Source organism: Thermococcus eurythermalis (assembly GCF_000769655.1).
Classification (GTDB): domain Archaea; phylum Methanobacteriota_B; class Thermococci; order Thermococcales; family Thermococcaceae; genus Thermococcus; species Thermococcus eurythermalis.
In genome coordinates, this window is sequence record NZ_CP008887.1 from 500,282 (window position 1) to 556,847 (window position 56,566).

Annotated in this window: 55 protein-coding genes and 1 pseudogene (1 of these 56 only partly in view); 30 read left to right on the plus strand and 26 right to left on the minus strand. The window is 51.8% G+C overall.

Going from position 1 to position 56,566, the window contains the following annotated elements; all coding sequences use genetic code 11:
* The first annotated feature begins 73 nt into the window (after positions 1 to 73).
* On the plus strand, positions 74 to 835 hold the full coding sequence (locus TEU_RS02680) for a hypothetical protein (RefSeq protein WP_050002323.1): 762 nt from the start codon (positions 74 to 76) through the stop codon (positions 833 to 835).
* Here TEU_RS02680 and TEU_RS02685 read toward each other — a convergent pair.
* From TEU_RS02685 to TEU_RS02745, 12 genes are all read right to left on the minus strand, one after another.
* Entirely contained in the window at positions 832 to 1,455 is a 624-nt protein-coding gene (locus TEU_RS02685; protein ID WP_050002324.1) for a CPBP family intramembrane glutamic endopeptidase, read from the minus strand. The two genes, TEU_RS02680 and TEU_RS02685, sit on opposite strands and share 4 nt — an antisense overlap.
* Positions 1,448 to 1,744, minus strand: coding sequence for a transcriptional regulator (locus TEU_RS02690; RefSeq protein WP_050002325.1), 297 nt, complete (start codon positions 1,742 to 1,744; stop codon positions 1,448 to 1,450). The genes TEU_RS02685 and TEU_RS02690 overlap by 8 nt, the downstream gene beginning before the upstream one ends.
* 1 nt (position 1,745) lies before the next feature.
* Positions 1,746 to 2,315 carry a hypothetical protein gene (locus TEU_RS02695; RefSeq protein WP_050002326.1) on the minus strand — a complete coding sequence of 190 codons (570 nt, stop codon included), beginning with the start codon at positions 2,313 to 2,315 and terminating at the stop codon, positions 1,746 to 1,748.
* Between the two features lie 62 nt (positions 2,316 to 2,377).
* A complete protein-coding gene (locus tag TEU_RS02700; protein WP_050002327.1) occupies positions 2,378 to 2,572 on the minus strand; it encodes a TIGR04140 family protein in 195 nt (64 codons plus the stop codon).
* Positions 2,573 to 2,582: 10 nt separating this feature from the next.
* On the minus strand, positions 2,583 to 3,023 hold the full coding sequence (locus TEU_RS02705) for a putative toxin-antitoxin system toxin component, PIN family (RefSeq protein ID WP_050003918.1): 441 nt from the start codon (positions 3,021 to 3,023) through the stop codon (positions 2,583 to 2,585).
* Positions 3,023 to 3,343 carry a ribbon-helix-helix domain-containing protein gene (locus TEU_RS02710; RefSeq protein ID WP_050002328.1) on the minus strand — a complete coding sequence of 107 codons (321 nt, stop codon included), beginning with the start codon at positions 3,341 to 3,343 and terminating at the stop codon, positions 3,023 to 3,025. The genes TEU_RS02705 and TEU_RS02710 overlap by 1 nt, the downstream gene beginning before the upstream one ends.
* Positions 3,344 to 3,386: 43 nt before the next feature.
* Entirely contained in the window at positions 3,387 to 4,364 is a 978-nt protein-coding gene (locus tag TEU_RS02715; protein WP_050002329.1) for a TIGR00269 family protein, read from the minus strand.
* Between the two features lie 95 nt (positions 4,365 to 4,459).
* A complete protein-coding gene (locus TEU_RS02720) occupies positions 4,460 to 5,620 on the minus strand; it encodes a site-2 protease family protein (RefSeq protein ID WP_050002330.1) in 1,161 nt (386 codons plus the stop codon).
* Positions 5,621 to 5,872: 252 nt separating this feature from the next.
* Positions 5,873 to 7,405, minus strand: a complete 1,533-nt coding sequence (locus TEU_RS02725; protein ID WP_050002331.1) for a PEGA domain-containing protein — start codon at positions 7,403 to 7,405, stop codon at positions 5,873 to 5,875.
* A gap of 427 nt (positions 7,406 to 7,832) precedes the next feature.
* On the minus strand, positions 7,833 to 8,987 hold the full coding sequence (gene mfnA, locus TEU_RS02735; RefSeq protein WP_050002333.1) for a tyrosine decarboxylase MfnA: 1,155 nt from the start codon (positions 8,985 to 8,987) through the stop codon (positions 7,833 to 7,835).
* 20 nt (positions 8,988 to 9,007) lie between these two features.
* Positions 9,008 to 10,195 (minus strand): cation:proton antiporter, encoded by a 1,188-nt coding sequence (locus tag TEU_RS02740; RefSeq protein ID WP_050002334.1) that lies wholly within the window; start codon positions 10,193 to 10,195, stop codon positions 9,008 to 9,010.
* A 1-nt stretch (position 10,196) separates the two neighbouring features.
* Positions 10,197 to 10,445, minus strand: a complete 249-nt coding sequence (locus tag TEU_RS02745; protein ID WP_050002335.1) for a TIGR00304 family membrane protein — start codon at positions 10,443 to 10,445, stop codon at positions 10,197 to 10,199.
* A gap of 112 nt (positions 10,446 to 10,557) precedes the next feature.
* On the opposite strand from TEU_RS02745, the gene TEU_RS02750 reads away from it, so the two are divergent.
* On the plus strand, positions 10,558 to 11,253 hold the full coding sequence (locus TEU_RS02750) for an HAD family hydrolase (protein ID WP_050002336.1): 696 nt from the start codon (positions 10,558 to 10,560) through the stop codon (positions 11,251 to 11,253).
* A complete protein-coding gene (locus tag TEU_RS02755) occupies positions 11,225 to 11,851 on the plus strand; it encodes a diacylglycerol/polyprenol kinase family protein (RefSeq protein ID WP_050002337.1) in 627 nt (208 codons plus the stop codon). The genes TEU_RS02750 and TEU_RS02755 overlap by 29 nt, the downstream gene beginning before the upstream one ends.
* Before the next feature lie 41 nt (positions 11,852 to 11,892).
* Here TEU_RS02755 and TEU_RS02760 read toward each other — a convergent pair whose 3' ends face one another.
* A complete protein-coding gene (locus TEU_RS02760) occupies positions 11,893 to 15,348 on the minus strand; it encodes a CARDB domain-containing protein (protein WP_050002338.1) in 3,456 nt (1,151 codons plus the stop codon).
* 132 nt (positions 15,349 to 15,480) lie between these two features.
* On the opposite strand from TEU_RS02760, the gene TEU_RS02765 reads away from it, so the two are divergent.
* Positions 15,481 to 17,439 carry an alpha-amylase/4-alpha-glucanotransferase domain-containing protein gene (locus TEU_RS02765; protein ID WP_050002339.1) on the plus strand — a complete coding sequence of 653 codons (1,959 nt, stop codon included), beginning with the start codon at positions 15,481 to 15,483 and terminating at the stop codon, positions 17,437 to 17,439.
* Here the strand turns inward: TEU_RS02765 and TEU_RS02770 are convergent.
* The 3 genes from TEU_RS02770 to TEU_RS02780 all read right to left on the minus strand — a co-directional run bounded on the left by TEU_RS02770 (position 17,436) and on the right by TEU_RS02780 (position 20,981).
* Positions 17,436 to 18,086 (minus strand): DUF257 family protein, encoded by a 651-nt coding sequence (locus TEU_RS02770; RefSeq protein ID WP_050002340.1) that lies wholly within the window; start codon positions 18,084 to 18,086, stop codon positions 17,436 to 17,438. The genes TEU_RS02765 and TEU_RS02770 overlap by 4 nt on opposite strands.
* Positions 18,087 to 18,297: 211 nt before the next feature.
* Positions 18,298 to 20,553, minus strand: coding sequence for a 6-pyruvoyl-tetrahydropterin synthase-related protein (locus tag TEU_RS02775; protein WP_050002341.1), 2,256 nt, complete (start codon positions 20,551 to 20,553; stop codon positions 18,298 to 18,300).
* On the minus strand, positions 20,550 to 20,981 hold the full coding sequence (locus TEU_RS02780; RefSeq protein ID WP_144244799.1) for a hypothetical protein: 432 nt from the start codon (positions 20,979 to 20,981) through the stop codon (positions 20,550 to 20,552). Before TEU_RS02780 ends, TEU_RS02775 begins: the two co-directional genes overlap by 4 nt.
* A 43-nt stretch (positions 20,982 to 21,024) precedes the next feature.
* On the opposite strand from TEU_RS02780, the gene TEU_RS02785 reads away from it, so the two are divergent.
* The gene (locus TEU_RS02785) at positions 21,025 to 22,365 is read left to right on the plus strand and encodes a glycosyltransferase family 2 protein (RefSeq protein WP_050002343.1); all 1,341 of its coding nucleotides are present in this window, start codon (positions 21,025 to 21,027) and stop codon (positions 22,363 to 22,365) included.
* On the opposite strand, the gene TEU_RS02790 is transcribed toward TEU_RS02785, so the two are convergent.
* Positions 22,358 to 22,852 (minus strand): hypothetical protein, encoded by a 495-nt coding sequence (locus TEU_RS02790; RefSeq protein ID WP_050002344.1) that lies wholly within the window; start codon positions 22,850 to 22,852, stop codon positions 22,358 to 22,360. The two genes, TEU_RS02785 and TEU_RS02790, sit on opposite strands and share 8 nt — an antisense overlap.
* Positions 22,849 to 23,763, minus strand: coding sequence for a tRNA-5-methyluridine(54) 2-sulfurtransferase (ttuA, locus tag TEU_RS02795; protein ID WP_050003919.1), 915 nt, complete (start codon positions 23,761 to 23,763; stop codon positions 22,849 to 22,851). The genes TEU_RS02790 and ttuA overlap by 4 nt, the downstream gene beginning before the upstream one ends.
* Positions 23,764 to 23,887: 124 nt before the next feature.
* Between ttuA and TEU_RS02800 the strand changes: the two genes are divergently transcribed.
* Together TEU_RS02800 and TEU_RS02805 are read left to right on the plus strand one after the other, a co-directional pair.
* Positions 23,888 to 24,637 carry a hypothetical protein gene (locus tag TEU_RS02800; protein ID WP_050002345.1) on the plus strand — a complete coding sequence of 250 codons (750 nt, stop codon included), beginning with the start codon at positions 23,888 to 23,890 and terminating at the stop codon, positions 24,635 to 24,637.
* Between the two features lie 43 nt (positions 24,638 to 24,680).
* On the plus strand, positions 24,681 to 25,505 hold the full coding sequence (locus TEU_RS02805; protein ID WP_158506632.1) for a transglutaminase-like domain-containing protein: 825 nt from the start codon (positions 24,681 to 24,683) through the stop codon (positions 25,503 to 25,505).
* 261 nt (positions 25,506 to 25,766) lie between these two features.
* Here the strand turns inward: TEU_RS02805 and TEU_RS02810 are convergent, their stop codons facing one another.
* From TEU_RS02810 to TEU_RS02825, 4 genes are all read right to left on the minus strand, one after another.
* Positions 25,767 to 26,297 carry a hypothetical protein gene (locus TEU_RS02810; RefSeq protein ID WP_227738758.1) on the minus strand — a complete coding sequence of 177 codons (531 nt, stop codon included), beginning with the start codon at positions 26,295 to 26,297 and terminating at the stop codon, positions 25,767 to 25,769.
* Positions 26,298 to 26,420: 123 nt separating this feature from the next.
* Complete coding sequence (locus TEU_RS02815) at positions 26,421 to 27,035, minus strand: DUF257 family protein (protein ID WP_050002347.1); 615 nt, start codon at positions 27,033 to 27,035, stop codon at positions 26,421 to 26,423.
* Entirely contained in the window at positions 27,025 to 27,630 is a 606-nt protein-coding gene (locus TEU_RS02820; protein ID WP_050002348.1) for a DUF257 family protein, read from the minus strand. Before TEU_RS02820 ends, TEU_RS02815 begins: the two co-directional genes overlap by 11 nt.
* Positions 27,631 to 27,746: 116 nt before the next feature.
* A complete protein-coding gene (locus TEU_RS02825) occupies positions 27,747 to 29,210 on the minus strand; it encodes an NAD(P)/FAD-dependent oxidoreductase (protein WP_050002349.1) in 1,464 nt (487 codons plus the stop codon).
* Positions 29,211 to 29,369: 159 nt separating this feature from the next.
* Here TEU_RS02825 and TEU_RS02830 point away from each other — a divergent pair, with 159 nt between their 5' ends.
* The 10 genes and pseudogenes from TEU_RS02830 (at position 29,370) to hisS (ending at position 38,713) form a co-directional block, all read left to right on the plus strand.
* Entirely contained in the window at positions 29,370 to 29,927 is a 558-nt protein-coding gene (locus TEU_RS02830) for a CBS domain-containing protein (protein ID WP_050002350.1), read from the plus strand.
* Between the two features lie 30 nt (positions 29,928 to 29,957).
* Positions 29,958 to 31,100 carry a cation:proton antiporter gene (locus TEU_RS02835; RefSeq protein WP_050002351.1) on the plus strand — a complete coding sequence of 381 codons (1,143 nt, stop codon included), beginning with the start codon at positions 29,958 to 29,960 and terminating at the stop codon, positions 31,098 to 31,100.
* Positions 31,101 to 31,110: 10 nt separating this feature from the next.
* Positions 31,111 to 32,241 (plus strand): cation:proton antiporter, encoded by a 1,131-nt coding sequence (locus TEU_RS02840; protein ID WP_050002352.1) that lies wholly within the window; start codon positions 31,111 to 31,113, stop codon positions 32,239 to 32,241.
* Between the two features lie 178 nt (positions 32,242 to 32,419).
* Positions 32,420 to 32,773, plus strand: a complete 354-nt coding sequence (locus TEU_RS02845; RefSeq protein WP_144244801.1) for an IS1/IS1595 family N-terminal zinc-binding domain-containing protein — start codon at positions 32,420 to 32,422, stop codon at positions 32,771 to 32,773.
* Between the two features lie 371 nt (positions 32,774 to 33,144).
* A pseudogene (locus TEU_RS12100) lies at positions 33,145 to 33,282 on the plus strand (transposase); the annotation flags it as partial.
* Positions 33,283 to 33,745: 463 nt separating this feature from the next.
* Positions 33,746 to 34,390, plus strand: a complete 645-nt coding sequence (locus TEU_RS02855) for a DUF257 family protein (protein WP_050002354.1) — start codon at positions 33,746 to 33,748, stop codon at positions 34,388 to 34,390.
* A 3-nt stretch (positions 34,391 to 34,393) separates the two neighbouring features.
* On the plus strand, positions 34,394 to 35,854 hold the full coding sequence (locus TEU_RS02860) for a methyl-accepting chemotaxis protein (RefSeq protein ID WP_050002355.1): 1,461 nt from the start codon (positions 34,394 to 34,396) through the stop codon (positions 35,852 to 35,854).
* 36 nt (positions 35,855 to 35,890) lie between these two features.
* Entirely contained in the window at positions 35,891 to 36,610 is a 720-nt protein-coding gene (locus TEU_RS02865; protein ID WP_144244802.1) for a hypothetical protein, read from the plus strand.
* Between the two features lie 116 nt (positions 36,611 to 36,726).
* Complete coding sequence (locus tag TEU_RS02870; RefSeq protein WP_050002357.1) at positions 36,727 to 37,341, plus strand: MarC family protein; 615 nt, start codon at positions 36,727 to 36,729, stop codon at positions 37,339 to 37,341.
* Between the two features lie 64 nt (positions 37,342 to 37,405).
* A complete protein-coding gene (hisS, locus tag TEU_RS02875) occupies positions 37,406 to 38,713 on the plus strand; it encodes a histidine--tRNA ligase (protein WP_050002358.1) in 1,308 nt (435 codons plus the stop codon).
* A 164-nt stretch (positions 38,714 to 38,877) separates the two neighbouring features.
* Here hisS and TEU_RS02880 read toward each other — a convergent pair whose 3' ends face one another.
* On the minus strand, positions 38,878 to 39,765 hold the full coding sequence (locus TEU_RS02880; protein WP_050002359.1) for a phospholipase D-like domain-containing protein: 888 nt from the start codon (positions 39,763 to 39,765) through the stop codon (positions 38,878 to 38,880).
* A gap of 127 nt (positions 39,766 to 39,892) precedes the next feature.
* Here TEU_RS02880 and TEU_RS02885 point away from each other — a divergent pair, with 127 nt between their 5' ends.
* The 4 genes from TEU_RS02885 (at position 39,893) to TEU_RS02900 (ending at position 44,855) form a co-directional block, all read left to right on the plus strand.
* The gene (locus TEU_RS02885) at positions 39,893 to 40,189 is read left to right on the plus strand and encodes a hypothetical protein (protein ID WP_050002360.1); all 297 of its coding nucleotides are present in this window, start codon (positions 39,893 to 39,895) and stop codon (positions 40,187 to 40,189) included.
* 56 nt (positions 40,190 to 40,245) lie between these two features.
* Positions 40,246 to 42,987 (plus strand): alanine--tRNA ligase, encoded by a 2,742-nt coding sequence (gene alaS / locus TEU_RS02890; RefSeq protein ID WP_050002361.1) that lies wholly within the window; start codon positions 40,246 to 40,248, stop codon positions 42,985 to 42,987.
* 68 nt (positions 42,988 to 43,055) lie between these two features.
* Positions 43,056 to 43,853 carry an ABC transporter permease gene (locus TEU_RS02895; protein ID WP_050002362.1) on the plus strand — a complete coding sequence of 266 codons (798 nt, stop codon included), beginning with the start codon at positions 43,056 to 43,058 and terminating at the stop codon, positions 43,851 to 43,853.
* A gap of 9 nt (positions 43,854 to 43,862) precedes the next feature.
* Positions 43,863 to 44,855 (plus strand): ABC transporter ATP-binding protein, encoded by a 993-nt coding sequence (locus TEU_RS02900; RefSeq protein ID WP_050002363.1) that lies wholly within the window; start codon positions 43,863 to 43,865, stop codon positions 44,853 to 44,855.
* Between the two features lie 48 nt (positions 44,856 to 44,903).
* Here TEU_RS02900 and TEU_RS02905 read toward each other — a convergent pair whose 3' ends face one another.
* A complete protein-coding gene (locus tag TEU_RS02905; protein WP_144244803.1) occupies positions 44,904 to 45,860 on the minus strand; it encodes a geranylgeranyl reductase family protein in 957 nt (318 codons plus the stop codon).
* 526 nt (positions 45,861 to 46,386) lie between these two features.
* On the opposite strand from TEU_RS02905, the gene TEU_RS02910 reads away from it, so the two are divergent.
* From TEU_RS02910 to TEU_RS02945, 8 genes are all read left to right on the plus strand, one after another.
* Entirely contained in the window at positions 46,387 to 47,586 is a 1,200-nt protein-coding gene (locus tag TEU_RS02910; protein ID WP_050002365.1) for a radical SAM protein, read from the plus strand.
* Entirely contained in the window at positions 47,567 to 47,824 is a 258-nt protein-coding gene (locus TEU_RS02915) for a PqqD family protein (protein ID WP_050002366.1), read from the plus strand. Before TEU_RS02910 ends, TEU_RS02915 begins: the two co-directional genes overlap by 20 nt.
* Before the next feature lie 45 nt (positions 47,825 to 47,869).
* A complete protein-coding gene (locus tag TEU_RS02920) occupies positions 47,870 to 49,027 on the plus strand; it encodes a hypothetical protein (RefSeq protein ID WP_050002367.1) in 1,158 nt (385 codons plus the stop codon).
* On the plus strand, positions 49,005 to 49,676 hold the full coding sequence (locus TEU_RS02925; RefSeq protein ID WP_050002368.1) for an ABC transporter ATP-binding protein: 672 nt from the start codon (positions 49,005 to 49,007) through the stop codon (positions 49,674 to 49,676). Before TEU_RS02920 ends, TEU_RS02925 begins: the two co-directional genes overlap by 23 nt.
* Complete coding sequence (locus TEU_RS02930; RefSeq protein WP_050002369.1) at positions 49,654 to 51,600, plus strand: ABC transporter permease; 1,947 nt, start codon at positions 49,654 to 49,656, stop codon at positions 51,598 to 51,600. The genes TEU_RS02925 and TEU_RS02930 overlap by 23 nt, the downstream gene beginning before the upstream one ends.
* 134 nt (positions 51,601 to 51,734) lie before the next feature.
* Entirely contained in the window at positions 51,735 to 52,991 is a 1,257-nt protein-coding gene (locus TEU_RS02935) for a hypothetical protein (protein WP_050002370.1), read from the plus strand.
* Complete coding sequence (locus TEU_RS02940) at positions 52,988 to 54,511, plus strand: ABC transporter permease subunit (RefSeq protein WP_050002371.1); 1,524 nt, start codon at positions 52,988 to 52,990, stop codon at positions 54,509 to 54,511. The genes TEU_RS02935 and TEU_RS02940 overlap by 4 nt, the downstream gene beginning before the upstream one ends.
* 68 nt (positions 54,512 to 54,579) lie before the next feature.
* Complete coding sequence (locus TEU_RS02945; protein WP_050002372.1) at positions 54,580 to 54,948, plus strand: hypothetical protein; 369 nt, start codon at positions 54,580 to 54,582, stop codon at positions 54,946 to 54,948.
* Here the strand turns inward: TEU_RS02945 and TEU_RS02950 are convergent.
* A complete protein-coding gene (locus TEU_RS02950; RefSeq protein WP_227738759.1) occupies positions 54,920 to 55,393 on the minus strand; it encodes a hypothetical protein in 474 nt (157 codons plus the stop codon). The two genes, TEU_RS02945 and TEU_RS02950, sit on opposite strands and share 29 nt — an antisense overlap.
* Positions 55,394 to 55,460: 67 nt before the next feature.
* The gene (locus TEU_RS02955) at positions 55,461 to 56,213 is read right to left on the minus strand and encodes a Nif3-like dinuclear metal center hexameric protein (RefSeq protein WP_050002374.1); all 753 of its coding nucleotides are present in this window, start codon (positions 56,211 to 56,213) and stop codon (positions 55,461 to 55,463) included.
* A 96-nt stretch (positions 56,214 to 56,309) separates the two neighbouring features.
* Here TEU_RS02955 and TEU_RS02960 point away from each other — a divergent pair, with 96 nt between their 5' ends.
* Positions 56,310 to 56,566, plus strand: partial view of a tRNA uridine(34) 5-carboxymethylaminomethyl modification radical SAM/GNAT enzyme Elp3 gene (locus TEU_RS02960; RefSeq protein WP_050002375.1) — the beginning only. 1,513 nt of this gene lie beyond the right edge of the window; 257 of the gene's 1,770 nt are visible here — the first part of the coding sequence; its start codon is at positions 56,310 to 56,312; its stop codon lies beyond the right edge, outside the window.

Here is a 56,566-nt window from a genome sequence, read left to right on the forward strand (position 1 = left end):
AATGTAGCGATCGCGAATTGAGGGGTAGTGTTAAATATTTTGAATTCTAAACTTTCCATAAGAGGTGGAGAGTATGGAAGTCCTCAGCGCGGGAATCCCAATTCTCGATGAGGCCCTTGGAGGAGGTCTCCTTGAAGACAGCAACCTCTTGATAGTCTACGACACGTATTCAAACGGCTGGGCCCTTGGCTTTGAGATTGTGAGGCGCAGGATAGGTATGGGTGACTTCGGGGTTATCCTCGATTCCGTCCTTCCTATCACACCCCTCCGCATGGAGCTTATGGCTATAAACTTCGATATCGACGAGCTCGGAAGAAGGGGTGACCTCGCGGTCGTGGACATATTCTCCTCCTTCTACGGCCTCAAGTACTCGGAGGATTACATCTACACGGATCCGACCATAGATGGGAGCACATTCCTCCCCAAGTACAACGGCCTCTACTACCGCGTTCTCAAGGAGCGGATCGGCGATAGAAGGCCAGTAGGAATAGACGTTACAGTTGATGGAATGGCCTTCCTTCTCGGTGAGAAGAACTTCATCCGCGTCTTTCAGAGGCTCATGGCCTTCAAGGAGCGCGCCAGAATTTCAGAAAAGAGGAAGAGGCCCCTCAACATATTCCTCCTCAACCGGAGCCGCGCTTCCGATGAGCTCGTTTCCTGGATGTCCCTGTACAGCCAGTACGTCATAGAGTTCCAGCCCACCGAGAACTTTGGCGTCGAGAAGTTCTTTGTCAGAAGCTCACCGCTCCCCGATTTTGAGCCGAGTGTTGAGGGTTATACTTTCAGGCTGATAAGGGGAAGGGTCGAGATAGAGAAGCCAGAAAAGTCCGGTTAGTTTTCGTTTTTCTCTCTAAACCTTAAGACAATCAGTCCCGCCAAATTCGCCGAGGAGTGAAGCACGATTGCAGGGAGTATGCCTCCAAGTGCTAAGAGGTAGCCGGCCAGCGAGCCGAGAACGAAGGCTCCCCCGACAGCAACAATCTTCCGTTTTTTGCTTCCTTCGTAGGCCCTCCAGTGGGGGAGTGCGAAGAGCAAAGCTGAGAAGAGTATCGCACTCCAGAAGTGGTCATGGCTCAAAAGATAGCCCTCGATGAGCCCCCTTGTAAAGACTTCTTCTCCCAGCGGAGCTAGAATGAGGAGGAGAACGAGCCTTTCAACGCCCTCGGGCATGAACTCCTCCATCGGCACCGAGGGATTGCCTTCGAGCAGGTTGATTATAAGCGAGGCACCAAAGCCGAGAACAACTGCCTGGGGAACGTATCTGAAGCTTACACCGAGACCGAACTTCCCCGGCCCGCCCATGAGCTCGATCACCGCAAGCGAGAGGAAAAACATCGTCAGTTGCATCGCGAAGCCGGCCTTTTTCGCCCATCTCCCGGCGACCAGGGTGGCAACGGCCCCTGAAGCGGATAAAATCAACAGCCACAGGGCAAAGGCAACCGCGAACTCAATCATCTCCGGCAACCTTCCTTAAAATTTTGAGGACTTCCCTGAGCTCTTCAATTCCATCTTCGGTTATTTCGACGAACTTCCTCGGCCTCCTTCCAAAGCCATAGTATGTCCTAACGATTCCGGCCTCCTCAAGCGCCTTCAGGTGAAATTCAAGGTTTCCGGCGGTGAGCTTCAAGGCTTTTCTCAGGCCTGCGAAGGTCGCCCTCTCCCTCGACAGCAGGTAGAGCGCTATTGCCAGCCTCGTCGGATTGCCGAGCGGAGACCTTGAAAGCTTTGCCAGTTCTTCGAGCATGTCACTCCCTCATTGCCCCCTTCAGGTGGAGGTAAGCCGTGAGCGAGAATGCGAAGGCAACGGCCATCACGGCGTAGCCAAAGCCCGTGTAGAGAGCCGTCGAGGAGAGCAGTATCACCCCTGCCAGCGCTGTCTTCCAGTCCCTTTTTCCAATGAAGATGAACTCAACGCCCGTCAGGAGGAACAGGCCGAGTCCTATGAAGACCAGCAACCATAGACCCTCGTTTTCGGTGTACACGCTGGCAATCAGGGCCGAGAGTGGCCACACGATAACCTGAGCAAGAACGTAACCCCTGGACGTTTCCTCAATGTGCCCCAGGGCCTCTTCCAGCTGAATAACTCTTCTGAAGGTCTTTCTCTCTTCGGCGATGAATCCCACGACTGCCGCCAGAGAAAGCCACTGGATGGCGTTTCCTTCACTAATCCCGGCATACTTTGACAGGATTTGTGCGAGGAGGTAAACCCCGGGCATCGCCCACGCCCAGTAGAGGAAAACGCTCGCCCTGTACGCCTTCTTCGCGAAGTTGAGCTCCCTCTCGATGGCCTTTAGAGCTTCACTGAGTTCCTCCATGCTCTCACCGAGAAAAGTTTGAGTGAGCCTTTAAATACCCGCCCGGAAGTTTGGGGCGCAAACTAACCGCCGGCCCTCGCCAGTCGGAACTTCCCCATGAAGCGCTCGATTTCCTCAGGAGGGCCTTCCACGAGAATCCGATTGAGGACTATCCCGTTCCTCTCGATGGTTTCGAGAAGGGTTAAGCCAACCCCAGCCCCGCTCTTTCGCCTTATCTCCTCGAGCTCCTCAAAGGGAACGGCCGTCTCGATAATCATAACGCCCCTCTCAACAGAGTCTCTTTAGAATCTCATGGTAGAACTCTATCGGCTTGAGAACCTTTATCTCGTGGTCTTGAAGCGTTAATTCCTTGTTCTCGTCCCGCAGGGTCAGAAGGTCGTCGTCCCAGGTCAAAATATACTCTGCCTTCCCCTCGTATGCTATCTCAAGCCACTTGTTATCATCTGGGTCTCTGGAGAGGTTTACCCTCACCGAGGGCGCTACAATCACGGAGCCTTTCAGATACCGGGCGAGAATTCGCTTCCATTCGCTTGATAGCTTTCCCATCTCGGCCAGGATTCCCATCTTTAGGCTGAGTTCTGTTAGGGCTTCTTCGCTCGTGTAATTCACGAAGAAACGTCCGTCGAGTGCCTTTATGAGAAGAGCTGAGAGGCCATCTGGTTTTATCATTGCGCCAAGAACCACGTTGGTGTCCATGACGACTTTCATCACTCGGCACCCATTAGCTTCTTGTACTCCCTCTCGACCTCCCTGAGAATCTCTTTCACTTCTTCCCCTTCGTCCTCAAATTCACCTTTCCTTAGTCTCTCCCGTGCTCCCTCACTCTCCTCCCTGATTTCCTCTTCCCTGAGGCTTCTTGCCAGTTCTTTCGCCTCTTCGAGCATCATCTGGCCGAGCGTGAAGGTAACGGCGAACTTTATGAAGTCCGAACGACTCCGGAATTCCCTTTTCTCTATGAGCTCGTCTATCTTCCTGACAACGTAGCCCGGCAGTCTAACGGAAATCGGGTATTCCACCCTCTCAGCCATGAAATCACCAATACGAATTAACTACAATTGTATTTAACCTTTGCTACTCAACCCTGAACGTCAGCCCCTTCTCCCTCGCCTTCCTCTCGACCTGAAGGCGGAACTGGCAGGCCTTGCATATCTCCCCCGTCGTCGGCTGGCCGCATATCTTACAGCGGTTCAGCTCGCTGGTTTTCTTCGTGTAGGTCTTCGCTATGAGCGGGAAGAGCTTGTCGTAGCTCCTGAGGATTTGATACTTCGTTCCAGGGTGTCTTTCCTCCATCTCATTGAGCCAGTCGCGGATTTCAGCTCTGAAGGCCTCGACCGCGTAGGGGCATTCGCTTAAATCGACCTCTATGTTGTTCAGAACCGCGTAGAGGACAATCTCCTTCTCGGGAATCTCGCGGAGGGGCTTTATCCTCGGGACGAGCTCCGGGTGGATTTCCTCATAGTAGGGGCCCGTTCTTCCCAATCTCGCTATATCGCCCCTCAGAATGTTCATTATGAACATCTGCACCTCGTCGTCGAGGTTGTGGCCGACGGCGAGTTTGTCGGCGCCGACGTCCTTGGCCGCGTAGTTGAGGAGCCAGCGCCTCCAGACACCGCAGTAGGAGCACGCGCCGACGCGTTCGCCCCTCTCAAAACTTCCCATTATCTCAACCGTCTCGTCGAGGGTAAAGCCAATGTATTCCTTAAAGGAATAAACGCGGTGCTCTATACCGAGCTTCTTCGCGTTCCTCTTCGCTATCTCAACACTTGGAGGCCTGTAGCCGGCTATGCCCTCGTCTATCGTTATCGCGACGAGTTCAAACGGAAACTTCTCCCGGAGCTTGGCCAAGAGGTGCATGAGAACGACGCTGTCCTTTCCGCCTGAAACCCCAACCGCTATTCGCTCGCCCTTCTCTATGAGGCAGTACTTCTTGACGGTCTCCTTGAACTTCTTCTCCACCATCTCGTTGAAGTGCTTGTGGCAGTAGTACCTACCCGTGTAGCGCGCGTGGTAAACGGCTGGACGACCGCACTTGGAGCAGACTGCTGGCATGGGTTGTCATACGATTGGAGCTTTTAAAAAGGTTGGTGCATGGGTAGGTTTGCGGTGTCTAAACGATAAGAAACGAGAAATAGAGAGCAGAGCCGCTACCCTGCGAGGTTGAGAAGGGCCGGGAGGAGGTTCAGTGCGAGGAGGAACAGGCCGATTCCTATCGTCGCGTACCTCACGGGCCTTGCTACCCCCTCCGGCAGGTATTCCTTTATGACGTCGTCAAGCATCCTCCCGCCGTCGAGGGGGACGAGCGGGAAGAGGTTCATGAGGCCTATTCCTATGTTGAGGACGTAAATCCAGTACAGGGCGAAGAACAGGGGCAGAACTATTCCTTCGTGCCCCACACGGGAGGCGACGTGCTGGACGGGGTGGATGCCTATGAAGCCCTTGCCCGGGTTGTCCGGGTTTTCTGCGAGGGTCAGCTGCAGGTTAAGCTCTTTTCCCTCCCTGAGGACTCTAAGCGTTATTGTCTCTCCCGCTTTCGTTTTGTTCATTACCGTGATGAACTCGTCCATGGTTTTAGTGCTCTCTCCGTTTATGGCGAGGATGACGTCTCCCTTCTGGAGAACCCCGTCCGCGGGGGTGCCCTTTATCACGCCGCCGACTTCTACCCCGTTGGGTGTGAGGAGGGGGCTCACCGCGTAGCTTATGAGGAGCGCCGCGAGGATTGCCGTCAGGACGTTTGCCAGTGAACCGGCCCCGTAAACGCGGAGCCTTGAGCGTAGGGGTGCCTTTAGAAGTTCTTCCTCGTCGGGTTCAACGAAGGCTCCGGGGATAACCGCGAGCAGAACCAGGCCAACCGATTTCAGCGGGAGCCCTTCAGCTCTAGCGACCACACCGTGGCTCAGTTCGTGGACGACCATGACAACCGCGAGCCCTATCAGTCCGTACCAGAGGGGTATCGTGACGCCGGGGATAACGAGCTGGACTCCGGCGGGGCTTTCCTTGGTCTGGAGGGTCTTCAGCGCCGTCGTAAGGAGCATAAAGAAGACGCAGGCCATGCCCATGTAGCCGAGTGCTATTCCGATATCGCTGTAAACTTTCCAGAAACGCCTGTTGGCCCTGGAAACACGGTCTATGAAGCCGAGCAACCTTTTGGTTCTCCACATCGCTACGAGAAAGTCAACGCTCAGTCCCTCTTCTTTCTCCACAGGTGCCCCTGTTTCGGGGTCTACCTCCTTCTTTCCGAACAGCGTGTAGAGGATTAGCCAGAACGCGGTTATTGCCGCCACCACGATGACCACAGTGCTTGCCATGGTTCAACACCTTTTTCTGCTGGGATAACTTGGTCGGCGGGTCTTATAAACGTTAGCGGGCGGGCTTTAAGTAGCTGGAGTGTCCTTGGTGGAGTCCTGCGTCCGACCTTATGTCTCACCTGGATACCGAGGCGGGGGAAATGTATTAAAGGGTGCCAACGAAGAACGGCCTGCGATGATGAGTGATGGGCGAACCGAAGGATGAGGAAGGAAAGGTGATCGCTGAGCAATAAAAATTTGAAAAAGGGTGATTTACTGTCTCTTAATCTTTTTGGCACCAAGAACTGAAAGTGCCAACATCACAAATAGTCCAGGGCCACATATTCCGAGTCCGGACTCTTTTGGGTTTTCTGTCTGTTGTGAGGTGTATGCCACTTTCTCCTTGTTGGATTCCGTAGTGGTTGATTCTTCTTTTGTGTTTTCTGATGAGGATGCAGGTTCCCTGCTTTGAGTGTTAACTTTTGTGAGGGTAACTACAATTTCGTTCTGGACTCCCGGCTGTATGTTTATCTGTTTGATGTACTCCTCGTATCCTTCCATCACGACCCGAATTTCATGAGTTCCTGGTTCAAGTTCGACTGTAATGGGGGCGGACCCGGCGTACCTGTTGTCTATGTATACATTGGCTCCCTGGGGGCTCGTCTGAATCGTTAGCACTCCAAATTCGGGCTCTAGTTTTGCTTCCACTAAAACAGTTGCTCCCGGCCGAACGTCTACCTGTTTTGTAAACTCTTTGTACCCATCCTTCACTATCTTGATGTTATGTACACCAGCCTTGAGCTTTAGGTCGTTGATGGGAGTCGTGCCAACTAGCTCGTTATCTACATAAACCTGTGCTTCTGATGGCTCCGAGCGGACTTGGACTGTACCCCAGTTCGGTTTTAAGGTTGCGGTTATTGATTTTGTTGACCCGGGAGATATCTCCACCTGTGTAACATACTCCTGATAATCTTCTTTTACAATACGGACTTCATGAGTTCCAATGGTTAAATTGAACTCTTTTAAGGGGGTTGTTCCTACTAGCTGACCGTCTATGTAGACATCGGCTCCTGAGGGTTCAGAATAAACGTTCACTAGGCCCCAGTCCGGTTGTAGCCTAATTGTTATAGTGGTGCTCCCTGATACTGTTATCTCTTTTTGCACGGGGAGATAGTGCTCTTTGGTAACTTCAACAATGTGGTTTCCAGGCGTTATCTCTACCGTTACTGGGCTCTTTCCCATGTATTCGCCATCGATACTGACGTCTGCGTTAGTGGGTACAGTGTTTATCGTCACCGTGGATAGGAGTCCCACTTGAAAGTCTATTGAGTAGCCGGCGTCAAAGGACACCTCCCTAATGTCCCACTGAAATGTTTTTGAACCAAACACGTAGTCTACGATAAGCTTGAATCCTTCTTTCATTTTGAACTCTGGATAGAGTTTTACCGTAGTTATGCTATCTGTTGTGTATGGGGCTGGGATGTAAATCGTCGTTTCAGATGACTGGATTGAATATTCCCTGCTACCTGCCCTGAACTTTAGAATTGGTTCCTCTAGTAATGCATATATTTCTCCACCGGCCAGTATCTTGAAAGTTGCTATATGTAACTCCTCGTAGCCTCCTATGTTCAGGTGTGCTGTTGAAGTTTTGATTCTCTCATCGTTCACGTACATCTCCCACTCCACGGCCACGTCGTTAATTTGTATTCTCACAGGTATTTCACGGGCTTTGCGGGATATGTACTTTGGACGGCTAATTGTGCATTGGACTTTGACAACCGTTCTTTCTGTTACCTTTATCCCCACTCCAGCAACCCAACTTCGAAAATCGTAGTTGGGTCTCCCGTGAACACTATGTTATATGTGTTGTCTATCCACTCGGTGCTGTATGGTTGGGATGCGCTGACTGTGGGCAACTGTATAGTGAGACTACTAATACCAAGAAGCAAAAGAACAACTACAACTATGCCACCACCTTTTTTGGAGTTCCCTGTCATATTACTCACTCCTCCCAAGTTTTTTGGAGTGTATGTATCTCTTAGCAAATGATTTTAGAACAATTAGTTTTTAAACTTTAATTACATCCTCTGTGTTGGGATGATGAGTTCAGCCTTGTCCGAGCTGTGACGAGGGAGTGACGGACTGACCGCGAGCCTAATTGAATTCTGCAATTTTTATGGGGGCCCTCTGGGTGAGTGTGAAGAAGTAGAGACGGAGTAGAGGGTGTTGCCGATTAGACTCCCATCATTACGTCTCTCAAATCCCTCAAAAACTCCTTCAGGTGCTCCTCCCTGACGTGGGGCATCAAGACAATCCTGATGTAGCCGCGGTGGGCGCTGATTCCCCAGCCCCTTCTCTTCAGCTCCTCTTCCACCGTTTCGAGGTTCTCCGTGCCGAAGGAGACGATGTTGAGCACGGGCTCGCGTATCAGGTACACGCCGGGGATTTTCTTCAGCTCGCCCGCGAACCACCGGCTCAGCTCCATAGCCTTTCTCACGATTTCCTTGTAGCCCTCGAAGCCGAGGTGCTTTATCATCGCCCAGACGGCCAAGGCGTTTGCGCCCGGCCTCGTCCCGGTTATCGTCGCCTGCCATATCCTTCCTCCCGCGAGGTAAGGGGCCAGAACGCTTATCGCGTCTATGTATTTCTTCTCCCTGAAGATTATTCCCCCGGCCGGAATCGGCACCATGCCCATCTTGTGGGGGTCTATGGTGATGCTCTTCACGCCCTTCAAGCGAAAGTCGAAGTCCGGGATATCGTAGCCGAGGGCCTTCGCGAAGGGAATGACAAAGCCCCCAAAGGCGGCATCAACGTGGAGTGGAAGCCCGTAGTCGAGAGCCAGATCGCTGAGCGCAGGGATGTCGTCCACTACTCCGAGGCCGGTTGTCCCGGCTATTCCGACGATTCCAATGGTGTTGTCCGTAATCTTACTCTCCACGTCCTTGACGTTGACGGTGTAGTCCTCGTTGAGCTCCGCCCACACGAGCTTGACCCTCAGCATCTCGCCGGCCTTGATGAACGAGAAGTGCGCGCTCTTTGGCAGAATCAGCTCTGGTTTTTCAACATCGGCTAAATTGCGGAAGGCCCTCACGGCCAGGATGTTCGCCTCGGTACCCCCGGAGACTATGTGTCCGTAGCCCCTTTCGAGGCCGAGAAGACTGGAAAGCATCTCGATGGCCTCTTCCTCAACTTTCCTGCTCCCCACGTGGAGCCCGGGGTCTCCGAGGTTTCTGTCTATGAACTCGGTGATTACCTTTATCGCAAAGGGGTGGGGGTAGGTGCACATGGAGCCGAGAATCCTTCCGGAGTCGAACGTTAAATCTTCGGCGGTTTTCCGCCTTAACTCACTCAGCACTTCCTCCTCGCCCGCTCCCCGCTCTGGAAACATGCTCTCACCGGTGGTCGCTCTCAGGATAATGATTTAAGCTTTTGCCTTTTGAGGTACGCCTTGAAGAAGACCGGCGTCGTGAGTGCCGTCAGCATGGAGACTATGATGACGCTGGCGAAGAGGCCCTGGTCTATCAGCCCGGCATTGAGGCCGAAGGTCAGGATTGCCAGCTCAAGGCTTCCCCTGCCCCCCATTCCTATGCCGACAGCTATGGAGTCGTCCCAGCTGAGGCCCGAAAGCTTTGCGCCGAGACCGCAGCCGATAAGCTTTCCGAGGACTGCCGAGACGTAGAGGCCGGCTATCAGCGGGAGGCTGACCTGGTTCAGGGGCGGGTTGAACATCAGGCCGACATAGATGAAGAAGAGCGGGATGAAGAACTCGGTAAGGACTACCTGCAGGTCTTCGATCAGCTCATTGAGCTTAATCCTAGTTACGACCAGGGGGTCTTTCCTCTCACGGAGCCTGCTTATCGTTAGACCGGCGAGGTAGGCGCCGATTATCTGGTTGAGGCCGATGTTCTCCGCTATTATGGCGAGCAGGAAGGTCAGTATGAGGGTGAACGTGAAGAACACGTTGAGGTTCCTGACGATGTTCCTGAACCACCCGGCCTTCTTGAAGACGAACTCAGAGATGAGGAGGGTTGCGGCTATAAAGGAGAATATCTTGAGGGTGAGCACTCCAAATGCCTGCAGGTTGAGGCTCCCCTTCGCCATCGCCGTGACGATGCCGATGAGGTAAACGGCGAGTATGTCGTCGGCGAAGGCGGCGCCCATGAGTACGGAGGAGATGACCCTCTTCACCCTCTCCTTGACGAGGACACCGCTAGTAACCTCTATGGCCGTGTTTCCGAGGGTAACTCCGATGAATATGGCAGCTGCCATGCCCTTTCCGAAGAAGGAGACTGTAAGAAACCCCAGCACGAAGGAGACCGCAACTCCCAGGGTCGCCACGACTACAGCTTTCTTGGTGTTCTGGGCTATCGCCGAGAAGTTGCTCGTCAGCCCCATGTAGAGCATCATCATTATCAGCCCGAACTCCGCGAGAACCCTGAGCTCCTCACTTGGGTGGACTACCCCAAGGGCAAACGGCCCGAGGGCTATTCCGGTGAGCACATGCGCCAGTATCGGGTGTATCTCAAACCTCTCGAAAAACCATTCGAGGCTCTTAGCGGTAACGAGTAGAACCGCAAGGGCAGCCAGGAACTCCACGTCATCCCCTCCTTGCGATCAGGGCCCCAATTATCCAGAGCACCATGAGCAGAACTGCCAAAATCGAGACCAGTGTGACAGCTTCCCTGTTCGTGCCGAAGACTATCGGAATGGGGCCTATCATTATCACGCCTCCGCCCTCGACTTCCCCTTCTCCTCCCAGGGCGGAAATCAGAGTCCCCAGGAACACTAGAAGGAACCCTATGAATATCAGGGCTATGCCCGCTATGATAAGCGTATCCCCCCTCATCGAACGATTATCTGTGGCGCTTTCTTTTAAACCTTCCCCCGAACACTGGCTTTTGTTATGGTGGGGCTTGGGGGAATGTTAAGGTTTAAAATGCCTCCACCGAACTACCTGTATGCTTGTGCTTGTTGACCTCGACGACACCCTCTGCAACACGTGGGAGGCCGGGAAAAGAGCAATGCTCCGCGCTATTCCCTTTCTCCTGCGCAGGCGCAAGTTCAGGGCGCTCTTCTACTTCCTCACTGCCAGGTATAGGGGGCTTGAGGGCCTTAAGAGGCTCCACACTCTCGACCTCCACGAGCTCGTGGAGGAGCTGTTTAGGGGGATATACCCCGGAATAAGTGGGGAGGAGCTTGTCGAGTTCTCGGCCTTCCTTGAAAATCACTTTTTCAGACATTTGAGGCTTTATGAAGATGCTCTTCCGTTTTTGAGGAGCCTTAAGGGGCTCGGCGCGAAGCTAGTTCTCGTCACTGACTCATCAACCAACTGGCAGAGGAAGAAGCTTAAAGTCCTCGGGATTGAGGAATACTTTGACGACGTAATCATAAGCGGTGAGACGGGACACAGCAAGTTTGAGGACTACAACTTCCGCCTCGCCCTGGAGAGGTTTCCAGACAGCGAAGTCTACGTCGTCGGCGACCGCGACGAGACCGACATGGCCGGTGCGAGGGCAATCGGGGCCGTTGGAATCCTCGTGAGGCGGGGCTACTTCAGCGGCAGGAAGGTCAGAAACGCCGACTACGTTGTTAAAGACCTTTTGGAGGCCCTGGAGGTGATTAAACGTGAGCATAAAAAGAGAAATCAAGCGTAAAGCCCTCCATATTACCGGTCTAACCGTTCCTGCCGTTTACATGGCCTTTGGGAGGGACTTCACCCTCGCATTTGTCGGGCTTGCGTTCCTCCTGTTCGTGATTCTGGAGCCCTTCCGCGTGATTGAGGAGTGGAGGGACAGGATAAAGAAAGAGCTGGGCCTCTACGTCTCCCCGGATGTCCTTGAGAAAATAGAACTCATTGAAAACCACATCGACGAGATAACGAGGGAGCACGAGAGAGACCGCGTTGCCGCGCACATCTACTTCGCGGCGGCGTCCTTCATAGTGGTCTATTTCTTCCCGAAGGAGGTCGCGGTCGGCGCCATAGCCCTCGCGACCCTCGGAGATGCCCTCGCCGCCATAGTCGGGAAGAGTCTTGGCAGGCACCGCTTTTCAAACGGAAAGAGCGTTGAGGGGAGCCTCGCATACTTTCTCGCTGGTCTGGCAGTGCTCACTCCGCTCGTGGGCCTCCCGCTCGCGGTTGCCGGCTCTCTGACCGGGACGATAGCCGAGTTCTACAACCTCCCGCCCGACGACAACTTCTCTAACCAGCTCGCTGTGGCGCTGGCCGTTTACCTGGCGGGACTCGTTATCTGAGCTAAAAATCCAGAAATGTAGAAAAGGGAAGAAACGGGCGGTCACTCTGTGGTGACCGTGGCGAACTGGGTGAATGTATCCGCGTCGCCCCACTCCTGGCCTGGCTCGGTGTCCTTGACCGCGTCCTGGAGCGGTAGCGAGTCAACCGCCGAGTCGCCGGCGCCCTGTCCGGTGACGTAGGCGACAATGTTTATCTCTCCTGGCTTGACGCCGAGGGCTTCCCACGGAATCGCTATCTCAAGGGTCTGGAGGCCGTCTTCTGCTCCGCCGGTGTAGGCGTAGAACCCCACTAACTGGAGGTCCTTGTACTCCCAGCCGGTTCCATTCCAGAGGACGAGCTGGGCGCTGGTTATCGTGCTGGTTCCGGGGTCTCCGAAGAATTCTCCGTTCCAGAAGAAGTACAGCTGAGCGTCTATTCCCCTGCTGAAGCTGACCTTCTTGCCCCAGGAGTCCTGGTCTCCGGTGTAGCCGCCGTCCTTGTAGTCCAGCGAGATGCCGTAGGCAATCCTCCAGGAGGCCCTGTTCTCGGTTGTTAGGGCTATGTAGAGGAACTGGTCGTCGTAGTCAACGTAGAGGGCCTTGAGGTCTGCTCCGTCCTGTCCATAGCCGGCCTCATCAACGGCCACCTGCGGAACGCTCCAGTCGTCTAGGTTTCCGTCTATGGTCTTTGTGAGGTTCTTGGAGAGCTCCTCGAGGTGCTGGAGCTTTTCGAAGTTGCCCTCTTCAACCGTCACCTTTAGAGCTTCCATTTCCTTGAGTACTCTCTTCAGCCCAGTGTATGCGCGGAATATCTTGAGTGAGGCTCCGAAAGCGGCGTTTCCTTTATCAATGCTCTCCTTGCCCTCGTTGTAGAGTTTGAGGAGGTCTGTTACGGTGTCTTCATATTCCCTGACTTTCTCCGCGATTTCATCTGGGAGGGTCGCGTTCTCGAAGTACTCGCGGAGCTCAAGGTAGCGCTCGTAGTCGTTCTTGAAGTGCCAGACTCCGTAGTACCTGTTTAGGGCGATGAAGTTACCCCAGAACTCCTGCAGCTCCATTTTCCTGCGCACTAGGGTGTAGTCTACGGCGTTTGCCTCCTTGACTATACCGTTGGTCTCGATTTTGATGTAGTAGTCGAGGTATCCGTCAAGGACTTCATCCTTTGTAGGCTTGTCGCTCAGCACGTCAACGGCGTCGCTGATGTCGTCGTCGTTGAAGGGGTCTCCAAAGTTCCAGACTCCACCTCCCCAGCTTAGGCCGGTGGCAACCTGGAAGCTGAACTTGGTCGCTCCACCGAAGACCTCCACCGGAACCTTGACCTCAACTGTGTTCGCGGTGAGGTTTACGGCAACGACTGCCCCATTCACTGTGACTATGTTGTTGTCAGGGTCTATGAAGTACAGCATGGACTCAACGCTGTTGCCCGCGGGCATTACAGCGGTGTCGCCGGTGCATCCCGAGCACTTGAGGTTAACCGCCATCTGGATGTCCCACTCTATAACCGAACCCGTGTCCATGCTACCCGCGAAACGCCCGGCTTTTCCACCGTCCCTGTAGTCTATGGGGACGGCTATGAACGTTGCTCCGTTTGCTCCGAGCTTCATGTTGCTCATGTTTCTGAACTTGAAGAGGAAGTAGACGTAGTGGTCGTCCTTTGTAACGGCCACCTCTGTGAGGTCTGCATGGCTTGAAGTGTAGTCGGTTTCTGAGAGATAGATGTCTTTGTCAGTCCTGTGGTCGTTCTCAGCGTCCTTCCAGATGAACGTGCCGCTGACTACGTCGTAGGTGTTGTTTGACAGCTCTGCGGTTGGCCAGTCGTCCGGGTTGCCGTCAACCTCTATTTTTCCAACCCACACCACATCAACGTCCATTGTGATGACGTTGTTGTCCTCGTTGGCCTCCTCGATAAGGTTGTCCTCATCCACCGTAACCTTCAGCGTGTACCGGCCAGTTTCGTTTGGTTTCCACGTGAAAGTGAGCTCCCTCTCCTCTCCGGCACCGAGGTCTACCGTCCAGTTGGAGATGAGTGTGTCGTTTACGTAGGCCCTGACCTCAGCATCGGAGGCCGGAAGGGAACCGAGGTTCTTCACGGTGACACGGTATTCGGTCGTTCTGTTGAGTCCCGCGATAGTGGGGCCGGTTATACTGGCGGTGAGGTCTGCCATAAGGAACCATTCACAGAGAAACATATTGGTAAGTATGTCTTGGTCTGTCCATTCGCTGTTTATGTTTGAGTAGTCTATTGCGGGGTCAATTGGAAGAGTGTCAACTGCAGAGTCTCCGTCATTGTTTCCTGCAATCCATGAAATTATTGCGAACTTTGAACGCTTTCCTCCGAGGGCTGACCAGGGTATTTTTATTTCTATGGTCTGGATTCCTTGGTCTCCTCCGACATAAGCGTAGTCTCCGATGTCTTTTACGTTACCCATGCTTCCCCATCCGCTTCCAGTCCAGTCATGCATTCCCATCCAGGTAATCTCGCCATTTTGAGCTTCAGCGTAGATTATGTAATCTGGGAGGAACTGTCCTGAGAACTGTATATTTTTCGCCCAGGGGTCTGTGGTTCCACCATTGCCACTTCCGGGGTCAACATCGATGGCTATGCCATAGTCTGGCCACCACTTTTCGGTATTGTTCGTTTTTATCGCAATGTAAAGATACTGATCGTCCCATGAGATGTACATCTTGTCTAAGTTAGCTCCAGCCAGCCCATTGTCATGTCCGACAACTACGATGTCGGAGGTGTCCCAGTCGTTCAGGTCGCCATCTATAGTCTTGGGTGCGACTGAGATTTCCGCGAGGCTAGTGAGTATGTCTCCGTCCGTCCATTCTCCGTCTCCAGCTGTCGGGTAATCAACATCGGGATCAACGGGGAGAGTGTCTATTGCCGAGCTGTGGGCGCCATCTCCCGCGAGCCAGGCGATTAGAGCAATTTTCTCTGGGCGCCCGCCGAGGGCCTCCCAGGGGATTGCAAGCTCCACCGTTCCAAATGATGGGTCCGGAGATGATGCGTACTTGACGTTTCCTATCCCAACGTCGTCCCAGCCGTTTCCGTTCCAGTGCTTGAAGTCTCCACCGCCGATTCTCTGGTTCCCGGAGTCGTACCAGAAGTAGAGCTCGTAGTCTATTGCGTAGCCTCCCCCGAAACCGATGTTCCGCCACCAGATGTCCTCAAAACCGTTCGAGGGGTCGCCATCCTGGTCGGCCCCGACGTAGCCGTTCCCAGTTCCGGGGTCGATGTCAATTCCAACTCCGAGGACGGTGTTCCAGTGTTCGGTGTTGTTCGTCTTTATCGCGATGTAGAGGTACTGGTCGTCCCAGGCAACGTAAAGCCTGTCAAGGTTGGCCCCGGCAAGGCCGGTGTCCTGCCCGACCGCTATTAGGTCGCTTGCCGTCCAGTCGTTTAGATTACCATCTATAGTCTTCGTGCCGTACATGGCACTTACAAAACTATCTGTAGGATGCACTAAACCGAGCAGCAACAGAAAAACCAACAGGATTGCAGTTGTTTTTCTCATCGTACCACCCCCAATGTGTGGAAGTCCCACGGGTGTGCAATAGTCACCTACAGTGACAGATGAAAGAAAAGGTTTATATGTCTTTCTTTTAATATCACTGCTAGTGATAACATTGGTCAGAGGGTGGTTGCCATGGTGAACTTTATCTTTGGAATCCACAACCACCAGCCCTTGGGAAACTTTGGCTGGGTCTTTGAGAGTGCTTATGAAAGGTCGTACAGGCCCTTCATGGAGACACTGGAAGAGTACCCGAACATGAAGGTCGCGGCCCACTACTCCGGCCCGCTCCTTGAGTGGCTAGCCGAAAACAAGCCCGAGCACATAGACCTCCTCAGGAGCCTCGTGAAGAGGGGACAGCTTGAGATAGTCGTTGCCGGCTTCTACGAACCGGTACTCGCGGCCATCCCGAAGGAGGACAGGATAGAGCAGATAAAGCTCCTCAAGGACTTCGCAAAGAAGCTCGGCTACGACGCAAGGGGTGTCTGGCTCACAGAGCGCGTCTGGCAGCCAGAGCTCGTTAAGAGCCTCCGCGAGGCTGGGATTGACTACGTCATCGTTGATGACTACCACTTCATGAGCGCCGGCCTGAGCAGGGAGGAGCTCTACTGGCCCTACTACACCGAGGACGGGGGAGAGGTCATAACGGTCTTCCCGATAGACGAGAAGCTCCGCTACTTAATCCCGTTCAGACCGGTCGAGAAGACTATAGAGTACCTCCACAGCCTCGACGACGGTGATGAGAGCAAGGTCACGGTTTTCCACGACGACGGCGAGAAGTTCGGTGTCTGGCCTGGAACGTACGAGTGGGTCTACGAGAAGGGCTGGCTCAGGGAGTTCTTTGACAGGGTCTCAAGCGACGAGAGGATAAACCTCACCCTCTACTCGGAGTACCTCAAGAGGTTCAAACCAAAGGGTCTCGTCTATCTACCCATAGCTTCTTACTTCGAGATGAGCGAGTGGTCGCTCCCGGCCAAGCAGGCTAAGCTCTTCGTCGAGTTCGTCGAGAAGCTGAAGGAGGGGGGACAGTTCGAGCGCTACCGCATATTCGTCCGCGGCGGAATCTGGAAGAACTTCTTCTTCAAGTACCCGGAGAGCAACTACATGCACAAGCGCATGCTCATGGTGAGCAAGCTGGTGAGGGAAAACCCTGAGGCCAGGCACTTCGTCCTCAAGGCCCAGTGCAATGACGCCTACTGGCACGGCGTCTTCGGTGGCGTCTACCTGCCTCACCTTAGGAGGGCCATCTGGGAGAACATCATCAAGGCCAACAGCCACGTTTCCACCGGAAGCTTCGTGAGGGATATTGACTTCGACGGTCGCGATGAGGTCTTCCTTGAGAACGGGAACTTCTACGCGGTCTTCAAGCCCGCCTACGGTGGAGCCCTCTTCGAGCTCAGCTCCAAGAGGAAGGCAGTCAACTACAACGACGTGCTCATGAGGCGCTGGGAGCACTACCACGAGGTTCCTGAGGCGGCCACGCCGGAGGAGGAGAGCGAAGAGGGTGTTGCTAGCATACACGAGCTCGGCAGGCAGATACCTGAGGAGATCAGGCGCGAATTAGCGTACGACAGCTACCTTAGGGCTATCCTCCAGGATCACTTCCTCGACCTGGAGACCACCCTCGACGAGTACCGCCTCAACAGGTACGTTGAGCTCGGTGACTTCCTTGCTGGCGCCTACGACTACAGCCTCTTCGAAGGCGGTGTCGCCCTTGAGCGCGACGGCACCGTCGCAGGGAAACCTGCGAGGGTCGAGAAGACCTTCCACATGACTGAGGACGGCTTCGTCGTGGACTACGCCGTGAGGAGCGACGTAAAAGCTCTCTTCGGCGTCGAGCTTAACTTAGCCGTCCACAGCGTCATGGAGGAGCCCGCTGAATTCGAGGCAGATAAGTTCGAGGTGAACGACCCGTACGGCATCGGAAAGGTCGCCATAGAGCTCGACAAAAAGGCGAGAGTGTGGAAGTTCCCGATAAAGACCCTCAGCCAGAGCGAGAGCGGCTGGGACTTCATCCAGCAGGGCGTCAGCTACACGGTGCTCTTCCCGGTCGGGGGGGAGCTGAGGTTCAGGCTCTCCTTCAGAGAACGCTAGACCCTGAGGGAGACCCCCTCCATGTCCTTTCTTATTGACTTGACGACGTTGAACTCCGACATTCTTCCCAGGGACGACACCCTAATGACCGTCGTGGCAACGTCTTCCAAGAGCCCCAGGAGAAACTTTCTGCTCTCATCTAGCAGGGACGTCTTGATGAGGTGAACCGCCAGCCTGTCCTCGTTTCCAACGTATTGGGCTAGGAGGCTGAGGAGCAGATGAACGTTTTTGGGCACCACCTCTGAAGTCGCGAAGAGCTTCTCGATACCCAAGGCTATCGTTAGAACGGGTGCGTTTTCCTCCACGAACTTCTCGTACGCCTCTTTAAACTTTCCCATCAGTATGACAGGTTCGCTGAGGTCGCTTATCCAGGCAACGACATTTCCGTTCTTTATTTTCCCTCCTATCTTTATGACGTTGACGTTCTCAAACGTCTCGCCATCGAAGCCTGCCAGCTTGGCCTTGGCCTTTATGAGGTGCAGGGAATCAATGACATCAACAACGAGAACTGTGTATCCTTTGGAAAGTCCCCAGGTTATGAGGTGGTGCAACCCAAAGTACTGGTCTTTAACGTCCGTTCTCTCTATCAGCACGATTTCCCCCGGCTTTAGTGAATCCCATAGGCCGTTGATGACGTTCCCGAGCATTCGTCCACCCCCTTTGATAACTTTGGGTTAGTTTATGCCCTCGGGGTATATAAACGATTCGAAATACCATCGGGGGGGGCTAAATAAAAAAAGAAAACCCGTTTGCAAGCCATTACATTTTTCTTTCGAAAGCCCGCTTCCGAATGAATGGGCAAACCATCTTAGAGGTCTACCGTTTACCCAGCGGAAGCCTCGGATAGGGTGGCCCTCATCACAGCTCAGGGCCCGAAAGTCTCCTCATCGGTGCGAACTCCAGCAGTGTGTAGGCTGCGATTATTGCCCATGCGAGGGCCGAATAGTAGCGGAGTTTGATGAATGGGTCAATGAACGCGGCGCTGATTTCAGAGCTTCCAGCCCCGACGCTTACGAGCGTAAGCCCCGTCCTGTCGTCCCTTACGACATTGGCCTCGCGCCCGTTTACCTTTACTTTCCAGTGGGGGAAGTAAGCCTCCGATACCCTTAAGAGCACGGGCTTTTTGGCCGTTATCCTGAACGAATACCGGCCGTCCCCGCGGACGAGTTGGTCTATCTGAATCCGGGCCTCCTCTTGGGGGATAAGGCTCTTCAGGACTTCCAGCTCGTACTGGGAGCCCGTGTAGGCTATGTGGTACAGGAAGTTGCCTCCGAGGACGTAGAGGGTTCCGTTTCCAATCTGTTTGGCCCCTATCAGCGTCCACTTTCCCATGCTCACTATTGGGCTCACGTTCGTGAACACCGGCCCGTACCACGGGAAATCCCCGTACCTGAAAGACGCGAAGCGGGAGACGTTGTAGACCTCGGAGGAGAGCTCTGAAGCGTTTATCGGCCTTACCTGAGCTCTGACTCCGAAGAGCGTGTCTGTGCTTTCAGGGACCCATATGAGCGTCCCTCCGCTTTTTACGAACTCCCAGAGATTTTCTGCCGTGTGGTTGTCCGGGTTGCCTGAATAGATAACGGCGATTACCCCCGAGAGGTTCGAGGGGAGCTCTTCGGTGTACGCGTAGTCGAGGGGCAGGTCATAGAAGTGGCCGGCCATGAGGGTTGAAACCGGCTGGACGAAGCTCACGTTGGAGTCATAGACCCTGCACCCTCCTACGGTATGTCGGTATGTGTAACCGTAGGGTGCGGTATCCGTGCAGCTTATGAAGAATCTCACCGCGTATGCTCTGAGATACGGAGTCGCGTTCTTTCCTGTCTCCAGGAGAGACCACATCCGCCATTCTCCGTCTCCGGCGGGGTTTCCCTCATGGTACCAGCCATTCATTGTACCCTTTGAACTTAGAACAGGAAGGTAGCTGTAATGGGCAACCCCTAAAAGGGGGTACAGTGTGAACCTCCAGTCGTCCCCGGGCTGTTCTCTGAGAAATCTTCCAATCTCAACTAAATTTTGGGGGTAAGGCCCAATATCGGGCATTAGCACCGCTGTTGGAATTGCCGCAATAAGCACCAGAGCGAGTCCAGCAATGGCTTTTGGCCTCGGCTTCATGCCCTCAAGGGAGTCCGCTACAATCAGGGGCACTAAAATTGATGTAACGTCGAGCCATCTGTATGGCGGGATGAGTGATACAATGGGAAGGTGGTAGAGCCATCTGGTTGGGGAATACTGGCCGAGTGATAGGTACGCGAATGTCCCGATCAGTGTAACTTTTTTTGTATCCAATTTCTGCCTCCGGATTCCGATTGCCACTGCTGTGGCCAGTAATGCCACCATAAAGATTCCTGGGGGAGTTATGAACCGGTCGGGGGACACGCTGTATCCATGAAAGAGCCATTTGTTTGTGGATATGTTCCAAAAGTGTGTCCATTCCCTGTCATAGAAGAAAGGTATGTACCAGAATGCGGTGAGAAAGATTACCGCCCCCGTGACCCTCAGGGCGTTCCCGATAGCACGGAGCTCCGTAAGGCTCTCCCAGTGCAGTGCGAGTGCGAGGATGAGGAGGGGAATCACAATTGAGTGGTGGGTGATGACGACCAGCGAAATCGAGAGGGCCGAGAGGAGCAGGTATCTCTCCCTGTATTCCCGCAGGAGGAGGACTCCGAGGAGGAAGAGAGGGGCAAGATGGATGGCGTTCGCCCTAGGGAAGTTGCCCTCGATGTACGCGACGCCGAGGTGCCACGGGAAGAGCAGGAAAACGAGCGGTGCTACGTAGGGCTCTTTTTCAAGCCTCTTCAGGTAGGTATGCAAGGCGAGGGCACCGAGGAACGCCGTCAGCATGAGGGTCGCCGCGTAGCCCCTGACTGCACTCCCAAAAACCTTCCCGAAGAAAGCCGCGATAATGTACGAACCGGGGGGATAGAACCTGAGGAGGGGGAAGCCCGCATACCATTCCTCTATCCACGGCTCCCAGCCGTCCTCCATTAGCTTGTGGACTTTAAAGAGGTGTCCGAGGCCGTCGCCCTTCAGGTCGGGGTTGGCTGGGGCGAAGAAGAGGGGCAGGAACTCCACCACTGAGACAGCAAGCAAAAGGAGGACGTACCCCCGCTTCATCTCCCTGCCTCCAGGATTTCAATGAGCTCTGCTATCCCCTGAACTGTCGCAGAGAAGAGCCAGTTCGTCCCGTCCCACCCAATCCAGAGCCCTTCTCCGGCATGGGTGATGCCAATTCTTCCCCCTGGAACCTCTATGAAGGCCTCTTTCGGGAGTTCCCGGCCGGGCAGGATTCCCACAACGAGGGCCTTTCCAAGGTACTGGGTGAGGCCTAAAATTCTCTTTAGAACGCTTACAGCGGCTTTCTCCTCGAACCACACAAAGATTTCTCCCGTTTTGTATTCGTGGGTCACCCTGCACCTGCGCCCACCCAGAAGAAATTCGGCAAAGTACCTTTCAGTGCTCTCGCTTTTGAGCGCCCCCTCACCGGCCAGCTCCCTGGCCAGCCTGCCCGCGTGAGATGCCCCTATGATTTTTATCCCTGCCATTTTAACCAGAGGGTATATATACTTCCAGAATAAAACCCTTGTGATGAGGCCGTCCCTCAAGTTCCAATCAGTGCTTTACCTGTACATTCTCCTGCTGGCGGGGCTCTCCCTGTTGATTCCGGTTCCTTACATACTTGAGGCAGTCCTGTTTTTCCTGTTCGTCATGGTCTCGTCGGGCCTCGTCTTCTACACGCTCCTCATCTTTGCCACCCAAAGGGACTATCCGGCGAGGCCGAAACCAGTTCCCAGGGGTTTCTTTGAGCCAACGGTTTACGTCCTCATTCCCGCCCACAATGAAGAGGCGGTCATAGAGAAAACGGCCCGTTCTGTGCTTAACCAGGACTACTCAAACTTCAAGGTCTTTCTGATAAACGACAACTCCACCGACCGGACGCTTGAGGTAATGAAGAAAATCGAATCGGCCTGGAGGGGCAAAGCGGTTGTCATCAACGTCCCGTCCCACAGGGGACGGAGCAAGCCGAGGGCCCTGAACTACACCCTTGAGGTCATAGAGGCCGCGTTCAAGTGGCCTGACTACATTTTTATTCTCGATGCGGACTACCTCCTCGGGCCTGATGCTCTGAGGACTCTCGTGGGCATCATGGAAAGTGCCCCCAACTACGTCATTGGGGTGCAGGGTAACGTCAGGCCGAGAAACTGGAACAGGAACTTCATCACCCGCTTTATAACCCTTGAGAGGCTCGTGGGCTTTAACGTTGCCATAGAGGGGGACATGAAGCTCAATGAAAATGGAAAGTACGGCGGAACGGTCGCTCTTCTCCGCTTTTCGCATCTCCTTCGCCTGGGCAAGTTCCGTGAGGACTCCGTTACCGAGGACACGGACCTCTGGGCGAGGGCGCTGATAGAGGGCTACCGCTTCTGGTACTACCACGGTGTTACTGGCTGGGAAGAGGCCGTCGAGACGATGAAGGACTACATCAAACAGCGCTCCCGCTGGGCGCAGGGACACCTCCAGGTCATGCTTGAATACTACTGGCCAGTCCTGAGGAGTTGCTCTGGCCTTACTGAGGCCTTCATAGAGCACTTTTACATGATGAGCTACCTTGTGCCGGTGTTCTGGTTCCTCTCGGTTCTTCTCAACGGCTACCTCGTCCTCTCGGGGGGCGTTCCCCTGGCCCTCGCCAGGCCCAGACTCTTTCTCGTGATTTCAGTCCTCGCGTTCCTTGTCTTCTGGGTCTCGGTTGCCTATTCGAACTGGCTTGAAAAACGGAGAACTGGGTTTGGAGTCCAGTGGTGGTTCGTTGGGGCTTACCCCGCTTACTTCCTTCTCTTCGTCCTTGCGGGGGTTGTTTACACGATGCGTGGCCTGCTGAGGCTCCTCGCCGGCAGGCTCCACTGGGAGAAGACGAGGCGCTTCACTTAAAGGGGTCTTTCAGGGCAATCCTGTCGAGGTCTCCGGTAAGGACTTCCGAGTACAGGAAGGAAGCTGCCTTCAGGTTCTCCGCGAGCCCCTGAAGTACATGTTCAAAGACTCCCTTTAGGATAAGCATGAGGGCGAGGGGACTGTAGCCGCCCTGAACGAGGTCTGCGGTTATAAAGACCAGACCCGTGAGTATGTGGAGCACTGCGTAGCCACCGAGGGGAGGGGAATAGCGGCTGAAGAACCGCCAGTACACCGTGAAGCGTGTTCTCCTGAGCTCCTCCTCCAAGTCCGAGTTCATGAGCGCCGAGGCAGTGAAGAACGCCCACGCTGTCAGGTATATGAGCGCGGGGGCTGTCCGCCCCGTCGCTGCGTTTATGCCGGCCATTACTGCCGAAACTGCCGAGCATGCCCACAGGAACACCTTATACGCTCCCATAGCGCGTATGAGTGTTTTTCTGAGCCTCGGGAACGTGGCGACTACCCTCATCTTTTCACCCTGAAGTCTATCGGCTCTTCAAGGCGCCAGAACCTGCAGAACGAGCAGACTTCTCCGCTCGACGGCATGCCGCAGACTCTGCACTCTCTCAGCTCCGCCTCCTGAAGTTCGGCCTCGAAGAGGTGCCTCTTTCGTAGAAAGCCCTTGACGAAGTTGATTTTCGTCCCGGGCCTCTTCTCTTCCATCTCGTTGAGTATCTCCTTGTATTCAATCGTTGTCGCTCCAACGGAATAGGGACACTCCTCCATCATGTACTCGATGCCATTAGCGAGAGCGTAGGCCACCACTTCCCTCTCTGTGACCTCGTACAGCGGTTTGACCTTCTTCACGAGCTTGCCGTTGAACTGGCTCGGCGTCACCGGCCCCTGCTTCGCTAAGTACTGTGTGTTCCAGTGCATCATGTTCGAGAAGATGAAGCTCGCCTCGTCGTCGAGGTTGTGGCCGGTGGCGACGGCGTCAAAGCCGTTGTCGTAGGCGAACTTGTTGAAGATGTAGCGCTTCGTTAAACCGCAGTAGGAGCAGGTCGGCCTCCTTGTCCTAACTTCTCCGATTCCTTTGCCGAGAAGCTCTTTGACGCGGACTATGTGAAGAGGAACCCCTAAGGCCTCGCACTGTTTCTTAGCGTAGCTCTCGCTCTTTTCCGAGTACTCGCCGATTCCGAGGTTTATGTGGAGGCACTCTATGTTGTAGCCGAGCTTCTTGAGGATGTAAGCGGTGACGGCCGAGTCCTTGCCACCGCTGACGACCACAAGAACCCTTTCATCTGGTTTGAGCATTTTGTAGCGCTCTATCGTTCGTTTGACCTTTCTCTCGAAGTACTCCTTGAAGTGCTCCTCGCAGAGGTACATCTTTGGGTAGTGAAGCTTGATGAAGGCTGGTTTCTTACAGAACTTGCATCTCATCGGCATTTTTCTTCACCTTAGAACCCTTCTTTTAGGCTAATTAAATGTTTGTGGTGACGTAGCAAGGCATATAACCTTTGGGAACGAAGCTTACTATTGAAAATGGAGGGTTCCGGCCATAAGGTTGGATACAATCGTTGCACCAATTCTAATAGCGGTTCTTGTTAGTGTCGTTTTTTCATCTGCGTGCATTGAGGGAGGGGGTACTGCGACCCAAACGCCCAAGGAGCACGTTACATCGAGGGTTCCTTCAGGCACTGGTACTGACACGATAGTATCTAAGGAGGTGGACTCCGATGGGGATGGCCTCTCAAATTGGGATGAAATAAACGTTTATAGGACGGATCCTGACAGGAAAGACACGGATGGCGATGGTTTGGACGATGGTGAAGAGGTTAAGATTGGGACTAACCCATTGGGGGCCGACACGGATGCGGATGGGATCCCTGATGGAGAGGAACTTGAACTTAAAACTAACCCCTTAACCAATGACACCGATGGCGATGGGTTGAGTGATTACAGGGAAGCCTTTATCTTGAATACGAGTCCGGGCCTCGAGGATACTGACGGTGATGCTCTTTTAGACGGCGTGGAGTTATCCAAAGGAACCAACCCGTTGAAGGCCGACACGGATGGTGATGGTCTCAGCGATGGAGACGAGGTTCTCACCTACGGAACGAATCCCTTAGTGAACGATACTGACCGGGATAACTTGACAGATGGGCGGGAGGTTTTAGTCTACTACACCAATCCCCTCATGATGGACACCGACGGGGATTACCTGCCTGACGGATACGAGGTTGGGATTGGAACCGACCGACTCATGACTGGAGGTACGAAGGAACTGAAACAGACGCCCTCAAATCCGCCCTAAGTTTTCTGCTGAGAAAAAAGTTGAGAATATCTCATCGCGCTTTTTGGGGTATACTTCAGCCCTTGACTGGGCGTGGGCGGTTTTGGGGTGGATTGATGAAAATATCGAGTACAACTATACAAAGGCGGAGTACGTGAACCAAAGTGTTGAGTTGTGGGACTCTCTTAATGAGAGCGAAAAGGAACGGTACCTCAACCTTACAATGCTCCAGGCTACCAACGACACGGCTTTTGCCCTGCGTAGCGGGATATGCACAGACTACGCAATTCTAACCGCCGACCTCCTCCTCGACGCCAACGTTAGTCCAGTTTACGTTCTCAGCATCGACTACTGGAACCAAACGATAGGTCACGCAACAGTAGCGATAAAAATCAACGGCACGTATTTTGTCCTCGATCAGGAACTCCCGATAATCCCCCTTGGCAACTACTACTGGTACTCAATCGAGAGGGGTATGGGCGAAATAGAGAACGTGACGTTCTACAGGATTTCTCTGGACGGGAAGGGTGAGGTTAACGTGGAGAACTGGACGTGGGCCTGTGAGAGGCTTGGAAGTATGGCGTACAGAATGACCTGGGAGGACATTGGGCTAATCGAGAATCTAACTGAGGAGCTACTCCTTGAGAGGTATCCTCAATACCACAGGGATGTGAGGCTGAAAGAGAACGCTGAATCTGACTTTGAATCGCTGGTGAACACTGGACGACCTGCCAATAATTATCTTCCGTATGGATTTACGGAAGGGTGGGTTTTATACGGGATATCCGATTTGGCGCTTTATTACCATCCCCTACTGGCGGAGAAGCTCGTCCGCTATTACTGGCTGGGGCCTCGGTTCGGGGAGAAAGTGAATGGGATAAACCGCTGAGGGAGTGCGACGCCTACTACATGAAGATAGGTCTTATCAACGATGAAATTAGGATATCCGCACATACAGGCGACTCCTGGAGCTATCCCGGGTTAGTGATTGTATTGGAGGTGGCAAGGTAAAGGGAGCCTGCTGTTCTCTCTTGTTGAGTTTTCTATTTTTTCTTTCAGTTATGGCTTTTTGAAGCCCCTCCCACTGTGAGGGCTCTTCTTAATGTCATCTATGTGATGTTAGCCTTGTTTTGTGGGGGAACCTTCGGTATTAGCCTCTCCTTATCTTAAACGGATACCTGCCCTTCTTTTTTGCCACGATGGCGGCGTAGTAGAACTTATCCTTCCTCCACTCCTCGGCTATGCGCTCGGTGCTCTTCATCAGCTTGATGTAGACTTCGTCGATGTTGTTGTATTCCCTTACAACCGGCCGGCCCTGCTTTGCTGTCCTTACCTTAATCTTTGGAACGTTCTTTTTGAAAGGAAATATTCCTCTTTGTTCATATTCTACTCCCCCGAATTTACCCGCGTAGGCTCTCCCCTCACTGTCCACTATGATAATCGTTGCGCTCTTGGGCATGTTCTCCAGAAGAGCGCGTTTGTCTATCTTAACGGCGTGCTTGATGGCCACTTTGGTGTTCTGGCGGTTTTTTGGAGTTATGTTGTACTCAGGGTCTTTGAACATTCTGACGATGTTGAGCCCCCTGCTGAGCTCAAGCTCCTCCTCCCATTCTCTTTCCTTTCTCCAGGACAGAACCAGGTATGCAACCGCGGACCCGATGACCATGGCCAGGGCTTCCACATAATCACCCGTGACGTAATTTTATCAGGACTTTAAGAAGTTTTTCTGTCCCGGCTGTTTGGAATATCATTAGGGGAAATAAAACAGAAAAGATGCTGTAATCTCGCTGTTTTCTTCTCCGCATTACTTAAGCTCTATCTCGCGCCCTTCCTCTCCAATTTCAAGAGATTTCAGGACTGTGAGCTTTGTCTTTTCCGTGAATGCCAGAACCCGCGTGAAGGCCTCCTCAAGGAGGGCCAGGTACCCTTTATCCGCGATCTCCCCGTTGATGAAGTAGAAGGCAACTTTCCGGGGGTTTCCGAGGAATGCGGACGCCATGTCTGCGAGTGCCAGTATAAAACTCCTGTCCCCGTTTTGGAGGGGGACGAGTCTCTCGGGGTTCATGATGAGGGCTACAGTAAAGTCGTTTTTTGAGTACAACCTCTGCACAGTCTTGGTTACCTTACTCATAAAGATTCCCGGGTCATTGTACGGGTTAACGTCCAGCACCACGTTGCCCCAGCTTGAGACCCCTCCCACCTTTATTCTTCTGATGTTGGTGGGAACGCCGCTGCCTGAGAGCCTGAGCCACCTGAGAACTATCAGGCTGGAGTCTATCACGTCAATAAGAAGGATTCTGTCCCAGCCGTACTTCTCGCCAATTCTGTAGAATGCGAGGGGATATGCTGACAGGGAGGTGTGTTCGATGAGGACGCTCTCCCCGGGAGAAATCCTTGATAGGTACTCCTTAAAGTCCATTTTCAGTCACCCCCGGCGACTTTAAGAGCTGGACGTTCCTGCCGTCTATTTTCACCACGTAGTCAGAGTCCAGTTCAAGCCCCTTCCTGAGGTACTCGGAGGCGATGTCCGTGTTGAGGAACAGAAAGTTGGTTCTGTTCTCTATGGTCAGGTATCTTCTTGTTACTCTTTCAAAATACCGCTCCAGCTTGGGGGGGTTGTCTATGAATGGAAATGAGAACTTCTCCATCCCCACTACTATCGTGTGGTTCCTTGACTGCTCTGGGACTCTCCTTGCGAGCTGGCCATAGGCCGCGAGGTGGTAGTCAAAGTCTTCCATGACATCAACCCGTCCTATGAGCTTTCCTGTCTTAACGACGCCCCTTTCCTTTATCACTGGAACGTCACTGATGTCCAGCTCCTTCCCCTCAAACTTCAGGTTCTGGATAAAAATGTGAAGGGTGTCCCAGATATCGACTATAAGGGGGGTTATACCTTTCTGCCTCCACCTGTTGACAATTTCAAAGAACGTCAGTTCGGGGTGGCCCTTCGATGGGTACTCCACCAGGATTATGCCCTCTCTGGCGTTTGTGAGGGCATCAAGGATTGTATTCATATACACCACCCAGAACTAAAATACAGTGTCAATGCATAAATACTTTTCTCAATGCTCTTCTATGTGTGTTAATGGTTAGCGTATATGGGAGAATTGGGAAAAAGTAGTGATGGGAGTCAGCTGAGCGACTCTATCTTTTCCTTCCAGTTCCCCGGCTTCCTGAAGTCCTTCTCGGTGTAGAGGCCCTCCTTCTTGAGTATTCCCCTCGCGGCGAGGAGGCCGGTGGCGGCTGCGTTTACTATGTCCCTGCTCAAACCGGCTCCGTCTCCAGCGGCAAAGATGCCCTCGATGCTCGTCTCAAGGTTCTCGTCTACCTCGACCTTCATGGCATAGTACTTGATTTCCGGCGCGTAGAGGAGTGTGTGGTCGCTTGCAACGCCCGGAAGAACGCGGTCGAGCTTTTCCAGGCCCTCTATGATGTTCGTCACGACACGGTGCGGTAAAGCCATCGCTATGTCTCCCGGCGTTACGTTCTTTAAGGTGGGCTCGACGTCGCTCCTCCTTATCCTCGCCCACGTGCTCCTCCTTCCCCTCCTCAGGTCGCCGAGGCGCTGAATGAGGGGCTTCCCACCGCCTATCGTGGTAGCTAACTGCGCTATGCTCTTGCCGTAAGCTGTCGTGTCCTCAACGGGCTCGGTGAGCTCTATCCTGCTCAGGAAGGCGAAGTTGGTGTTGTTGCTCTTCTTCTCGTGCATCGAGTGACCGTTTACACCGACGTAGCCGTCGTAGCGCTCCTCGACGACGAAGCCGTTCGGGTTGGTGCAGAAAGTCCTCACGAAGTCGTCGTAGGTGTCGGTGTAGATGTGGAACTTGGGGTCGTGGTTTATGCTCGTTATCGGCTCCATGACTATCGCCGGAACCTCAACGCGGACGCCAACGTCAATGGGCCCGTGCCTCGCCTTTAGGCCTATCCTCTGGGCCACCTCGTGGAACCAGTCCGCCCCGCCCCTTCCGGGGGCAACGATTATGTAGCGGGCTTTAATCTCGAAGACGTCCTTTCCGCGCCTCACTTTGACCCAGCCCTTTCCGAACTCCAAAGCCTTCGTCCAGAGGAGAAACTTGACCCCTTTGCTCTCCAGATACCGCTTTATGTCGTCTATGACCTCGGGCGTCCTGTCGGAGCCTATGTGCCTCTGGATTATGGGTATGAACTTCACTCCCGCCTGTGCCGCCTTCTGCTCCCAGTACTTCACCTGCTCCGGGTTCCCCTTGAAGAGGTTCCTCGGTGCTTTATGCTTTAGAAAAATCTGGTCAACTTCCCATACGAGCTGCCAGGCGTAGTTCTCATCGTTCGTCAGCTCGGTTAGGTCACCGCCAATGTCCGGACGGAGGTTTATCGTGCCGTCGCTCAGACCGCCGGCGCCGCCGACACCGCTCATTATGTGGCAGGGCTTGCACTCGACACAATAACCGAGCTCGTACATCGGACAAACGCGCTGCTTGACGTCGCCGCCTTCATCTATGACGAGAACGCTCAGGTCGCTCTTCTCCGCCAGCTCGTAGGCCGCGAAAAGTCCAGCGGGGCCAGCTCCAACAATAACGACGTCGTAGGTCTTTCCGTCTCCGGTTCCAGAAACCATATTTCCCTTACCGGTGTCTCTGGGTTGTTCCTTAAAAAGTTTTTGGCAAATTCCTGGTTAATCTGTTTTCATTTTTTCCCTGCTATTAACACGAACTTGCCAAAAAATCCCCGAAACCTTTAAACACTTTTGTGTATTATTAAATTCAGTGGGTGCATTATGGAGCAAGTAAAGACCTTTGAGAATAACAAAGCTACAAAGGCCAAGAAAGTGAAGATAATCCACAGCAAGCGCAGAATGATACAGCTCCAGCGCAAGGAGGAGCTCAGCCACAACATCCGCTACATCTCCAAGGTTCCCGTCAGGCTGGTCATGGACAGGGAGTTCCTGACGCTTCACCCTGAAGACCCCCTATCAAAGCTCGTGCAGAGCCTCAGGGACGAGGAAAGCTCCGCTGTCATCGTTGATAATGAGGGCAAGCTCCTTGGCTTCGTCACCATGAAGGACATTCTCCGCTTCTTCGAGCCCCCCAAGAGGTACTCCATAGTCGGTGTCGGCCTGCTGAAGAAGTATTCCATTAACCGTGCCTCCCGTGTGGGGGACATAATGGTTCGCAGGCCCGTAACCATCCACGTCAATGACAACCTCGGTCGGGCGATAGGGATAATGCTCGAAACGGGAAAGCACCACCTCCCGGTTGTTGACGATGAAAACCGCGTCCACGGCGTCCTTGAGGTCAAGGACATAATCCGTCTGATTCGCATAGTCTCCTCGTGAGCCTCTAAAAACCAAAGCGGGATGATAATCATGGACGTGTTCCTGGAGCTGGCGCTGATACTCGTAGTTGCAAAGCTGTTCGGCTACCTCACAGTTCGCTTTGGGTTTCCTGCGGCCCTCGGCCAGCTGATTGGTGGCATTTTAATAGGTCCGTCACTGTTAAACTTGGTGGCATATGATGAAGGAATTAAACTAATCGCTGAGCTCGGCGTCGTCATGCTGCTTTTCCTGGCAGGCCTCGAAACCGACATCGAGGAGTTCAAAAACGTCGGTGTTCCCGCCTTCATAGTGGCAGTTCTTGGCGTTATAATCCCATTTATTCTTGGGTACGTCAGTGCCCTTGCATGGGGGTATTCCCACCTCCAGGCACTATTCTTGGGTGGAATTCTGACTGCCACGAGCGTCGGTCTGACAACGAGCATCCTTATGGAGATGAAAAAGCTCCGTACAAGGGTCGGCACAACGATTCTCGCGGCTGCCGTCGTTGACGACGTCCTTGGTATCATAATTTTAACGGTTCTCGTCGCCATGAACACAAAGGGGAGCGTTTATCCCGTGGACGTCCTTATAATCCTCGGTGAAGTTGTCCTCTTTTTCATCCTTGGTCTCCTCCTTGGCAGTCCCGCGGTAAAGGAAGCCCTGAGGGCGTCTGAGAGAATAAACCTGCCGGAGACGGTAACGGCCTTTGCAATAGCCATAATGCTCATTTTTGCCTACATCGCCGAGCGGTTCCAGCTGGCGGGCATAACGGGCGCTTACCTTGCCGGCCTCATTGTGGCGGGCAGTGCCGAGGCGAGAGAAATCACCAGCAAGACCCTGACCATCGGCTACTCGCTATTTATACCAGTCTTTCTCGTCAGCATAGGCATTGAGACCAACGTCCACGTCTTGGCCCACGTAGGGGCCTTTGCAGGACTCTACGCGGTTATGGCGATAGTTGGAAAAATTATCGGCTGTGGAATTGGTGGAGTGCTCACAGGGTTTAAGGCTCGGGAAGCCCTTCAGGTTGGGGTTGGCATGGTTCCGAGAATGGAGGTGGCCCTTATAATGGCCAACATAGGCCTCCGGGAGGGCGTCTTTGACAGGGGGACGTTCTCGATACCCGTCAGCATGGTGATAATAACGACGCTGGTTACTCCTTTCCTCCTGAAGTGGGCCTTTTCGAGGGAATAGGGGCGATAGCATGGAGATACTCCTCCTGATAGCGGTAATGCTTGCAACGGCGAAGCTGATGGGCTATATCTTCGAAAGGTTTGGCCAGCCTGTGGTTCTGGGCCAGATATTTGGGGGCCTGTTGATTGGCATATTCTTCGAGACGAACGAGGTTATAAGCCAGTTTGCCAACCTTGGAGTCCTGTTGCTCCTCTTCATAGCGGGCCTTGAGAGCGAGCTGGAGGAGTTCAAGCGCGTCGGGAAGCAGAGCGTTGTAGTTGCAGGGGTAGGTGTTCTCGTTTCTTTTCTCCTCGGCTTTGCCGTCGCTTACTTTTTCGTCCCCCTCCACGAGGCCGTCCTCTACGGCGCCATGATGACGCCGACGAGCGTGAGCATAACGGTGAAGGTATTAATGGAGCTCAGAAAGCTCAACACGCGCGAGGGGACGACGATTCTCGCGGCTGCCGTCGTTGACGATATCCTTGGAATTCTCGTACTCACGGTGGCAATCTCGATTATAAAGGGCGGGAGCGTTGACTACTCCAGCCTCCTTGAGGTCATTATCTCTGTTTCATTGCTCCTCTTTTTCTTCCTCTACTTCGGGCCCGGCCTCGCGGACGGGGCTTTTCGCTTTATCTCGCGCATAGACCTTCCTGAGAGCGAGACTGCCTTTGCCCTGGTCTTCCTTATCGTCTTCGCATACTTGGCCGAGCACCTGAACCTCGCTTCAATACTTGGAGCGTACCTCACGGGCCTCGCACTCGGCCAGAGCTCCAAGAAGAAGGCGATAATGGACCATATGAACGTCCTCGGCTACTCCCTCTTCATTCCACTGTTCTTTGTTGAGGTGGGCATGAGAATAGAGCTTGGCTACATACCTCACGCTGGCCTCTTCGCCGTCCTGTACACCATCATGGCCATAGTGAGCAAAATAGTTGGATGTGGCCTCGGTGCAAGGCTTGCCGGCTTTGACTGGGCGTCCTCTCTCAGAATCGGTGTTGGAATGGTTCCCAGAATGGGCGTCGAGCTGGCGATGCTCGCCGTTGCGATGTCGAGCGGTGTAATCGGTTCGGACGCACTAACCGTGGCCATTCTCATGGTGTTCGTGACGACGGTGATAACGCCGCCCCTGCTTAAGACTGTGTTTTCCGCGGGACACTGATGTGCACATCTTTACGTTCATTTGTGTTGTTTTTATTATATCTAGGCACGATATTGGTCACAAAATTTTATAATTGCAACTTTTTGTTACTATAATCGAGTTATGGGGGTGGTGAAAATGGAGGCAAGGTCATTTGGAGAGTTTTCCCGCATCATGAGGGCCTCAGAGAAAGACATCATTGAAGCAGTCAAGGTGGTGCGGCTTCGACCTCGCATGCCCTGATTGCGGTTCAAGAGATGTCGTCAGGATAGGCTATTTGGACAGGGGTAGCTTCAGGGTTCAGCGCTTTCAGTGCAAGCGCTGTGGCAGAACATTCACGGAACTCGAAGACACGCCCTTTAAGGGGGTTCATGACCCAAAAGCCCTTGTGGCGGTGGCGTATCTCCGCCTCAGAGCTGGCTTGAAGGAGTCTGCCATAGCCAAATTGCTGGGGATGTCGTATCCCTCTGTTAAAAGACTATCAATAAGAGCGTACAAGCACAGGAAGTTCTTGGAGCGGGTGCTGGACGTGTTACTAAAGGCTCGTTCGTAAGGTCTCTTGAAAGAATGTTGTTGGGCATTTTGTTTTTTCATTCTTTGTCTTCGGATCTTGTGTGTTTTGAGTTTTTTTGTTTTTCATATTATGATATGCTGGTTTTGATTCCAGTTTGAACGTTAAACTTGCAACATTTTTTGAGCTTCCGTTTAATAGGTAATGTTTTTTGATTAAAACAATAATTATCGTTAAATATTTCCATAATTTCATTTCAAGAAATCACAATAAAACCTAAAAAATATAAACAGAATTAGGCTCGTCTGGGTGAAATTATGGCGTCGATGGACTCTCTGAGGGAGCTTGAGCAAATTCTCTCTATCCCTGAAGAAGTAATTATCAGAAGGGCATCAACACTAGTTCCCCCAAAGTGCCCTGTCTGTGGCTCAACATCACTTGTGAGAATCGGCGGCGTGGTTAAAGCTAACGGTTTAAGGATTCAGCGATTCAGGTGCAAGTCCTGCGGTAGGACGTTCACTGAGCTGGAAGGGACTCCTCTAAAGGGGCTTCATGATTTGAAATTCTCGTTGGTAGTTGCGTATCTTTATTTGTGTTTAAAGGTGGAACCAGGGGCAATAGCCAAGATGACAGGTCGTTCCTTTTCTACGGTATCTAGACTCGTGGGGCGGGTAAAAAATCATAGAAGCTTCTTTGTCAAATTGTTAGAATCTTTGGGTGTTACAGTTGGTACTAGGTGCAAGGTCTAATAAAAAACTTTGTTGAACCTCTATTTTATTATATTGTCTGGGTGTTGTCTCTAACTCTAAAGGTTTCAGTTTTGACCTTTGGACATTTTATTTTTAAACTATTGAGCATTACTAAACAGTTTTTTAAACTATTTACTTTGTGTTTTATTTTGTAAGATTTTCAATTGATTTTGAATTGGATTGGATAGTTTATGTAACTAAAATATGCAAAAACATTTAAAAATAGCACATTCTTTCCAAAATTTTGAGAAGGGGGGTGTATTGAATGGGTATCGCGAAGATAGTAATGAGTCAAAAGGCGAGTGTGCTAATAGAACATACTTCCGAGGACATAGTTGGGTATGTGTTGGTTAAGCTTCTTAGAGATGTCTTTGAATGCTGCGGAGATTCCCAAATAGACTTAGTCGTGACTGACTTCTTTGACGCCTTTTCAGTGTATCTCTACCACGCGGAGCTTTTGGGTATGGATACCGACTTTATCAGCAACATCTCGGTAATCAAAGTTGGGGGTAAGATAAACGTTGGAAACGTCCTTCAAACAGTGCCTATCTCCCCATATCCCGTTTACAAGGTTCGCTACGAGGAAGCGCTGTCTAGGATATTGAGGAGCGATGACAATAACAGAGTCAAACTCAACATACAAGTAGGTATTGACATGATTATGAACCTCTTCGACAAAAAGGAGCTGATTGAGCAGATACACGACATAGGCAGACAAATAATACAGAACAAAGATGTTATCAACGTGGTCTTTATTAACTCCGAATCAGTGGGACAGGCTTCTTTTGAGGCCCTTCCCCTCCTAAGGCTAATGTTTCCGATTGTCCTCCAACTCGAAAGGGGCGGAGAGGGATTTGTTGTAAAGAAAAGCGTTTTCCCAGAACTCAGGGGAATAAAGGGAGAGGTGTGAGCCATGGACTTCAGAAGGAAGCTTTTCATGGCTATTGCCATTCCCCTGGTTCTTGTAGTTCTCAGCGCCATTATCGTCCAGCAGATTGCTATGAAGCAGCTTACAGGGGCCCTAGCGTCTGCAGGAGCCTCTGTGCAGGCTGTCCTCAGCTCACACAGGCGTATCCTCTGGATGAACATAGGGATAATGGCACTCACTGCCCTTGTGTCGGGCGGGATAGCCTTCAAGCTGATGGGCTCCGCCCTTGAACCGGTAGTTGAAATGACACGCGTTGCGAACGCGATTTCTGAGGGCCGGCTCAAAGAAGCGGAGCAGATGATAGGGAGAATCCGCTACCGTGAAAATGATGAGATAGGTAGGCTTCTTGAGGCTTTCAAAGTAATTTCGACAGATGTTCTTGAGACCCTTGAACTCATAGCTGAAAGAATGGAGAAAATATCCCAAGGCGACATAACTGAAGAGTTAACGGCCCACGCTAAGGGTGACTTTGAGGAAATTCTCAACTCAATGCGTTCTGCGATAGTGAATCTGAAGAGCCTTATGGTGACTGTCAAGGAGCTTGCTACGACTCTTGAGAACCGGGCTGACGACCTCACTAAGATTACATCTGAGATAAGTGAAGCTGTAGGTCAGGTCGCTGAGGCCATTAGTCAGGTCAGTACAGAGGCGCAGAGACAGCAGGAGAGCATCACAATGATAACGGACAGCGTTAACATGACTGCGGACTTGACTAGGAAGACTATGGAGGCCGTTGAGGAGTTCAGTGGTATTGTAGAGGAAGTTCTTAACATAGCCAGGGAAGGTGAGGAGAACGGACAGCGGGCCATTTCTCAGATTGGGCAGATTCAGAGCTCAATGCGCTCTATAAGTGAGGCTGTCTCAGAGGTTGCCGACAGGAGCAGGCATATTGACGAGATAATAAACGCAATCAGCTCAATTGCGGAGCAGACTAACCTTCTGGCACTCAATGCGGCCGTTGAAGCGGCGCGGGCGGGTGATGCTGGGAAAGGATTTGCCGTCGTTGCCGAGGAGATCAGGAATCTAGCGGAGGAGAGCAAACGGGCGGCTGAGAAGATAAAGGAGATAGTTAACGAAATCCAGGACAAAGTGGAGAACGCCGTAATTGAGACAAAGAACGGCTCAAGGGTCATAGACGAGTCTGTGGACTTCCTGAGGGAGACCGTTGGTTACCTGGTCAATATCAGCGAGCTCTTGAAGGACGTCGAGGAGCGCTTCTCGGGGCTTAAGTCTGAGATAGGGCGGACGAACGAGGAGATGGAAGAGGCCAAGAAGGCCCTTGAGAACCTTGCCGCGAGTGCCGAAGAAACAACTGCCAGCGCCGAGGAGGTCAGTGCGAGTGCTGAGGAGCAGGCCTCTGCCCTGGAGGAAGTCAGGAGGAACATCCTTGAACTGAGACAGATAGTTGGAGAGCTCAGGCACGCCGTGGAGTTCATAAGAGCCTGAACGGGGGATACTATGCCGCGCGTTAATGGTGTGGATGTGGTCAGTGAGCTCATTGTAGAGAGCGTAGAAAACGGTTCGGTAACCTCAATACTCTATGACGCCTACTCCCTTGGTTGGACACTCGGGTTCGAAATTCTCAGGGCCCTCGTAGAGGAGGATTTTTTTGGCGTTGTTCACAACTACTCCCTTCCTGTCCCTCGACTTATTTCCCGGGCATCTTTTGCGGGACTTAATATTCCCGAGCTAGCCAAGCAAGGATTTCTGAAGATTGTTGACCTCTTTGGGTCTCGCTATAACATTCCACCTTTTGATGACTATGTTATCAGGGTTGATAATCCAACAGAAGATACCCTAGCGCCCAAAATAGAAAAAATCTACCGAGACGTTATATACCCCCTTTCTGAAGGCAAAGGAATAATTAAGCTGATATATACCCTCGATGGTACTGTGGTAATGTTCGGGGAGAAGGCAACTCTCAAGCTTCTGAACTCTGAAGTTGCATTTCTTGCCAGAGAGTCACTCAACAGAACGATATCAACAATACTCCTTGTTAACACAGACGTTGTTTCCGAGCGTCTTGTTGCGTGGGTTTCAAGCATCTCTGACACAATGGTAGCTTTCAAGTCTAGCATAAAAGATGATACGCTTGTTGAGAGAATGGTCGTACTCAAAACTCCAAGTCCGAGCTTTGAACCCCATGACCTACGACTTCAGGCTCTCGACGAAAAATGGGAAAATGCACCATCTCCGCTTTGAAAAGCTCGACTAGCTCGGCCAACCGAGTGCTCATCATACCTCAGACAGTGCCGGTCTCGTCATCGCTTGTTCAATATGAGGGGTAGCTTTTTAAATCGCTTTCCCCAGCTCCGAATATGAGTGAACTGTCAACCATACTGAGCTCCGCACTGCTGATGCTCATCATGATAGACCCGAGCGATAAGATACTCCTCGTCAGCTTTCTGCGCGAGGACTTCCACATAGAGGACATTAAAGCCCTCATCATAAGGGCCAACCTTATAGGTTTCCTTCTCCTGGCGAGCTTCGCCGTGGCCGGCCAGATAATTCTGCGGGAGATTTTCCACATAGACATAAACGCCCTGAAGGTTGCTGGGGGCTTCGTTCTCTTCAAGATAGGTCTGGAAGCGCTGGAAGGCGGCGGAATGTTCACGCTGAAGAGGGAGCGCGACATACTCGCTCTAGCCGCCGTTCCCGTTGCGATGCCCCTGATAGCCGGTCCCGCCGCGATAACTGCCGCCATCACCCTCACGGCCGAGTATGGCTACCTCGTTTCCCTTTCGGCCACTGCCATAGCGATAGCTATCGTTGCCATCTCGATGTTTGTTGCGCTTTACATGATGAAGTCGGTCAATAAGACGTTCCTGAGCGTCACGATAAGGATAATCGGTCTCTTCATAATGGCCATTGGGGCTCAAATGATGGTCGAGGGCGTCGTCGGGATATACCTCCTCATGACATCTTCTGGATGAACGTCAAACCTTGTCGGGATAACCTTTTAACTTCTCCCTCCTCTCTTCTGAAAAGGTGAGAGAAATGAAAGTTGAGCGCGTTAAGGGGACGAGGGACTTTTTACCAGGAGAGATGGCGAAGAGGAGATGGGTGCTTGACAAGATTCGCGAAACCTTTGAGCGTTATAACTTTCACGAGGTCTTAACGCCCACTTTTGAATACACTGACCTCTTTAGGCTCAGGAGCGGTGAGGAAGTCGTTAAACAGCTCTACGCCTTCCTCGACAAGGGGGGTAGGGACATCTCCCTGAGGCCGGACATGACTTCGAGCGTCGCGAGGCTCTACGTCTCATCTTTCCAAACGGCTCCGAAGCCCATCAAGTGGTACTACATCGCCAACATGTTCCGCTACGAGGAACCACAGAGCGGCCGCTACCGTGAGTTCTGGCAGGCGGGCGTTGAGCTCATCGGGAGCGATAAGGTCGAGGCCGATGCTGAGGTAATCGCGCTCTTCACAGAGAGCTACCTCGCCACAGGCCTTGAGGACTTCACAGTGAACGTCGGTGACAGAATTCTGCTCGACGAGTTCGCCAAGATGCTCAGCGTCAAAGACGACATCGGGCTCATGAGGCTCATAGACAAGAAGGACAAGCTTACCCAAGAGGAGTTCGTTAAAGCTTTGAAAGACTTTGGGCTGGACGATGAGGGCGTCGAGAAAGTCCTCTCGCTGATTGAAATAAAGGGCGAGCCGAACGAGGTTCTCCCGAAGGCGGAAGAGCTCTTCACGAGCGAGAAGGCTAAAGAAGAAATCAAGCGCCTCTACGAGCTGGTTGACCTGCTCGACGCCTATGGAGTCTCGAAATGGATTAGGATTGACCTCGGAATAGCGCGCGGTTTTGACTACTACACGAGCGTCGTCTTCGAGGCGATAGCGCCGAACGACCTCGGAATCGGCTCGATAGGCGGCGGTGGAAGGTACGACAACCTCATCGAGGTCTTCGGTGGCAAGCCGACGCCAGCGACGGGTTTCGCAATAGGCGTTGAGAGGCTCATTCCAATCCTCGAATGGAAGGGCCTAATTCCGGAGCCGAAGCTGAGACCCGACGTCTACGTGATTCCAATCGGAAACGAGGCTGAGCTCAAAAAGACCGCAGTTGATGTGGTTTCGGCCCTCAGGAGGGCTGGCGTTAAGGCCGACGTTGAGCTGACCGGCAGAAAGCTTAGGAAGGCCCTTGACTATGCTGGAAGGCTCGGTGTCCCCTACGTCGTACTCATCGGTAAGAGAGACCTCGCCGAGGGCAGGGTGACTATAAGGGACATGGAGAGCGGAGAACAGAGGGCCGTGGAGAAGGAGAGGGTTGTGGAAGAAGTGCTGGCCCTTCTGGGCCTCTGAACTCATTTCTTAACTTCAACTCTAAACTCTCTGGCCTTTCTTTTCATCTTCCCCGCCTCAAACTTTCTCACGAAGGGAGGGCAGGAGCGCTACTTCAGGTATATCCAGACCACCCCTTTCTATGGTTCTGTGTAGTGTGAGAAGTATAAAAAAGTGTGGAGGACTCAGGCCTCCCTTCTGACGTCCTCGAAGTACGCTATTACCCTCTCTGCCATTTCCCTGGAGCGTATCCGTACGCTCACCTCGTGGTTCCAGTACAGGGCGCTCTCGCTCCAGTTGTGGCTCCCGATGAAAACTATTTCGCCGTCAACAACTATGACCTTTGCGTGGAGGGTCGTTTGGGGTGAGTCAAAGGAAACATCTACTCCGTTGGAGCGGAGGTACTCGTAGGCCTCCCTGTTGTCTTCGAGGCTGTCTTCAAGGAGCACGTGGACTTCGACGCCCCTTCTCCTGGCGCTGACGAGGGCCCGTATGAGGTCGTTGGCCCAGTCAAAGCTGTCCCCTGGGTCGTACTTCATCAAGAACATCATAACGTATACACTCTCCCTGGAGTTATCTATTGCACTTATGGCCCTGCGGTAGTACTCTTCGTCAGGCAGAAGCTCAACGCTTGTAGTGTTGCCGGACATGTTTTCAAGCCGCTCCCTGCAGGACTCCAGCTCCGCCGTTGTCTCCCTCAGTTTCTCCCGGGTTCTGGCTAGGTCGTCCTCGCATGCCTTCAAGCTTTTGCTTGTATTCCTCTGGCTTTCAACTTCCACTAGGCAGGCTTTGTAGCTCTCGCTGAGGTTTTTTAGTCTCTCCATCGTCTGGTTAAGGGCCTGCTGGAGTAGCAGTACCTGGCTATTGCACTTTGAGAGGTTCTCGGCAAGCTCCATCTCCGAGCTCCTGTTCTCCACGGGGACGATTTTAGTGGTCGTTGTTGTCTCTGTAACTGTCCTGTTCTTCTCGACGGTGACCGTCCCTGCGTTCTCAACTGTTTTCCCGCCGAGGCACCCTGCAGTGAGGAGTACCGCGGCGACTACTAACACCAGCACGTAGTTTTTTGCCCTCATGGGGCGACCGTCCCCCGTGACATTTAAATAAATTACTTGCGGGTGAATAGTTGCCGTATAGTTGCCGTTTGGGATGATGAGTCTGGAGCCCCCTGAGCGGTGAGGAGGTTTCGCGGGGCTGACCGAGATGATAAAGAGGAAAATCTGCCGCGAGTACATCGAGGAGATTGAGAGGCTTGAGCGCTCCATCCGCGAGCTTGAGGAGGAGATAATAGAGCTTAGAATGCAGCTCAGGAGGAAGACCGAGGAAGCTACAAACCTGAGCATCGAGAACGCCAGCCTGAGGCACAAGGTTGAAATGATGGAGAGGCGCGAAAGACAGCTGTTTGAGCTCCTCCAAAAGCTCAAGGTTCCGCTTGTGTACATAAATGAAGAGGAGTTCGAGGACGTGGACGTTGACCTTTCCCTTGACTCAAAGGAGTGAGGGAAAGGTTAATTAGGAGCTCCCCTCTTTTTAGGTCAGCTTAAGGGGTGATGCTAATGAGCATGGACATGACCACGAGAATGTTCAAAGAGGAAGGATGGATTAGAAAGCAGTGCCCCAAGTGCGGCAAGTACTTCTGGACGCTCGACCCTGACAGGGAGACCTGCGGCGACCCGCCGTGTGACGAGTACGGGTTCATCGGAAAGCCGGGCATTCCGAAGAAGTACACCCTCGACGAGATGCGCGAGAAGTTCCTGAGCTTCTTTGAGAAGCACGGCCACGGAAGGGTGAATCGCTACCCGGTTCTTCCGCGCTGGAGAGACGACGTCCTGCTCGTTGGAGCGAGCATAATGGACTTCCAGCCGTGGGTAATCAGCGGTGAGGCCGACCCTCCAGCCAACCCGCTCACCATAAGTCAGCCCTCGATAAGGTTCACAGACATTGACAACGTCGGAATAACGGGCAGACACTTCACGATTTTCGAGATGATGGCCCACCACGCCTTCAACTACCCGGGCAAGCCAATCTACTGGATGGACGAGACCGTTGAGCTGGCCTTCGAGTTCTTCACGAAGGAGCTCGGCATGAAGCCAGAGGACATCACCTTCAAGGAGAACCCCTGGGCTGGTGGAGGAAACGCCGGGCCGGCGTTCGAGGTGCTCTACCGCGGTCTTGAGGTTGCAACGCTCGTCTTCATGCAGTACAAGAAGGCCCCCGAAAACGCCGACCCGAGCCAGGTGGTTGAGATAAAGGGCGACTACTACGTCCCGATGGAGACCCGCGTTGTTGACACCGGCTACGGCCTTGAGAGGCTCGTCTGGATGAGCCACGGAACGCCTACCGCTTACGACGCCGTCCTCGGCTATGTCATCGAGCCCCTGAAGAAGATGGCCGGCGTTGAAAAGATAGACGAGAGAATTCTGATGGAGAACTCCCGCCTCGCTGGAATATTCGACATCGAGGACATGGGCGACCTGCGTTACCTCCGCGAGCAGGTGGCGAAGCGCGTCGGCATAACCGTCGAGGAGCTTGAGAAGGCCGTTAGGCCCTACGAGCTCATCTACGCCATAGCCGACCACACCAAGGCCCTGACATTCATGCTCGCCGACGGTGTAATCCCGTCCAACGTTAAGGCAGGCTATTTAGCTAGGCTCCTCATAAGGAAGAGCATAAGACATCTGAGGGAGCTCGGCCTCGAAGTTCCGCTCGCTGAAATCGTCGCGATGCACATAAAGGAGCTCTCACCGACGTTCCCCGAGTTCAAGGAGATGGAAGATGTTATTCTCGACATAATCAACGTCGAGGAGAAGCGCTATCAGGAGACCCTCAAGAGGGGAAGCGACCTCGTCAAGCGCGAGATAGCGAAGCTCAAGAAGAAGGGCATCAACGAGCTCCCGCTTGAGAAGCTGATACTGTTCTACGAGAGCCACGGCCTTACCCCTGAGATAGTGGCAGAAGTGGCGCAGAAAGAGGGCATAACGGTCGAGATTCCGGACAACTTCTACACGCTCGTGGCTAAACAGGCCGAGAAAACCGAGAAGAAGACCGCCGCTGAATACGTCGTTGACTTCGAGCTGGTCAAGGATTTGCCCGAGACGAGGACGCTCTACTACGAGGACCCGTTCATGAAGGAGTTCGATGCCGAGGTTCTCAAGGTCATAGACGACTGGGTCGTGCTCAACCAGACGGCCCTCTATCCGGAGGGTGGCGGTCAGCCCTACGACACCGGAACGCTTGAGGTTAACGGAGAGGAAGTCAGGGTCACCAACGTCCAGAAGGTCGGGAGGGTAATCCTCCACAGGGTCGAGAGGCCGGAGCTCTTCAAGCCGGGCGTTAAAGTTCACGGGAAGCTCGACTGGGACAGGAGAATACAGCACATGCGCCACCACACGGGAACGCACGTCCTCATGGGAGCTCTCGTCAGAGTCTTAGGAAAGCACGTCTGGCAAGCTGGAAGTCAGCTCCACACCGACTGGGCGAGGCTGGACATAAGTCACTACAAGCGCATCACCGAGGAGGAACTTAGAGAAATCGAGCGCCTCGCCAACCGCGTCGTCATGGAGAACAGGGAGGTGACCTGGGAGTGGCTTCCGAGGACCGAAGCAGAAATGAAGTACGGCTTCCGCCTCTACCAGGGTGGCGTCGTTCCCGGAAGAACGATAAGGGTCGTTAAAATAGAGGACTGGGACGTTCAGGCCTGTGGTGGAACGCACCTGCCGAACACCGGTCTAATAGGCCCGATTAAGATCCTGAGGACCGAGCGCATACAGGACGGCGTTGAGAGAATAATATTCGCCGCCGGAGAGGCCGCTGTTGACTGGATGCAAGAGACGGAGAGGCTCCTCAAGAAGACCGCTGAAATCTTCCGCGTTCCAGTGGAGAAGGTGCCAGAAACCGCGGAGAGGTTCTTCAACGAGTGGAAGGAGGCCAGGAAGGAGGTCGAGAAGCTCAGGAAAGAGTTAGCCAAGCTCCTCGTCTACGAGCTCGAAGACAAGGCCGAGAAGGTCGGCGGGGTGGAGTTCATAGGTGCAGTTGTCGAGGGCACGATGGACGACCTCCGCGAGGCCGCCAACAGGCTCAGGAAGGAGAAGAGGGTTGTAGTCCTCATCAGCAGGGAGGGCCACTTTGTCGTTGCCGTTGGCGACGGCCTTGACCTTAAGGCTGAGGAGCTGGCGAAAATAATAACCTCCGTCGCTGGCGGTGGCGGTGGCGGAAGGAAAGAGCTCGCCCAGGGCAGGATAAAGAACCCGCTGAAGGCCGAGGAGGCGATAGAGGAGGTCAAGAAGAGGCTCGGGTGAGCTTTGGTGAATGTCCTTTGAGAAGCCGTTATCTTTTTAAATCCTCTCTCTAACTTTTCTCGGTTGAAATGAGGGACGGCCTTAGAATAGTCCGCGAGTTCTTCGAGGTTCAGAGGGCGATCTTTTTCAGCTACCGCTGGGATGTGGTCAGCTATCTGATAGGCCTTCTAATCCAGGTTGTGGTGATGGGGATATTCGCCAGTCTGGTGACTATAAATGCGAACATCGAGCAGTACGGAACCGACTCATTCCTACAGTTCTTTCTGATAGGCTTCATCGTGCATAACATAATATTCCTTCCGCGGGGTAGCCTTTCCAAGCTCCTGATTGGGCGGAGCTTCCCAATGCTCTACGCCTCTCCAGCAGGAATGGTGGCGATCTTCGTGGGGATAAACGCTTGGAACGTCGTCTGGAGCCTTATGATAATGGGTCTGATAACGGCAGTCTTCGTTTTCTTCTACGGCTTGGTCATACACATCAACCTCGGTGCTTTGCTTGTTATCCTCGCGGGCTTCACCCTCACTTTCGCCCTTGAACTTTTTTCAGCGGGCTTTCGGGCCGCAACTAAAGCCAGACAGGATCCCATAAACTGGTTTCTGAACCTCACGTCTCAGCTCGTTAGTGGTCTTTACTTTCCACCCCAAGTTCTCCCTTGGTGGCTCCAGCCTATTTCCAAGATACACCCCGAGAGGTACATTCTTGAGATGGCCAGGCTGACTATGGGCGGGGGCTATTCAGTGTCCCAGATCTGGCCCAGCTTCGTTAACCTCGTCATCACCACTGGGGTCATGCTGGTCGTTGGCGTAGCGATGTTCCGCTGGGGGGTCGGCAAGGCGATGCAACTGGGCACCCTCGGGCACGTCTGAGGTGGTCAGATGATAGAGGCGGAGCACCTGACCAAGTACTATCCTCCCCCGTTCCGGGGCTTCTTCGACCTGAAGAGCATAAAGGACTTTCTAGGTAAGCCGAGGGAGGAGATTCCGGCCCTAGTGGATTTGAACTTCAGGGTTCGGGAGGGGGAAATATTCGGCCTCCTCGGCCCGAACGGTGCGGGAAAGACGACCCTCTGTAAAATTGCCAACGGCCTGCTGGAGCCGAGTTCTGGGAGGTTGCTCATAGACGGCCATGACAGCTTCCGGGAGCACGGCAAGGTTGCGGGCAAGATGTTCACGGTTTTCACTGGCGAGAGGGACATGTGGGGCATATTCCAGTGGCGTTTAAGCATTCAGAGGAACCTCCGGTTCATTGCGAGGCTCTGGAAGGTTCCGGAGGGGGAGATAGGGGAGCGCATAGAGTACGCGCTCAAGCTGTTGAACCTGTGGGAGAAGAGGGACGAGTGGTACCAGAAGCTCTCGGCCGGAATGAAGCAGAAGGTTTACATCGCCTCCGCCTTGGTGGTGAGGCCGAAGTACCTCATACTCGACGAGCCGACGGTTTTTCTCGACGTCATAACCAAGGGTGAGATACACGACGCGATACTGACTATGGCAAGGGACTTCAGGACCACGGTCCTGCTCACCACCCACGATCTAGGGGAGGCCGAGAAGCTGAGTGACAGGGTTCTGCTCTTCAACAAGAGGCCTATCCTGGAGGGAAAGCCCGAGGAGATAAGTAGAAAGCTTAGGGTTCCAGTTGATAAGAAGGTTGTGGCCCTGGTGGAGGGAAAATTCGACTGCAACTGTGACGGTCTTGTGAAGTGCACCTTTAAGAACGGCTATACTCATCTCGTTGCGTATCTTAAGGTTGACGAAGTTGATGAGTTCGTGAGGTTTCTCTCCTTGAAAGGTGCCCTTCAGATTAAGGTGGAGGATCTATCACTTGAGGACGTGTTTTTACTTATCTTTGATAATAGGTTATTTGGGGGATGATGATTTTTCGTGGAATTTCTGTAAATTTGTTGAACAATTGGTAATAACCTATAATGGATTTTTGGAGCTTTTGAAGTATTCTCTTATGAATACCTCTCTCAGATGGGGTGGTGCTTTTAGGAGGGCTTCGACTAGTTGTTTTTGAAAGTTGATTTGCTGGGGAACTCCGGTTTTTTCAAACTCTTCTTTGAATGGTTTTCCATACTTTATAGACCTGAAGAGAGCATGGGAGGAAATTATGGAGGGTCTTATTCCTTCGCCAGTTAGGGGGTACACTGCCCCCAGCGCCTCTCCTATAACTGGATACTTAAAATTGTACAACTCCTCTTTTATGCCTCCGGCATAAATGTGTGCGCCTTCTTTTCTTTCAATTTTTGTGTATCTAAAACGCTCATCATTTTTAATGAAAGAGTCAAGTCTCGCTTTCAATTCGTCATGGCTTAAAAATCCTCCAATGCCCACATCTGCTTTATTTCCTCGTGGGAATACCCAGATGTAGCCGACGAAATCAGTGTAAAACCTAATTTCTATAATATCATCTTCGATTTTGGCATCTTTAAGTATATATTGGTACGTCAGAAACTTCCACTTGCTTTCATTATGAAATATGCTTCCTGTTGCAATCACAGTGATATCACCGTCTCTCGTTCTTAGTTCTGGCTCTTGTCCCTTAAATTTGATGGATTTGCCTAGTTTAACGTCCACTCCATCCAAAAGCCATTTAATGAATGATGGTTTGTTGAGTATATACCCCTGCGGTAATCTTTGATAATTTTCACTCAGTAGCTTATTGTTAAGATATATCTTTTGTCCATATATCTTGTTTAAAATGACTTCCTCTGGAATTTTGATATATTTTTCCAAACTTCTTGGAACTGCCCAAGCACAGGGTTTTGCTCCGGGGGATTTCCTTATTTCATAACCTCTTACTTTAAATTCATCTTTAAGGTAGTAAGCTAAAGATGCCCCTGCCGGTCCTACACCAACTATGTGAATCATTGGCATCACTTATTCTAATTGGACAAATAACTTATTAATTAAGTTTTTGCTAAACCTTTTGCCAGTATGACACAAGGAAAAAAAAAGATTTTCAACATACTTACAACATTAAGAGCGAAAAAGTTAAATACGATATAGTGACTAATATGAAACGCAAAAACTTAATGGAGGTGATGTATGATGGAGAAGCCGGAGTATGAACTGCCAAAAGTTAGGGTTTTATCTGAGGAGGGGGTTCAACCAGAGGGATGCTTCGGAGGCTCGATATCAGATCCCTGTTGTAACGACTGAATGAATGTGTAATGTGTTATCTTTGAATTTTTCCTAATATCTTTCAGTAGTCAGTAAATCGTAATGCAAAAACTTAATGGAGGTGATGAGCTATGGAGAAGTCGAAGTATGAACCGCCAAAGGTTATATCTCTGTCAGAAGACGACTGTGAACCAACAGGATGCCCGGGAGGTTGTATAAATGCGCAGTGCTGTTTTGACTAGTGGGGAGTTTTTCCTAGAAAAGTTGGGGGGTGTAATCCATGGTCATGCTAGATTATCATGCATATAGTATAGGAGTTGAGTGGCATTTAACATTCAGGTGTAATCTTAATTGTGCTCACTGTTCAGTTGCTTCTTATAGAAATGAAGAGTTTATTAATAAGGTTTATAACTTGGGTGACTTAAAGAACATCCGTGAGTTGAGATACAGCGAGTGGATACCTTTCTTAGAAATGTTGGAAAAATCCCATTATACTGCAATTCGTGTAGTTTTCTCTCCTACAAATGGAGAGTCAACAGTACATCCTGATTTTGTGGATATATGGAACACATTGTCGGATATTAAAAATGTGTCGTCCTTGTGGATAGCTACTAATGGAACAATCTTATGGAAATATTTAGATAAGATGGATTTGACGAAACTGGGGCGTATTACCTTTAGTATTGATGGTGGAACTGCAGAAGTGCATGAAAAAATAAGGGGAAGAGGCACGTTTGATTCACTTTGGAAATCAATTGAACTTATTGATAGTTTGAAACATGATGATCCAGGCTTTTATCTTCAGGTAAACTATGTTATTAATGGGTTAAATGCGGATTCTCTTAAGAATTTACCCCATCTATTTAGACACATAAAAAGCAAAGTAATCATAAATGTATTCCCAATTGACATTTCCAGTGGAAATGCTCGTGTTAATTATAAGTTATTGAGTATCTCCTGGGACGAAGTTGAAAAAAACTTCGCTAAAATGTACGCTGAACTAAAAAAAATTAACTATGAACGAAACCAAGAAAACTTGCCCCCAATAAAGGTGTATATGCATGAGGTTTCTAGCAGAGTATTTCGGTTATTTAAACGTTTAAATGGTCTTTCATTGAAAGATTTTAGCTTTAATATACAATCTACACAAAGCACTTGGAAAAGCTGTGCAGCATACAATAAAAGAAGAATATATTTGGATCCCTATGGGAATGTGTACCCATGTGGCAAATTTGCAGAGCCAATATTTAGAAAAATTTTCTATGGGGAAAACGGGTATTATGCTGTCCCAAATATCATGGATGGGCTTGTTACTATTGAGGACATCCTAAACTCTGAATTTTTTGTAATGGCGAGGAGGTGGATAGATGAGTTATATGAAAAAATACCATGTAGAAATTGCCCTTTAAAGACTTCTTGTCCATTCTGCCCAGTAGCGGCATACTACGGAGGTGTCAAAGATGAATGTCTCAAAATTTAAATTAAAGGAGTTTTGTATTATTACCGAAGACAATTTTTTAGTGAATCTCTCCACAGGAAGAGTATACGAACTTAATACTACGGCAAGAGATTTTATATCATTGTTGCAAGAAGGCAGAGACTTTGAGCAGGCATGTCAGGAGATTTCAAGGAAATATTCTATCCCCCTAGAACAAGTTCGTAAAGATTTTTTGGAATTTGTGAATCAACTTAGAGAGCTTGAGATAATAGATCTGTAACATAGTAACATATTTAGGACAATATACAGATTGAAGGTGAGCAAAATGGAAAAGAGTGGTGTAGTGTTGGGTATAGACATTGGATCATCTCATATCAAGACGACTACTCTACACATTTCTTCAAAAAAGATTGACTTTAACGTGTATCCTATTTCATACATTACTGGTAAGCTCAAGCTATCTGGCACGATGAAGGGGAGAATAGAGAAGCTTATTATTCCAGCATTGGATGCGACACTTTCAAAATATTCAAAGAAGTATGATACCGTATATGTGAATTTGGTAACGTCACTAGAAGCTGCTGCCCCGTGGTATGACTATTTATCAAAATTTAAAGAAATTGAAATAAAATATGAAAATGTAATTCTTCACACTATGACCAACAGTCTTTCGGTTGAACAACTGACTTCTCTCAAATCTTGGCAGTATATGTCTTCAATACACGCTGTTAGATATATTGCGGAAAAACTCTTGGAAAATGGAATGTTAATACATATGAACTCCGCTTCTACTTTATTTATCCCGGTGCTTTCTGGACGGGCCATCCCTATGGAAATACATTATTCTTCTGGTGTCGCCTTATGGGTTGGAGCGCTATACACTCCGCTACCTAGTGTATCTAGCAATGTGTTAGTATTTGGTAAAAAATCTCCTTCTTCTCCAACTACAAATATTAAACTTTATAAGGCCTTATCTCTCATAGCTAAAACAGAGGTTGCTCGAGCATTAAAAGAATATAAATCCCCGTATCAGATAGACTCTATTAACTCTTCTGAAATGATTTTACAATTTATTGGATGTTTTCCTAACAAAAAATATCTGAACAAAATCACAAATACGCCGTACAATCTACACAATCAGGCAAAAATTTCGACATTTTATATTTATAGCACCTATCTAAACAAAATTCTTGAAAATGTCCTCATGGTTCTTTCTGAGGTAGATATTCCGATAGATACTGCAAAATTCTTAGTAAGTGGAATCGGGAAAGATCTCATACTTAAGGATGCCCTGTATCTGTTTGCTGATCAATTAGTGGACATTGAGACTTATATACCAAAACCATATTGTATCTTTCTCGAATCATTTGGTGCCGCACTTTCGTTATATGAGTATCTCACTAGCGAAAAAATAAGCTTGACAGCGGGTCAGTTTTGGCAAACATTCAATGGTGGTGAAAATGATCGAAGCCCAGAACGTTGAGAAGGTGTATGAGTTTGGCAAAGTTCGGGCTTTAAAGGGGATTAACCTGAAGTTCGAGGAGGGGAGGTTTTACATCATAGCCGGCGCTTCGGGGAGCGGGAAGACCACCCTTCTCAACATCTTGACAGGCATTGACAGGCCGACGGGTGGCAGGGTCATAGTGGACGGGACCGATATGACCGCAATGGGGGAGAAAGAGCTGAGGCGCTACCGCCTGGAAAACTTCGGGATAATATTCCAGTTCTTTTACCTTGTGCCCTACCTGACCGGCCTCGAAAACGTCATGCTCCCGATGAAGTACTCCCGGAAAATCAGGAACTCCGAGGGGAGGGCGCTGGAGCTGTTGAAGCTGGTCAACGCGGAGCACTTAGCGGACAAACTGCCCGAACACATGAGCGGTGGAGAAAGGCAGAGGATTGCAATCGCGAGGGCTTTAGCTAATAAGCCGAGATACCTCTTCGCGGATGAGCCGACTGCCAATTTAGACTGGGAGAACAAGATGAGAATCTGGCGTCTGCTGAGGGAAATAAACGAGGAAGAGGGCGTTACTGTTATAGCGTCAACCCACGAGAGGGAGTTTTTCGAGTTCGCCGACGTTTTAATAATCCTCAGGGACGGTGAGGTTCATGAAGTTAAAAGTAACCCTTAGAAAGCTCAGGCACGAAAAGAAAAGGGTTGCTATTGTATTCCTGGCGTTTCTCTTTGTAAGCCTCGGTTTCAACTTTACACTCTCGGCGGTTGGCAGTATAAGCAAGGCCGTTGAGGATTTTGCCAAGCGGGGGAACGTGGAGCTTGCCGTCGAGGGGGTCACGGTCGAGGAGCTGGGCAGGTTTGGGGAAGTCGTGAACTACGTCTACTTTAACGACACGGAGGTGGAGTTCAACGGGAAAGAATACCGGGCATCGGTTGGCTACGGTGAGTTCAAGTCCCTCCACGTGAAAACACCTGAAGATGGTGCCGTTGTTTTGGCATTCCTGAGGATAAAGAAGGGCGATAGAATTAAGATTGGGGACAGGGAGTATGAAGTCAGGGCTTCGTACTACTATCTCTCAGGCGTTCCATTTGTGCTGGTAAATAAAAAGGGTCAACATCTTTACGCCCTTATGCGTTGCAACAACACGGAAGCCCTGGCCATGTTCTTAATGGAGAACGCGAAGGTTGATTATTTCCAGGTCTATGAAGACAGTGAAATTCCATACATGGACAGCTTGAAGAACATCAAAAACTTCGCAATGAGCTTTTTCTACCTGCTCCTCGGTGCCTCGCTGGTCGTCATCGTCCTCCTCACGGTGACGCACGTCAAGGGAAATGTAAGAGAGGTCGGGATTTTAAAAGCGCTGGGCCTTTCAGATTCCTTCACGTTCTCCCTCTTTGCTGGAGACTATCTTCTCATCGCTTTAACTGCATATTTGGTCGGCATTCCGCTTGGAATAAAACTCGGCCATTCCTACGTATCTTCAAGATTCCCGCTCTCAACGAGTCCGGATTGTCTCTACCCGCTGAAGTTCGATGTCATAATTCTGCTCGGCACAGCCTTAATCCTCTCGCTCCCCTACCTCTACGTTTCGAGGATTCGGACGATCGAGGCCCTGCGCTTCACCCCCAGAAAGAGCTCCCGGCTCAGGTTCTTCGCCGCCTTTTTCGTCGTTTTCTTAGCCTCCTCCTCGGCATACTTTGGCGTCAAGGGGATTGAAAACACACTAACCCTTGAACTTCCCTATAATCTTGAGGTGTGGGGTGATCCTTCGAAAATAGCACAGATTCCCGGGGAGAAGGCCGGCTATCTGAGCGGGCAAAAGGTTAACGGAATGACCACGGAGATATACTTCTTTGACTATGAAAGCATCTTTGAGAAAACCCTCATCGCCGGCCGGTGGTTCGAGAAGGAAGACGAGGCGGTCATTGAGAAGGGCCTCGCGAGGAAGCTCGGCCTGAAGGTGGGCGATACGATTAAAGTCCAGCTTCTCGGGGAGGAGAGGGAATACCGCGTTGTTGGGATAAGCGACATGTACTTCTACGACTTCAAAGCAGTGTTTCTTCCGAAGATTAACGCTGTCCCAGATAGAGTCGCCTTTCTGAACGCGGAAAACCCGGAGGAGCTAAAGGAGGAATATGAGAGGCTTGGGTTGAAGGTGCATACCATAGATGATTTAAAGAGGCAGACGGAGAACAACTTAATGCTCTTTAAGGCTGCGGCTTACGGGGTGATGGGCATAATCTTCCCCATAAGCCTCTTCGCGCTCTTCGCCTTAATTTACCTCGAAATCGAGAGCAACGAGAAGGTCTACGCAACGCTCAAAGCTGTCGGAATCCCGAACTCCCACGTCTGGAAAGAGTCCCTGAGAAAGGCTCTGCCCTCGCTGATTGCAGGCTCGCTCCTGGCCCTGCCGGTAAGCCTTAAGGTCGGGGAGTACATCGGGAATATCGTTCTGCCAGCGGAGCTTGGTGTGGGCGATTTGACTAAAATATTCCCTCTACTGCTGGTGCTTTACCCCTTCTATGGGGTCTTCATAGTTCTGCTGACGGAGAGGGCGCTTAACAGGCTTGACGTCGTTAAAGCGCTGAGGAGCTAACGGAGCTTCGGGCGGCTTTTCATTCATTTTTTGGTTTTGGGCGGTTGGAAAAATTTTAACACCCTGATAACTCCTCGGAGATAGAAAAATCTTATAAAAGTCTTTGTAGCTTCTGTCTGGAGGGATGTGGTTTAATGTCGGAGGTCGTATGGCGCGGGGCATATCCGGTGTTTACGCTCGAATCGCTGAAGCTCAAGTGGAATGTGTTCCTGCTCTACGCGATGGGATTAGCCCTTTATCCCCTCCTCGATGATGCCCGCCTCGTGTTACCCTACTTTGTTGCGGGTTTTCTCTTCGTGGCGTTCTCCGGTGATTTCTGGGAGACAGCCCAGGTTTTTCTCTCCAAGCCCTACCGGCGACTGCACCTCTTTTTTGAGCTCTTTCTCTCCAACCTACTGATTGTTTTCCTTATGATTGCCCCATTTGCTCTCTTTGACGTCCGCTCTGTGGTCTTTGCCCTTTTTGCCATTCCCTTCCTCCCGCTGGGTTATCTGACTTCCCTTGCAATTAAGAGCCCCAAAAAGGCCATGACCGCGGGCATTGTAATTTTTCTCCTGCTCACCTTTGTCCCCCCGGGAATCGTCCAGCTTAAGGCCCAGGAAAAGGCCCAGAGTGCCCTTGAGATAAAGAGCCTGGAAGACTACGAGGCTAATAAAGAAGAATATGGCAGGCTCGTTACTGAGCTTGAGAGACGTTACTCAAACTACGCCTTCTTTTCTCCCGGTGCACAGCTTGAGCTCTTCGCGAGGGACGTTGAAACTGACGACAGGGAAGATGCTTTCCTCCGGCTCTCCATAACGCTGGCCACCTTCTTGGCCCTCACTTCCCTTGCCCTTTTCCTCTTTCTTCGCTTCGAGCCGGGAACCGTTATCAAACCCTCTCTCCCTGCACTGTATATCCCCTCCCTTCCCTGGTGGATTGGAAAAGAACTCGCTGGCCTGTGGGCCTCAAGAACTTTTCAGGCCCTTCTCGTTCTCCTGATTCTTCCCGTTGACGGGACACTGAAGTCCTTCGCACTGCTATTCCTCCTGCCCCTCGCCTCCCTTGAAGTTCTCTCGGAGAACCCCGTTTTAATACTCAGCAAACCAGTTGGCAGGAGCTACCTCCTGAGGCGCTTTCTCATTACTTCCCTGCTCTTTGGAATCTCAATCCCCGTGTGCAGGTTTTCCTTTGGAGTGGCCTTCTTTTTAGCGTCCCTGACTTTCTTCATAGGACTGTTCACGAGGAAAGGTGCTCTAATCCTTATTCCGGTGCTCGCGCTCCTTTTCGCTCCGGCGATTAGCTCAGCGGAGGCGTCTCTGGTTCTTATGGTGCTCTCTGCTATCCCGCTCATCCTTTCAGCGTTCAGGCTTTCGAGGATGGACTTCAGCGCTTGGGGTGGTGTAGGATGAGGCATAGGCTCGCGCTCTTCCTCCTTTCCCTCTTCCCGGCCGTAGCGGTCGAGATAGACGTTAACAGGTTTACCGCTCACTACCCCAACGTGTCTCCCGAAAAACTCGGCTACCTGATAACGGCCGATTTGCTCTCTAAGTGGCTTCCAAACTTCATCAAGTTCCTTTTGATTCCACTCGTCTTAGTCCTTCTCCTCTCGCGCTTTGGGTCGGAATTCGAGCGGGGCAATGTCCGTTTACTCCTCTCAAAGCCCCTCACGAGGAGGCGCTACTTCCTCGGCTGGGCTCTTGAGGGGCTGAAGCTCGCACTAATTTCCGCTCTTGGGATTTCACTCTCGGGAGCGCTCGCGATGCTCGCCCACGGTCTTGAAGTTAGGGACTACATCATCGGCTCCCTCGCCCTTTCGCTCTCGCTGGTTGGTGTAGTCGGAATCGCCCTGCTCCTCCTCCCTTTAGCGACCTCCCGCGATTCGGGGGTCTTCCTCGGGCTGGGAGCGTTTGTAGTTCTCCTTCTCCTTGGAAAGTTCGATTATTCCTTCATCCCGACCGCTTATCTTGATGGGGCAATCTCCATCGGGGGGAGCGTTTCCGTCTCCCATAAGGCCGTTGGAGGACTTTTGGCCCTTTCCGTTGGCCTGTCGCTCGCGGGAATGGAGGCCTTCCGGAGGAGGGAGCTGAGGGCTTCTGAGTCTATCACCGTCCCCGGTTTTTCCTTCTCTCCACGCGGGCTCTACGGCGTTTTCCTCGGGCTGAGCCTCCAGAGCAAGCGCTTCATGGCTTTCATAGCTCTGGCAACCCTAACGGCCTTCCTTAACTTGGACATGCTTGGGGATTATTACGCCAGCTGGGGAGTCCCCGGCATTTTGAACGCCCTAATTTCGGCTTTGGCCGGTGTATTCCTCCCCTTTGTTGTCCTCCCCCTCGGGGCGGTCTCGATAGGCTCGGCCATCGAGACCGGCACTGTTAGAGTTCTGCTGAGCAAGCCGTTGAGGAGGAGGGACTTTTTCCTCGGGACGCTCCTGAGCGATATCTCTGCCGTCTTCATCGGGGCTACCCTCTATCTGGCCACCCTCGTTGCCTACGCCCTCCACCTGGGTGCCCCCCTGAGTAAAACCCTTGAGCTTGGCCTTGCCTTTGGCTCCCTCCTTTTCCTCTCGCTCGTCCAGTACTTAGCGCTCGGCTATTTGCTTTCGGCCTTTATGCGGGGCAGGAAGGCGCTTTTCGTCTCGCTGGTTCTCGCGTTCCTGCTGAGCTTTGCAGTTCCAATCGCCGTCATTGCGGCCTCAAACTCGGCGGGGGAGTCGTTAGTTGATGTTCTAGCCCGCAACTCCCTTCACGTGCCGAGTCCTAACCTGCACTACACCGTGCTTGCAAGGGCGGTTTCTCCGAAGAGAGGCCTTCCGCCGAAATCGCTATCAGAGGTTCTCAACTATCCAGGCAACCTGGCCCTGCTGGTCGTCCCGACGCTCGTTTACCTGGCAGTCTCGTGGTTAAAGTTCAGGAGAGCGGACTTGAGGTGATGCTCATGTTGAGGGTGAAAATCGGAAGTAGAGTATCTTTTTAACTCCCGCTTCTTTTATCCTTTGAGGTGTTTCAAATCAAGGTCAAAACCCTGACACGTCAGATAATCGCGCTCGCAGAAGAGCTCGGCCTTAACGCCGTCCTGGAATACAGGACGCCGGACGGCACGAGAATAGACGTTGCAATCCTTGACGGCGAGGAAAAAGTTTTGGCGATAGAGCTCGAAGCATCTTTCAAGTGGTTTCCGCAAAGGGTTCTCTACGACGTGGTTAAGGCCCACCGCGCCGGCTTTCCGGAGCTGTGGGTGATAACACCCTTCAGAGCTAGTCCTGGCTGGGTTCTCAAATACGCGGAAGAGGTTGGGCTCGTCCTCAGAATAATGGGAGAAGAAAAGGTTCTCTCAGAGCTCAGGACTTCTCTTCCTTCCGGTACTTGATGTAGATTATGTCCTCAGCGTGCCAGAAAGGTACCTGCTCGCCGACAATCCTTATCTCAGGGCTCTCGCCCTCGTATATCACCTTCCTCGTGAGTTCTTTCGGGAGCTGGAACTGGACGTAGACCTGGTTCGGCAGGCTGTCCTTGCTCACCTTAATCTTGAACGTTCCAGTTCCTCTGTACGTCTCATCTCCGTACCTGACGAGGTAGCTCGTACCCTCTGGGAATTCGATTCTCAGCTCAAATGAGCTTATCTTTGGCTCTATTTCCATCGTGAAGAGCCCGAAGCCGTCTTTTGTAATGAACGTAACGCTCTGGTTGTTCATGTAGAACACTTCTTTGTACTCGATTGTTGCTGGCGGTAGCTGGGCCGTCTGAAATGCATACGCGACGAGTGCAATGGTTATGATGGCCATAATCGCTAGGGCCTTGTTCACCGTGGTCACCTAAAAAGTGTTTGTTTCGACGTGTTATTAATACTTTTGTGTAGGTGGTTACGCCAAAAAATGGAATTCAAAGGCCGGTCGGCTCGTCTATGAAAAAGACATCGAGACCAAAGCGCTCCCTAATGAGCTTCATCAGGGCCTTGACGCCCAGCGTCTCCGTCTTGTAGTGTCCCGCAACCAAAACGCTCTGGGGCAGGTCAAGGGCCGTTAAATAATCTGCGTGGCCGAATTCGCCCGTTATCAGGAGGTCTATCCCCTTTCTGTAGGCTTCTTCCAGCGCAAAGGCACCGGCGCCGCTTATCGCACCAACTGTTTTAATAACTCTCTTCCCGAACTCGTAGGTTCTAACTGTTGTATCGAGCTTTTCCGCTATTATTTGGGCAACTTTCTCAATCGGCTGAGGTTCCTCAAACTCGCCGTAGAAGCCTATGCTCAGGCTTTTGTACTCGCCGAAGGGCCTTTTGGGCTCTAAATCGAGCAGGCGGAGCAGGCCGACGTTGTTGCCGACCTCTGGGTGCGCATCGAGGGGCAGGTGAGCCACGTAGAGGTTCAGGTCGTTCTCGATTAGCATCTTCAGCCTTTTGTAGTGGATACCTGTTATGTAGTTAAGGCCTCCCCAAATCATTCCGTGGTGCACTATCATCATGTCAGCCTTGCCCTTAACGGCCCCTTCAATGGTTTTGAGTGTTGTGTCAACGGCAAACGCTATCCTTTCGACCTCCGCCTTCCCCTCCACCTGGAGGCCGTTGCTCGACTTGTCCGGGTAAGCCGAAACCTGAAGGTAATCGTCGAGGAAAGATACAAGTTCGTTGCGGTTCATGGTTATCACCTATTCACTTGGTAAATTATTCAGTAACTGAATATGCCCCGCAAACCCTTTTAAAACCCCGCCCTACATCAAGCGAGAGGTGTTGTTATGGACGAGTTTGAAAAGGCCGTCGAGGAGCTTGCGAGACTCGTGATGAGCGGCGAGATAAAGACCCGTGAGGAGCTTAACAGGTACAAGATAGCCGTATCCAGGAAGTATCACCTCTCAAAGATTCCAGGTAATTCTGACATACTCAAGGCAATCCCCGAGGAGAGGAGGGACGAGTTCAGAGACCTGCTCAAGAGAAAGCCGACGAGGACGATAAGCGGCGTCGCGGTCGTTGCAATGATGACGAAGCCCTTTCC

What these genes read in the sequence shown, in the direction of transcription:
- TEU_RS02680 (WP_050002323.1), top strand. Translation starts at nt 74, where the DNA reads ATGGAAGTCCTCAGCGCGGGAATCCCAATTCTCGATGAGGCCCTTGGA.
- TEU_RS02685 (WP_050002324.1), bottom strand. Translation starts at nt 1,455, where the DNA reads ATGATTGAGTTCGCGGTTGCCTTTGCCCTGTGGCTGTTGATTTTATCC.
- TEU_RS02690 (WP_050002325.1), bottom strand. Translation starts at nt 1,744, where the DNA reads ATGCTCGAAGAACTGGCAAAGCTTTCAAGGTCTCCGCTCGGCAATCCG.
- TEU_RS02695 (WP_050002326.1), bottom strand. Translation starts at nt 2,315, where the DNA reads ATGGAGGAACTCAGTGAAGCTCTAAAGGCCATCGAGAGGGAGCTCAAC.
- TEU_RS02700 (WP_050002327.1), bottom strand. Translation starts at nt 2,572, where the DNA reads ATGATTATCGAGACGGCCGTTCCCTTTGAGGAGCTCGAGGAGATAAGG.
- TEU_RS02705 (WP_050003918.1), bottom strand. Translation starts at nt 3,023, where the DNA reads ATGAAAGTCGTCATGGACACCAACGTGGTTCTTGGCGCAATGATAAAA.
- TEU_RS02710 (WP_050002328.1), bottom strand. Translation starts at nt 3,343, where the DNA reads ATGGCTGAGAGGGTGGAATACCCGATTTCCGTTAGACTGCCGGGCTAC.
- TEU_RS02715 (WP_050002329.1), bottom strand. Translation starts at nt 4,364, where the DNA reads ATGCCAGCAGTCTGCTCCAAGTGCGGTCGTCCAGCCGTTTACCACGCG.
- TEU_RS02720 (WP_050002330.1), bottom strand. Translation starts at nt 5,620, where the DNA reads ATGGCAAGCACTGTGGTCATCGTGGTGGCGGCAATAACCGCGTTCTGG.
- mfnA (WP_050002333.1), bottom strand. Translation starts at nt 8,987, where the DNA reads ATGTTTCCAGAGCGGGGAGCGGGCGAGGAGGAAGTGCTGAGTGAGTTA.
- TEU_RS02745 (WP_050002335.1), bottom strand. Translation starts at nt 10,445, where the DNA reads ATGAGGGGGGATACGCTTATCATAGCGGGCATAGCCCTGATATTCATA.
- TEU_RS02750 (WP_050002336.1), top strand. Translation starts at nt 10,558, where the DNA reads ATGCTTGTGCTTGTTGACCTCGACGACACCCTCTGCAACACGTGGGAG.
- TEU_RS02760 (WP_050002338.1), bottom strand. Translation starts at nt 15,348, where the DNA reads ATGAGAAAAACAACTGCAATCCTGTTGGTTTTTCTGTTGCTGCTCGGT.
- TEU_RS02765 (WP_050002339.1), top strand. Translation starts at nt 15,481, where the DNA reads ATGGTGAACTTTATCTTTGGAATCCACAACCACCAGCCCTTGGGAAAC.
- TEU_RS02770 (WP_050002340.1), bottom strand. Translation starts at nt 18,086, where the DNA reads ATGCTCGGGAACGTCATCAACGGCCTATGGGATTCACTAAAGCCGGGG.
- TEU_RS02775 (WP_050002341.1), bottom strand. Translation starts at nt 20,553, where the DNA reads ATGAAGCGGGGGTACGTCCTCCTTTTGCTTGCTGTCTCAGTGGTGGAG.
- TEU_RS02780 (WP_144244799.1), bottom strand. Translation starts at nt 20,981, where the DNA reads ATGGCAGGGATAAAAATCATAGGGGCATCTCACGCGGGCAGGCTGGCC.
- TEU_RS02785 (WP_050002343.1), top strand. Translation starts at nt 21,025, where the DNA reads ATGAGGCCGTCCCTCAAGTTCCAATCAGTGCTTTACCTGTACATTCTC.
- TEU_RS02790 (WP_050002344.1), bottom strand. Translation starts at nt 22,852, where the DNA reads ATGAGGGTAGTCGCCACGTTCCCGAGGCTCAGAAAAACACTCATACGC.
- ttuA (WP_050003919.1), bottom strand. Translation starts at nt 23,763, where the DNA reads ATGAGATGCAAGTTCTGTAAGAAACCAGCCTTCATCAAGCTTCACTAC.
- TEU_RS02815 (WP_050002347.1), bottom strand. Translation starts at nt 27,035, where the DNA reads ATGGACTTTAAGGAGTACCTATCAAGGATTTCTCCCGGGGAGAGCGTC.
- TEU_RS02820 (WP_050002348.1), bottom strand. Translation starts at nt 27,630, where the DNA reads ATGAATACAATCCTTGATGCCCTCACAAACGCCAGAGAGGGCATAATC.
- TEU_RS02825 (WP_050002349.1), bottom strand. Translation starts at nt 29,210, where the DNA reads ATGGTTTCTGGAACCGGAGACGGAAAGACCTACGACGTCGTTATTGTT.
- TEU_RS02830 (WP_050002350.1), top strand. Translation starts at nt 29,370, where the DNA reads ATGGAGCAAGTAAAGACCTTTGAGAATAACAAAGCTACAAAGGCCAAG.
- TEU_RS02835 (WP_050002351.1), top strand. Translation starts at nt 29,958, where the DNA reads ATGGACGTGTTCCTGGAGCTGGCGCTGATACTCGTAGTTGCAAAGCTG.
- TEU_RS02840 (WP_050002352.1), top strand. Translation starts at nt 31,111, where the DNA reads ATGGAGATACTCCTCCTGATAGCGGTAATGCTTGCAACGGCGAAGCTG.
- TEU_RS02855 (WP_050002354.1), top strand. Translation starts at nt 33,746, where the DNA reads ATGGGTATCGCGAAGATAGTAATGAGTCAAAAGGCGAGTGTGCTAATA.
- TEU_RS02860 (WP_050002355.1), top strand. Translation starts at nt 34,394, where the DNA reads ATGGACTTCAGAAGGAAGCTTTTCATGGCTATTGCCATTCCCCTGGTT.
- TEU_RS02870 (WP_050002357.1), top strand. Translation starts at nt 36,727, where the DNA reads ATGAGTGAACTGTCAACCATACTGAGCTCCGCACTGCTGATGCTCATC.
- hisS (WP_050002358.1), top strand. Translation starts at nt 37,406, where the DNA reads ATGAAAGTTGAGCGCGTTAAGGGGACGAGGGACTTTTTACCAGGAGAG.
- TEU_RS02880 (WP_050002359.1), bottom strand. Translation starts at nt 39,765, where the DNA reads ATGAGGGCAAAAAACTACGTGCTGGTGTTAGTAGTCGCCGCGGTACTC.
- TEU_RS02885 (WP_050002360.1), top strand. Translation starts at nt 39,893, where the DNA reads ATGATAAAGAGGAAAATCTGCCGCGAGTACATCGAGGAGATTGAGAGG.
- alaS (WP_050002361.1), top strand. Translation starts at nt 40,246, where the DNA reads ATGAGCATGGACATGACCACGAGAATGTTCAAAGAGGAAGGATGGATT.
- TEU_RS02895 (WP_050002362.1), top strand. Translation starts at nt 43,056, where the DNA reads ATGAGGGACGGCCTTAGAATAGTCCGCGAGTTCTTCGAGGTTCAGAGG.
- TEU_RS02900 (WP_050002363.1), top strand. Translation starts at nt 43,863, where the DNA reads ATGATAGAGGCGGAGCACCTGACCAAGTACTATCCTCCCCCGTTCCGG.
- TEU_RS02905 (WP_144244803.1), bottom strand. Translation starts at nt 45,860, where the DNA reads ATGCCAATGATTCACATAGTTGGTGTAGGACCGGCAGGGGCATCTTTA.
- TEU_RS02910 (WP_050002365.1), top strand. Translation starts at nt 46,387, where the DNA reads ATGGTCATGCTAGATTATCATGCATATAGTATAGGAGTTGAGTGGCAT.
- TEU_RS02915 (WP_050002366.1), top strand. Translation starts at nt 47,567, where the DNA reads ATGAATGTCTCAAAATTTAAATTAAAGGAGTTTTGTATTATTACCGAA.
- TEU_RS02920 (WP_050002367.1), top strand. Translation starts at nt 47,870, where the DNA reads ATGGAAAAGAGTGGTGTAGTGTTGGGTATAGACATTGGATCATCTCAT.
- TEU_RS02925 (WP_050002368.1), top strand. Translation starts at nt 49,005, where the DNA reads ATGATCGAAGCCCAGAACGTTGAGAAGGTGTATGAGTTTGGCAAAGTT.
- TEU_RS02930 (WP_050002369.1), top strand. Translation starts at nt 49,654, where the DNA reads ATGAAGTTAAAAGTAACCCTTAGAAAGCTCAGGCACGAAAAGAAAAGG.
- TEU_RS02935 (WP_050002370.1), top strand. Translation starts at nt 51,735, where the DNA reads ATGTCGGAGGTCGTATGGCGCGGGGCATATCCGGTGTTTACGCTCGAA.
- TEU_RS02940 (WP_050002371.1), top strand. Translation starts at nt 52,988, where the DNA reads ATGAGGCATAGGCTCGCGCTCTTCCTCCTTTCCCTCTTCCCGGCCGTA.
- TEU_RS02955 (WP_050002374.1), bottom strand. Translation starts at nt 56,213, where the DNA reads ATGAACCGCAACGAACTTGTATCTTTCCTCGACGATTACCTTCAGGTT.